53 protein-coding genes (2 of these 53 only partly in view) are annotated in these 57,671 nt (G+C 62.0%); 26 read left to right on the plus strand and 27 right to left on the minus strand.

Features of this window, described 5'->3' with window-relative positions; all coding sequences use genetic code 11:
* The 12 genes from GN300_RS05165 to GN300_RS05220 all read left to right on the plus strand — a co-directional run.
* Positions 1-603, plus strand: partial view of an SDR family NAD(P)-dependent oxidoreductase gene (locus GN300_RS05165; RefSeq protein ID WP_007731375.1) — the 3' portion only. 312 nt of this gene lie to the left of the window's left edge; 603 of the gene's 915 nt are visible here — the last part of the coding sequence; the start codon falls outside the window, past its left edge; the stop codon is at positions 601-603.
* Positions 604-653: 50 nt separating this feature from the next.
* Positions 654-2,255 (plus strand): CdaR family transcriptional regulator, encoded by a 1,602-nt coding sequence (locus GN300_RS05170; protein ID WP_007731373.1) that lies wholly within the window; start codon positions 654-656, stop codon positions 2,253-2,255.
* A 144-nt stretch (positions 2,256-2,399) separates the two neighbouring features.
* A complete protein-coding gene (locus GN300_RS05175) occupies positions 2,400-3,998 on the plus strand; it encodes an ABC transporter substrate-binding protein (protein ID WP_063315804.1) in 1,599 nt (532 codons plus the stop codon).
* Positions 3,999-4,225: 227 nt separating this feature from the next.
* Positions 4,226-5,827 (plus strand): ABC transporter substrate-binding protein, encoded by a 1,602-nt coding sequence (locus GN300_RS05180; RefSeq protein ID WP_030535172.1) that lies wholly within the window; start codon positions 4,226-4,228, stop codon positions 5,825-5,827.
* A 62-nt stretch (positions 5,828-5,889) separates the two neighbouring features.
* Positions 5,890-6,903 (plus strand): ABC transporter permease, encoded by a 1,014-nt coding sequence (locus GN300_RS05185; RefSeq protein ID WP_003940249.1) that lies wholly within the window; start codon positions 5,890-5,892, stop codon positions 6,901-6,903.
* A 1-nt stretch (position 6,904) separates the two neighbouring features.
* Positions 6,905-8,785, plus strand: coding sequence for a dipeptide/oligopeptide/nickel ABC transporter permease/ATP-binding protein (locus GN300_RS05190; RefSeq protein WP_225320135.1), 1,881 nt, complete (start codon positions 6,905-6,907; stop codon positions 8,783-8,785).
* On the plus strand, positions 8,782-9,573 hold the full coding sequence (locus GN300_RS05195) for an ABC transporter ATP-binding protein (protein WP_003940215.1): 792 nt from the start codon (positions 8,782-8,784) through the stop codon (positions 9,571-9,573). Before GN300_RS05190 ends, GN300_RS05195 begins: the two co-directional genes overlap by 4 nt.
* Complete coding sequence (locus GN300_RS05200; protein WP_063315803.1) at positions 9,570-12,953, plus strand: serine hydrolase; 3,384 nt, start codon at positions 9,570-9,572, stop codon at positions 12,951-12,953. Before GN300_RS05195 ends, GN300_RS05200 begins: the two co-directional genes overlap by 4 nt.
* A complete protein-coding gene (locus tag GN300_RS05205) occupies positions 12,950-14,113 on the plus strand; it encodes a M20/M25/M40 family metallo-hydrolase (protein WP_003939777.1) in 1,164 nt (387 codons plus the stop codon). Before GN300_RS05200 ends, GN300_RS05205 begins: the two co-directional genes overlap by 4 nt.
* Positions 14,091-14,912, plus strand: a complete 822-nt coding sequence (locus tag GN300_RS05210; protein WP_030535170.1) for a GNAT family N-acetyltransferase — start codon at positions 14,091-14,093, stop codon at positions 14,910-14,912. Before GN300_RS05205 ends, GN300_RS05210 begins: the two co-directional genes overlap by 23 nt.
* Positions 14,902-16,035 carry an o-succinylbenzoate synthase gene (gene menC, locus GN300_RS05215; protein WP_030535169.1) on the plus strand — a complete coding sequence of 378 codons (1,134 nt, stop codon included), beginning with the start codon at positions 14,902-14,904 and terminating at the stop codon, positions 16,033-16,035. Before GN300_RS05210 ends, menC begins: the two co-directional genes overlap by 11 nt.
* Positions 16,036-16,158: 123 nt before the next feature.
* A complete protein-coding gene (locus GN300_RS05220) occupies positions 16,159-16,839 on the plus strand; it encodes a 3'-5' exonuclease (RefSeq protein WP_003940028.1) in 681 nt (226 codons plus the stop codon).
* Positions 16,840-16,867: 28 nt separating this feature from the next.
* Here the strand turns inward: GN300_RS05220 and GN300_RS05225 are convergent, their stop codons facing one another.
* Both GN300_RS05225 and GN300_RS05230 read right to left on the minus strand, forming a co-directional pair.
* Entirely contained in the window at positions 16,868-18,295 is a 1,428-nt protein-coding gene (locus tag GN300_RS05225; protein ID WP_003940167.1) for an amidase, read from the minus strand.
* A 115-nt stretch (positions 18,296-18,410) separates the two neighbouring features.
* Positions 18,411-19,277 carry a response regulator transcription factor gene (locus GN300_RS05230; protein WP_007731357.1) on the minus strand — a complete coding sequence of 289 codons (867 nt, stop codon included), beginning with the start codon at positions 19,275-19,277 and terminating at the stop codon, positions 18,411-18,413.
* A 131-nt stretch (positions 19,278-19,408) separates the two neighbouring features.
* Here GN300_RS05230 and GN300_RS05235 point away from each other — a divergent pair, with 131 nt between their 5' ends.
* The 6 genes from GN300_RS05235 (at position 19,409) to GN300_RS05260 (ending at position 25,462) form a co-directional block, all read left to right on the plus strand.
* A complete protein-coding gene (locus GN300_RS05235) occupies positions 19,409-21,013 on the plus strand; it encodes an acyl--CoA ligase family protein (protein ID WP_007731356.1) in 1,605 nt (534 codons plus the stop codon).
* A 28-nt stretch (positions 21,014-21,041) separates the two neighbouring features.
* Positions 21,042-21,734: a TetR family transcriptional regulator gene (locus GN300_RS05240; protein ID WP_003939674.1), complete on the plus strand. Its 693-nt coding sequence runs from the start codon at positions 21,042-21,044 to the stop codon at positions 21,732-21,734.
* Positions 21,735-21,893: 159 nt separating this feature from the next.
* Positions 21,894-23,051 carry an acyl-CoA dehydrogenase gene (locus GN300_RS05245; RefSeq protein ID WP_003939784.1) on the plus strand — a complete coding sequence of 386 codons (1,158 nt, stop codon included), beginning with the start codon at positions 21,894-21,896 and terminating at the stop codon, positions 23,049-23,051.
* An 87-nt stretch (positions 23,052-23,138) separates the two neighbouring features.
* Positions 23,139-23,987, plus strand: a complete 849-nt coding sequence (locus GN300_RS05250; RefSeq protein ID WP_020909078.1) for a 3-hydroxybutyryl-CoA dehydrogenase — start codon at positions 23,139-23,141, stop codon at positions 23,985-23,987.
* A 164-nt stretch (positions 23,988-24,151) separates the two neighbouring features.
* The gene (locus tag GN300_RS05255; protein ID WP_063315802.1) at positions 24,152-25,045 is read left to right on the plus strand and encodes an oxygenase MpaB family protein; all 894 of its coding nucleotides are present in this window, start codon (positions 24,152-24,154) and stop codon (positions 25,043-25,045) included.
* Positions 25,046-25,069: 24 nt separating this feature from the next.
* Positions 25,070-25,462: an RNA-binding S4 domain-containing protein gene (locus GN300_RS05260; protein WP_029256216.1), complete on the plus strand. Its 393-nt coding sequence runs from the start codon at positions 25,070-25,072 to the stop codon at positions 25,460-25,462.
* Positions 25,463-25,465: 3 nt separating this feature from the next.
* Here the strand turns inward: GN300_RS05260 and GN300_RS05265 are convergent, their stop codons facing one another.
* Positions 25,466-26,095 carry a GyrI-like domain-containing protein gene (locus GN300_RS05265; RefSeq protein WP_007731353.1) on the minus strand — a complete coding sequence of 210 codons (630 nt, stop codon included), beginning with the start codon at positions 26,093-26,095 and terminating at the stop codon, positions 25,466-25,468.
* A 123-nt stretch (positions 26,096-26,218) separates the two neighbouring features.
* On the opposite strand from GN300_RS05265, the gene GN300_RS05270 reads away from it, so the two are divergent.
* The gene (locus tag GN300_RS05270; protein WP_063315801.1) at positions 26,219-27,403 is read left to right on the plus strand and encodes a metallophosphoesterase; all 1,185 of its coding nucleotides are present in this window, start codon (positions 26,219-26,221) and stop codon (positions 27,401-27,403) included.
* A 6-nt stretch (positions 27,404-27,409) separates the two neighbouring features.
* Here the strand turns inward: GN300_RS05270 and GN300_RS05275 are convergent, their stop codons facing one another.
* The 9 genes from GN300_RS05275 to GN300_RS05315 form a co-directional block, all read right to left on the minus strand.
* The gene (locus tag GN300_RS05275; RefSeq protein ID WP_007731351.1) at positions 27,410-28,096 is read right to left on the minus strand and encodes a TetR/AcrR family transcriptional regulator; all 687 of its coding nucleotides are present in this window, start codon (positions 28,094-28,096) and stop codon (positions 27,410-27,412) included.
* A 47-nt stretch (positions 28,097-28,143) separates the two neighbouring features.
* On the minus strand, positions 28,144-28,971 hold the full coding sequence (locus GN300_RS05280) for a potassium channel family protein (RefSeq protein WP_047271164.1): 828 nt from the start codon (positions 28,969-28,971) through the stop codon (positions 28,144-28,146).
* A 46-nt stretch (positions 28,972-29,017) separates the two neighbouring features.
* Positions 29,018-29,935, minus strand: coding sequence for a diacylglycerol kinase (locus GN300_RS05285; protein WP_007731349.1), 918 nt, complete (start codon positions 29,933-29,935; stop codon positions 29,018-29,020).
* The gene (locus tag GN300_RS05290) at positions 29,932-31,512 is read right to left on the minus strand and encodes an FAD-binding oxidoreductase (protein ID WP_063315800.1); all 1,581 of its coding nucleotides are present in this window, start codon (positions 31,510-31,512) and stop codon (positions 29,932-29,934) included. Before GN300_RS05290 ends, GN300_RS05285 begins: the two co-directional genes overlap by 4 nt.
* A gap of 92 nt (positions 31,513-31,604) precedes the next feature.
* Positions 31,605-32,144 carry a DinB family protein gene (locus GN300_RS05295; RefSeq protein WP_063315799.1) on the minus strand — a complete coding sequence of 180 codons (540 nt, stop codon included), beginning with the start codon at positions 32,142-32,144 and terminating at the stop codon, positions 31,605-31,607.
* 154 nt (positions 32,145-32,298) lie between these two features.
* Positions 32,299-34,227 carry a molecular chaperone HtpG gene (gene htpG / locus GN300_RS05300; RefSeq protein ID WP_063315798.1) on the minus strand — a complete coding sequence of 643 codons (1,929 nt, stop codon included), beginning with the start codon at positions 34,225-34,227 and terminating at the stop codon, positions 32,299-32,301.
* Between the two features lie 130 nt (positions 34,228-34,357).
* Positions 34,358-35,491 carry an acyl-CoA dehydrogenase family protein gene (locus GN300_RS05305; RefSeq protein ID WP_063315797.1) on the minus strand — a complete coding sequence of 378 codons (1,134 nt, stop codon included), beginning with the start codon at positions 35,489-35,491 and terminating at the stop codon, positions 34,358-34,360.
* Positions 35,492-35,500: 9 nt separating this feature from the next.
* A complete protein-coding gene (locus tag GN300_RS05310) occupies positions 35,501-36,673 on the minus strand; it encodes an acyl-CoA dehydrogenase family protein (RefSeq protein WP_050656415.1) in 1,173 nt (390 codons plus the stop codon).
* A gap of 28 nt (positions 36,674-36,701) precedes the next feature.
* Complete coding sequence (locus GN300_RS05315) at positions 36,702-37,163, minus strand: MaoC family dehydratase (protein ID WP_007731344.1); 462 nt, start codon at positions 37,161-37,163, stop codon at positions 36,702-36,704.
* 96 nt (positions 37,164-37,259) lie between these two features.
* Between GN300_RS05315 and GN300_RS05320 the strand changes: the two genes are divergently transcribed.
* Entirely contained in the window at positions 37,260-37,913 is a 654-nt protein-coding gene (locus GN300_RS05320) for a TetR/AcrR family transcriptional regulator (RefSeq protein WP_007731342.1), read from the plus strand.
* A 6-nt stretch (positions 37,914-37,919) separates the two neighbouring features.
* Here the strand turns inward: GN300_RS05320 and GN300_RS05325 are convergent, their stop codons facing one another.
* Together GN300_RS05325 and GN300_RS05330 are read right to left on the minus strand one after the other, a co-directional pair.
* On the minus strand, positions 37,920-38,366 hold the full coding sequence (locus tag GN300_RS05325; RefSeq protein ID WP_003940281.1) for a MarR family winged helix-turn-helix transcriptional regulator: 447 nt from the start codon (positions 38,364-38,366) through the stop codon (positions 37,920-37,922).
* A gap of 12 nt (positions 38,367-38,378) precedes the next feature.
* Positions 38,379-38,783, minus strand: coding sequence for an EVE domain-containing protein (locus tag GN300_RS05330; RefSeq protein ID WP_063315796.1), 405 nt, complete (start codon positions 38,781-38,783; stop codon positions 38,379-38,381).
* Between the two features lie 144 nt (positions 38,784-38,927).
* Between GN300_RS05330 and GN300_RS05335 the strand changes: the two genes are divergently transcribed.
* Together GN300_RS05335 and GN300_RS05340 are read left to right on the plus strand one after the other, a co-directional pair.
* On the plus strand, positions 38,928-39,605 hold the full coding sequence (locus GN300_RS05335) for a TetR family transcriptional regulator (RefSeq protein WP_063316041.1): 678 nt from the start codon (positions 38,928-38,930) through the stop codon (positions 39,603-39,605).
* Positions 39,602-40,522 carry a TIGR01777 family oxidoreductase gene (locus tag GN300_RS05340; RefSeq protein ID WP_063315795.1) on the plus strand — a complete coding sequence of 307 codons (921 nt, stop codon included), beginning with the start codon at positions 39,602-39,604 and terminating at the stop codon, positions 40,520-40,522. The genes GN300_RS05335 and GN300_RS05340 overlap by 4 nt, the downstream gene beginning before the upstream one ends.
* Here the strand turns inward: GN300_RS05340 and GN300_RS05345 are convergent.
* Entirely contained in the window at positions 40,480-41,448 is a 969-nt protein-coding gene (locus GN300_RS05345) for an NAD(P)/FAD-dependent oxidoreductase (RefSeq protein ID WP_037125744.1), read from the minus strand. The genes GN300_RS05340 and GN300_RS05345 overlap by 43 nt on opposite strands.
* Positions 41,449-41,542: 94 nt before the next feature.
* On the opposite strand from GN300_RS05345, the gene GN300_RS05350 reads away from it, so the two are divergent.
* Entirely contained in the window at positions 41,543-42,052 is a 510-nt protein-coding gene (locus GN300_RS05350; RefSeq protein WP_058037691.1) for a MarR family winged helix-turn-helix transcriptional regulator, read from the plus strand.
* A 6-nt stretch (positions 42,053-42,058) separates the two neighbouring features.
* On the opposite strand, the gene GN300_RS05355 is transcribed toward GN300_RS05350, so the two are convergent.
* The 6 genes from GN300_RS05355 to prpD all read right to left on the minus strand — a co-directional run bounded on the left by GN300_RS05355 (position 42,059) and on the right by prpD (position 47,973).
* Positions 42,059-42,532 carry a MerR family transcriptional regulator gene (locus tag GN300_RS05355; protein WP_054781518.1) on the minus strand — a complete coding sequence of 158 codons (474 nt, stop codon included), beginning with the start codon at positions 42,530-42,532 and terminating at the stop codon, positions 42,059-42,061.
* A 10-nt stretch (positions 42,533-42,542) separates the two neighbouring features.
* The gene (locus tag GN300_RS05360; protein WP_042925046.1) at positions 42,543-43,403 is read right to left on the minus strand and encodes an SDR family NAD(P)-dependent oxidoreductase; all 861 of its coding nucleotides are present in this window, start codon (positions 43,401-43,403) and stop codon (positions 42,543-42,545) included.
* A 60-nt stretch (positions 43,404-43,463) separates the two neighbouring features.
* A complete protein-coding gene (locus tag GN300_RS05365; protein ID WP_054781517.1) occupies positions 43,464-44,246 on the minus strand; it encodes an enoyl-CoA hydratase in 783 nt (260 codons plus the stop codon).
* 189 nt (positions 44,247-44,435) lie between these two features.
* On the minus strand, positions 44,436-45,557 hold the full coding sequence (locus GN300_RS05370) for a bifunctional 2-methylcitrate synthase/citrate synthase (RefSeq protein WP_063315794.1): 1,122 nt from the start codon (positions 45,555-45,557) through the stop codon (positions 44,436-44,438).
* Complete coding sequence (gene prpB / locus GN300_RS05375) at positions 45,554-46,471, minus strand: methylisocitrate lyase (protein ID WP_042448311.1); 918 nt, start codon at positions 46,469-46,471, stop codon at positions 45,554-45,556. Before prpB ends, GN300_RS05370 begins: the two co-directional genes overlap by 4 nt.
* The gene (gene prpD / locus GN300_RS05380; protein ID WP_063315793.1) at positions 46,471-47,973 is read right to left on the minus strand and encodes a 2-methylcitrate dehydratase PrpD; all 1,503 of its coding nucleotides are present in this window, start codon (positions 47,971-47,973) and stop codon (positions 46,471-46,473) included. The genes prpB and prpD overlap by 1 nt, the downstream gene beginning before the upstream one ends.
* 167 nt (positions 47,974-48,140) lie before the next feature.
* Between prpD and GN300_RS05385 the strand changes: the two genes are divergently transcribed.
* Positions 48,141-49,562, plus strand: a complete 1,422-nt coding sequence (locus GN300_RS05385) for a short-chain fatty acyl-CoA regulator family protein (protein ID WP_003939891.1) — start codon at positions 48,141-48,143, stop codon at positions 49,560-49,562.
* A 67-nt stretch (positions 49,563-49,629) separates the two neighbouring features.
* The gene (locus tag GN300_RS05390) at positions 49,630-50,625 is read left to right on the plus strand and encodes an endonuclease/exonuclease/phosphatase family protein (protein ID WP_063315792.1); all 996 of its coding nucleotides are present in this window, start codon (positions 49,630-49,632) and stop codon (positions 50,623-50,625) included.
* Between the two features lie 70 nt (positions 50,626-50,695).
* Here GN300_RS05390 and GN300_RS05395 read toward each other — a convergent pair whose 3' ends face one another.
* The 6 genes from GN300_RS05395 to GN300_RS05420 form a co-directional block, all read right to left on the minus strand.
* The gene (locus tag GN300_RS05395) at positions 50,696-51,934 is read right to left on the minus strand and encodes an HNH endonuclease signature motif containing protein (protein ID WP_063315791.1); all 1,239 of its coding nucleotides are present in this window, start codon (positions 51,932-51,934) and stop codon (positions 50,696-50,698) included.
* 114 nt (positions 51,935-52,048) lie between these two features.
* On the minus strand, positions 52,049-53,956 hold the full coding sequence (locus tag GN300_RS05400; protein WP_063315790.1) for an alkyl/aryl-sulfatase: 1,908 nt from the start codon (positions 53,954-53,956) through the stop codon (positions 52,049-52,051).
* A 63-nt stretch (positions 53,957-54,019) separates the two neighbouring features.
* A complete protein-coding gene (locus tag GN300_RS05405; protein WP_003939954.1) occupies positions 54,020-54,346 on the minus strand; it encodes an SHOCT domain-containing protein in 327 nt (108 codons plus the stop codon).
* A 24-nt stretch (positions 54,347-54,370) separates the two neighbouring features.
* Complete coding sequence (locus GN300_RS05410; RefSeq protein ID WP_007732604.1) at positions 54,371-54,799, minus strand: DUF6325 family protein; 429 nt, start codon at positions 54,797-54,799, stop codon at positions 54,371-54,373.
* 70 nt (positions 54,800-54,869) lie between these two features.
* Complete coding sequence (locus GN300_RS05415) at positions 54,870-56,141, minus strand: nitrate/nitrite transporter (protein ID WP_063315789.1); 1,272 nt, start codon at positions 56,139-56,141, stop codon at positions 54,870-54,872.
* 45 nt (positions 56,142-56,186) lie between these two features.
* The gene (locus GN300_RS05420; protein ID WP_037128852.1) at positions 56,187-57,182 is read right to left on the minus strand and encodes an aldo/keto reductase; all 996 of its coding nucleotides are present in this window, start codon (positions 57,180-57,182) and stop codon (positions 56,187-56,189) included.
* Positions 57,183-57,283: 101 nt separating this feature from the next.
* On the opposite strand from GN300_RS05420, the gene GN300_RS05425 reads away from it, so the two are divergent.
* Positions 57,284-57,671: the 5' portion of a TIGR03086 family metal-binding protein gene (locus GN300_RS05425; RefSeq protein WP_063315788.1), read on the plus strand. 170 nt of this gene lie beyond the right edge of the window; only the first 388 of its 558 coding nucleotides appear in the window; its start codon is at positions 57,284-57,286; its stop codon lies off the right edge, out of view.

The following is a 57,671-nucleotide window of genomic DNA, read 5'->3' on the forward strand; positions in this document are numbered from 1 at the left end:
CGCGACAAGTCGTTCATCAAGGCCGAGCTCGACGACTTCCGCAAAGTCATCGACGTGCATCTGATGGGTTCCGTCATCTGTTCCAAGGCAGTCTGGCCGCACATGGTCGAACAGAACTACGGACGCATCCTCATGACTACGTCAGCATCGGGAATTTACGGCAACTTCGGCCAGGCGAACTACGGCGCCGCGAAGTCCGGCGTCGTCGGCCTGATGAACGTTCTCGCCATCGAGGGCGAACGCAAGGGCATCCGCGTCAACTCGCTGGCCCCGACCGCCGCGACCCGCATGACCGAAGACCTCCTCGACGAGAAGACTCTCGCTCTGCTTGCACCCGAATCGATTTCACCCGGCGCACTGTTCATGGTCTCCGATGACGCACCGACGAAGACCATCCTCAGCGCCGGCGCCGGCGTCTTCGCGATCGCTCGCATGGAAGAGTCGCAGGGCGTCTACATCCCCGAAGGCGCACTCTCGCCCGAGGTCGTCGCCGAACGGTGGTCCGAGATCAGTGACATGACCGATTCCGTCCAGGTGCCCGCGGCGTTCGATCAGACCCGCCGGTTCGTCGAGAAGGCCGTGGCGGAGCAGCCCAGCAACTGAGCCGGGCAACCCAGACAACTGATCGACCCCGCTCCCCCTAAGGTGTGGTGGTGACCACACCTACGGGAGTATCGATCGTCGACATCGTCGACAGACTGGGAATGACGTTCCTCAGCGGTGGCGACACCGTCGACGGCGCCCGCACTGTCAGCCGCGTGACCCTGCACGAAGGGTCCGAAGCTACCCAGGACAGTGCGGGCGCCGTCGTACTCGGCGCAGGTCTCGCAGGTTCGGCCGATATCGCAACGGCGGTAAGAGAATACGGCTCGGCAGGTGCGGTAGCGCTGATCGTCAAAGAGCCCCTGGACTTCGACGGCCTCGTCGAGAAAGCGGTGGCCGACACCGACGTCGCACTCCTCGGAATGGTCAAGGATGCAAGCTGGCTGCAAAGCGCGTCGTTGATCAACGAGATCCTCGAATCCGGCAACAACGGGGACCGCACGTCGGCCGCCGACGCCGACCTGTTCGATCTTGCCAACTCGATCGCTCAGGTATTGAACGGCCCGGTCACCATCGAGAATCAGTCGAGCCGGATCCTCGCGTTCTCGGCGGATCAAGCCTTCGGCGACGAGGCACGTAAGCAGAGTGTCCTCGGACATCAAGTGCCGCAGCACTATTCCGATCGGCTCAGGTCAATGGGGTATTTCAACAAGATCTACGGCTCTACCCTGCCGGTATTTCTACCGGGTATCGGGCCGGGCATCAGGCCCCGCGTCGGCATGCGAATACATGCGGCATCGCAGATCCTCGGTTCGATCTGGGTGATCTTGGACGAGGAGCCGAACGAATTGCAGGTCAAAACGCTCGTCGAGGCTGCGGGCGTGGCCGCCATGAGTTTGCTTCGCGCCAAACTGGCCGCGGATTCGGCACGACGACTGAGGTTGGGCGAGGTGATCACGTTACTGAGTGGCGGCACTTCAGCGAAGGAAGCGGCCGAGCGACTGGGCTACGGCCGTTCGAAAGCAAACGTGCTTGCGGCCGGCTTCCGTAGCGGCGCCGGTGCATCGTTGGAGGCCGAAGCCGACGTCGATCAACTGGCCCTGACACTCAATACCTATCTCGACCAAGTATTTCCGCTGTCGGTGGCGGCAGCGATCGGCGGCACCGTCTACGCCGTAATCCCACACACCCGGCACCAGACCGACGACGACTACGTGCGTCGGATCGCGTCGGAGTTTGCAGACCGTTCCCGTTCGGAAAAGTCGGTGGTCATCGGAATCGGTGCGACAGTGGCCGACGTGATGACGCTGGAGAAGTCACGCGACGAAGCCGACCGAGCACTTCGCGTTCTGAGGTCGACGTGGAATTCTTCGGGCCGGACCGTCGCGCGCGCCGACGACGTGCAGATCAATTCCCTACTTCTGCGCCTCTCCGACGCCCTGGCGGACGAGAACGAGACCGCATCGGGTCCGCTCGCGGTACTGCGTGAGTACGACCGCAGTCACGACATCAACCTTGTCGACACTCTCCGCGCCTGGCTCGACACGTTCGGCGACATTCCGGCTGCTGCGTCCTTGGTTCACATCCACGTCAACACGTTCCGGTACCGCCTCAAGAAGCTTGCCGGGATTGCCGGCATCGATCTCGATGATCCGGAAACTCGATTCAGCCTGATGCTCCAGCTTCGTCTCTTCCATCCGACAATGTTGTAGCGATCTACCAAGTCTCACGAAACATTCGTAAATCCGGACGATGTTCTCGTTCTTTTGTTGGGTGAAGATTCAAGCAATCGTCTTTTGCTCCTGACCCGACAGACCTCGCGTCACTCGGGCGGGACCACACCTTCCGGAGGCACCATGAAACAACGGTCCTACGCACTACTGGCCGCGGCAACCGGCACTGTCCTTGCCCTGACCGCATGCTCGTCGGGTGGAACATCAGGTTCGGGTGGGGGTGAGCCGCTCACCGACGGCACCTTCAAGTTTGCACTCGTGGCCGACCCCGGCGCTCTGAATCCGCTGATGACTGCCGCTTCACCGGCACACGCACTGGCACGTCTGAGCTACGACTATCTGCTCAACCCAGATCCCGATACCGGCGTCACCAAGCCGTGGCTCGCCGAAAAATGGGAAGAGACAACTACTTCCGCGTCGTTCACCATTCGCGACGGCGTCACCTGTACCGACGGATCCGCCCTGACTGCTCAGACTGTCGCAGACACCGTCAACTTCATCACGAACGCCGCAAACAAATCCGCTCTCCGCGGGGTGTACGCACCGGCAACTGCAACTGCCAACGCCGACCTGGCAACACGGACAGTGACTGTTACGACTCCGGAGCCCTCGCCCTTCCTGCTCCTCAATCTGGCGCGGATTCCGATCATGTGCGAGGCAGGGTTGAAGGATCCGACGGCGGCAAACAAGACGACCTTCGGATCGGGCATGTTCCAGATGACCGAGGCAGTCGCCAACGATCATTACTCCTACGTTCGGCGCGACGGATACAACTGGGGACCTGACGACACCACCTCCGACACTGCCGGAGTGCCCAAGAATGTCGTCGCGTCCATCGTGACCAATACGAGTACGTCTGCGAATCAGCTGTTGTCCGGTGATCTGAATGCCGCCGCCGTCTCCGGCGCCGATCAGGACCGATTGAATGCCGCGAACCTGAACACGGTCAAGCAGCCGGCTCCGGCAGGCGAGATGTTCTTCAATCACAGCCCGGGTAATCCGACCAGCGATCCGGCCGTGCGCAAAGCCCTTGTCCAGGCGCTCAATCTCGACGACCTCGCCGAGATCTTCACCGCCGGCCGCGGAACCCGGTCTACCACGATGGTGTCCATCGAACCGAGGGCCTGCATCTACGACTCTGTCGCCGGAAACCTGCCGGCCTTCGATCCCAGCGCAGCCGCAGAAACTCTCGAATCAGCGGGCTGGAAAATCGGTGCCGACGGTAAGCGCAGCAAGGACGGCACACCGCTCCGACTTCGGATGGTCTACGAAACGTTCGGTGACTCGACCGATGCTGCCGCCGACGTCGCACTCAACGCTTGGAACAATCTGGGCGCAACTGTCGAACTCACCAGCGGAGACTCGAACAAGATCCTCGATGTAGCACTCAGCGGCAAGGACAACACCGCGTGGGATGTTGCGTGGGAGCCGATCAACGTCGCGCTGCCCAGCATGCTCGTACCCTTCCTCTCCGGTCCGGTGCCAGCTGCGGGACTCAATTTCTCGTCGATCTCCAACCCGGCCTACGACGCAGCCGTCGCCAAGGCTTCGGGACTGACCGGCGAGGATGCTTGTGCCGCTTGGGCAGACGCCGAATCAGAGATCATCAAAGCAAACTCCGCGGTACCTTTTGCCGACAAGATCACGACTCTCTACTTCAACAATGCGGGTCTCGCATTCGGCCGTAATTTCACCGGTTCGGCCCTGCGCCTGTACCAGTAGACCGCCGGTAGCGACCGGGGAAATCGTCGTGTTTCGCCGGTCGCTGTCGGTATACGGACAGGTATTCACTGATCCTGACGGTTTTCGTGGGAGCGGACGAAAATCGACCCGATTTTCGTGAGGATCGACAGAGATGCGCGTCACGTCATGCGCCAAGATTTAGCAGTCAACACTCAACCGCGCCCTCACGTTTTTCGCTCGGGCCCCTGCTCCATCACGGAGGCACCATGAAACACCGCTTCTATCCAACACTTGCGGCAGCCGCAGGGCTCACGCTTGTGTTGTCTGCTTGTGGCTCGGGAGGCACGTCCTCGGGCGCCAGTGGCGGTGAACCGGCCACCGACGGGACCTTCCGTTTCGCCCTGCAGGCCGATCCGGGTGCACTCAACCCGATCATGTCGGCCGCCTCGGCGACCGCCGAGTTGTCGCGTTTGGCGTACGACTACCTGATCTACCAGGATCCCGATACCAGTGAAGTCGGACCGTGGTTGGCGGAGAAGTGGGAGGAGACCCCGACCTCGGCGTCCTTCACCATCCGTGACGGGGTGACCTGTACCGACGGATCGACGCTGACACCGCAGACCGTCGCGGACAACATCAACTTCGTGGCCAACCCGGACAACGGTTCACAGTTGCGCGGGTCCTCCGTACCGACCGGCGCCACTGCGACTGCCGATCCGGCAACGCGCACTGTCACGGTGACCACTCCGGCGCCGAGCCCGTTCCTTCTTCTCAACGTCGGTCGCCTGCCGATCCTGTGCGAGGCCGGATTGAAAGATCCGACAGCGTCGAACAAGAAGTCGCTCGGCACCGGCATGTTCGAAGTCACCGAAGTTGCCGCCAACGACCACTACACGTTCCAGCGTCGCGAGGGCTACAACTGGGGCCCCGACGGCACGACCTCCGACACCCCGGGCGTCCCCAAGACGGTCGTCGCCGCCATGTCGCCGAACGTGAGCACCGCCGCAAATCAGCTGCTCTCGGGTGAACTCAACGCAGCTCCGATCGCCGGTCCGGACAAGGACCGCGTCGCGGCAGCCAATCTGGACTCCGTCGGTCGGCCTCTGCCGGCAGGCCAGATGTACTTCAACCAGATCGCGAGTAATCCCACCAGCGATCCCGCAGTGCGCAAGGCCCTGATCCAAGCGGTCGATCTCGACGACCTCACTCAGGTCATCACCGCCGGACACGGGGTCCGGGCAACCAGCCTCGTCGCCGTCGAACCGCGCGCCTGCGTTTACGACTCTGTCGCAGGCAACATTCCGGACTTCGACCTCACTGCCGCCAAGGCAACACTGGACGGCGCTGGTTGGACCGCCGGCGCTGACGGCAAGCGAAGCAAGGATGGCAAGCCGCTCAACCTCCGCCTCGTGTACGACGGCACCGACGATCCGCGCAACGCGGCGGCCGAACTTGCTCAGTCGGCGTGGTCCGAACTCGGCGCAAACGTCGAGGTGACCGGGGGCGACTCGAACAAGATCATCGACGTCATTCTGAGCGGCAAGGACAACTCTGCCTGGGACATCGCCTGGGTCCAGGTCAACTCCTCGCTGCCCAGCACCTTCACTGCGTACTTTGCCGGGCCGGTTCCCGCAGCAGGCAAGAACTTCGGATCGGTCAGCAACCCCGCCTACGAAGCAGCAGCCACCAAGGCTTCCGGTCTGACCGGTAGCGACGCTTGTGACGCCTGGGCCGACGCCGAGTCGGAGCTCACCAAGACGATCGCGGCCGTGCCCTTCGCCGACTCCGTCATGAACGTGTACTTCAACAAGGCCGGACTCTCATTCGGCAAGTCGCTCAACGGTTCTGCGCTGCGTCTCTACCAGTAGGCCGTCCGCCCACTCTGAAATATCTTCCCGCCCCAGCATCCCGCCCTCCGGAAAGACAGCCCATGAGTCAAACTATTGAAGCCGCGAAACCAGAAGCGGCGCCTCAGGCTCGAGCAAAGTGGCTCGAGTCCGACAGCTGGCCCGCATATCTTCTGCGTCGTTTCGGCACCTTCGTGATTTCACTCTGGGCGCTGGTGACTGCGGCGTTCCTGATGCTCCAACTGATTCCGGGAGACCCGGTTCGGTTGGCACTGGGAATGAACGCACCGGTCGAACTGGTCGAGACAACGAGGTCTCAGCTCGGTTACGACCTTCCCTTGTGGCAGCAGTACTTCCGATTCGTCGGCGGGTTGCTGAGCGGGAATCCCGGTGACTCGATCACCTTGAGGACTCCGGTCTTCGAGGTGATCGCGTCCCGCCTACCGGCAACACTCGAACTGGCTGTACTCACAGTCGTCACGGTGCTGCTAGTGGGCATTCCGATCGGCCTCATCTTCGCTGCACTGACCCGCAACGGTCGACGACGCGGAGTCGAGATCGGTTACACCGCAACGTCGGGCACCATCGCCGTGATCCCCGAGTTCATGTTCGGTACGGCGCTGGTCTACCTCTTTGCCGTCACGTTCCCTGTTCTGCCCGTCGCCGGCCGAGGTGGACCGGAAAGCTACATCCTCCCGGTCGCGGCCATGTCGATCGGTGCCATCGCCTCGATGTCGCGCATCGTCCGTGCAGAGGCGCTCGGCGTGTTGGACATGGACTACATCCGTACGGCGCGCGCCAAGCGAATGCCCGTGGCACGAATCTACTTCCGTCATGCAATGCCCAACCTCATGACGTCGACGCTGACGCTCGCCGGACTCCTCCTGGGTGGTCTGATTGCCGGCACCGTGCTCATCGAGAGCATCTTCGCCTGGCCCGGCATGGGCATGGCGCTGGTCAAGTCTATCACCGAGAAGGACTACCCGCTCGCCCAGACACTGGTCGTGATCTACGGCGCCATCGTCCTTCTCATCAATTTCATCGTCGACGTGGTGCTCGCTCTCATCGACCCACGATCCACAATTCGGGAGAACTGAGTTGAGCACCTCACCTACGGCCCCCACTGCGGCCCCCAAGACGCCCCCGCGACGACACTGGATCGTCGGAACGTTCCGCACCCCATTGGGAATCCTGGCCCTCACCTTCCTGACCGCTCTGATCGCCCTCGTCATCTTCGGACCGATGATCTGGGGTGACGCCGCTGTCGCAGCCAACCCGAAGGCACTCTCTCAGGGACCGAGTTCCGAGCACATCTTCGGCACCGACGCCGGCGGGCGTGACGTCTTCGCCCGCACGATGACCGCCGCGAGACTGTCGGTGCTCATGGCTCTCGGAGCCGTCGCACTCGGTGTCACAATTGGCCTGATACTCGGTACGCTCCCGACGCTCGCTCCCCGCTGGGTCGGACGAATGGTCGTGGCATTCCTCAACTTCGCCATCGCATTCCCCGGACTGCTCCTCGCGATCTTCCTGTTGGTCGTTCTCGGCCAGGGTGCTGGCAGCGCGGTGATCGCCATCGGCCTCGCCCTGGCCTCGCCGTTCGCGAGGTTGACGTACGCACTGGCTTCGTCGGTCAACGGACGCGACTTCATCGACGCAGCACGCATCCTCGGGGTTACCAAGCCCGGGCTGCTGTTCCGTCACATTCTCCCCAATATCCGTGAACCACTCATCGTCAATGCCAGCATCGCTGTCGGCAGCGGCCTGGTGGTCTTCGCCGGACTCTCGTTCCTCGGCTTGGGCATTCAGCCGCCTGCATTCGACTGGGGCCGGATGCTCAACGAAGGTCTGTCGAAGATCTTCGTCAACCCGGCCACCGCACTCGCCCCCGGCATCGCCGTAGTGCTCGCCGGCTTGACCTTCACGCTGCTCGGCGAGGCCATTGCTCGCGGCGCGGGAGTTCGCAGTCCGATCAGCAGTCGCCTGCCGAAGTGGAAGCCGATCAACCGGAAAACTGCCCAGGCCGATTCGGCGCCCACCGACGAAGACGCGGTACTGACCGTCCGCAACATGTCCGTCGCAGTCCCCGCGGGTGACGACTGGCGTCGCCCCGTCGACAACATCAGTTTTACAGTTCACCGCGGCGAAACCGTGGGCATCGTCGGTGAATCCGGGTCCGGAAAGTCACTGAGTTGCATGGCAATTGCGCAGCTGACCGACCACCCCACCGTGGTCGACGCCGGGCTCATCGAGTTCGACGGCACCGTGCTGATGAAGGACGGCAAGCGGCCGGACGACGCGGCTTCGCGCAAGGTTGCCCGCCAACTCGGCACACGTATGGCGATGGTGTTCCAGGATCCGATGTCGTCCATGAATCCGTCTCTCAAGGTCGGATACCAGGTCGCCGAGATCGGTTGGCTCCACGAAGGTATGAGCAAGGCCGACGCGAAGAAGGCGGCAGTCGAGCGACTGAACGCCGTCAAGATCCCCGACGCGCCCAGGCGTGCGAAGCAGTACCCCCACGAGTTCTCCGGCGGTATGCGTCAGCGCGCGATGATCGCCATGGGTCTGATGGGTAAGCCCGCTCTGATCATCGCGGACGAACCCACCACTGCGCTCGACGTGACCGTTCAGCGTGAGGTCCTCGGGCTGCTCCACGAGGTTCGCGAAGAAACCGGCGCCGCAATCCTTCTCATCTCGCACGACATGGCCGTCATCACCGGCATGTGCACCCGTGTCCTCGTCATGTTTGCCGGCGAAATCGTCGAAGACATCGCAGTCGACGATCTGATTGCCGGCCGTGCAAAGCATCCGTACACCCGCGCGCTGATCGCCGCGGTCCCCACCATGAGCACCGATCGCGACAAGCCGCTTGCCACCGTCGACGAAGCCTGGCAGGTGGAGAGCCTCGACGCCGAGGAGAGCACCGCCGACATCGAGTTGGAAGAACTGTTGGCTGTTGCAGAGGAGATCCGATGAGCAGACTCGAATTCCGTGACGTCAACGTCCACCTCGGTAGCGGTTCGAAAAAATTCCACGCCGTCAAGAACATCAATCTCGACATCCCCTCCGGATCGGTGGTCGGTCTCGTCGGTGAATCGGGTTCCGGAAAGTCGACACTGGCGCGAGCAACTGTCGGCCTGGCCGAGCCCAGTTCCGGCCAGATCCTTCTCGACGGTGTGGACGTCGCTCACGCCCGCGGCGCGACGGCTCGTCTGCGCCACCGGATCCAGATGGTCTTCCAAGATCCGTACTCGTGCCTCGACCCGCGAATGACCATCGGCCAGTCACTCGCCGAGGCGCTGCGGTCCACCGAGCGTCGTGACAAAGCTCGGCGCAGCCGCGGCGACCGCGCCGCCGAGGTCGCTCGACTCCTCACCACCGTCCAACTGCCGGTGGAGAAGGCGCACGAATACCCGTCGTCGTTGTCGGGTGGTCAGCGCCAACGCGTTGCCCTCGCGCGGGCTTTGGCAGCCGCACCGGCAGTTCTGCTTGCCGACGAAATCACCTCCGCTCTGGACGTGTCCGTGCAGGGCGCGGTTCTGAATCTGTTGGTGGATCTGCAGAAGCAGCTTGGTCTGACGGTTCTGTTCGTCAGTCACAACCTGGCGGTGATCCGCTACGTCTGTGACCACGTCGCAGTCATGCTCGGCGGCGAGATCGTCGAGCACGGGCCGGTTCTCGACGTGATCGATTCGCCGAAGGAGCCGTACACGGCAAAGCTGTTGTCCGCGATCCCGACATTCGGGGAGCCGATGTTCCAATGACAACGCCGACCACACTCGACTCCCCCGCTGCCGTAGCCCGTGCCGAAGAACGTCGTTCGGCGAGAATCCAGGATTACGCGTCCGTGGTTACACCGACCAGCATCGCCGTATCGGCGTCGGGACGCATTGCATACGTACGTACCGAAGCGAATCCGGCTGCGGATACCAACGAGCACTCGATCTGGTTGGCTTCCCCGCAACTACAGCTCACCGCGGGGCCTGCCGACACCTCGCCGGCTTGGCATCCCGTTTCGACGCTGTTGGTCTTCGTTCGGCCGGATTCCTCGGGCACATCACAACTGTGGAAGGTCGACGCCACCGGGGGCCCGGCAACACAGCTGACCACCACGGCGCAGCTCCCGCTCGGCGCGGGGGCACCGGTGTTCTCTCCTGACGGCGCTCGGATCGCCTTCAGCGCCCCCGTCGACCGCACTGCCGCCGGATCGTCATGCCTCTTGGTGGCGAAGCGCCTCAACTACAAGGTCGACGGATCCGGTGTCCGGGGCAGCGTTCGGGCGCACTTGTTCGAGTTCGATCTGGCCGCCGGCTCGCTTCGGCAGCTGACGGACGGCGATTGGGACGCTTCGCATCCCGCGTACAGTCCCGACGGCACCGAACTGGCTTTCACCGCGGCGATGGACGGCGACGCCGATCTGACGCGGGCGAGTTCCGCCTGGACCGTATCGCTGACTGATCTCGCCTCCGCTCCGCGGATGTTGGGGCACGCACGCGGCATCGCAGGACCACTTGCATGGACACCTGCCGGCGACGCGGTCGTAGCCGTCGGTTGGCACACACCGATCATTCACAACAACGAACTTCTTGTCCTGCACCGCGACCAGCGAGTGGAAGACCGCAGCCTGACGTCCGGACTCGACCGAAACGTCATGCCGGGCGGGACCGGTTATCCCGGTGGCGCACCGAGTTTCACCGCCGACGGCGACATCGTCTTCTGCATCCGCAACCACGGCTCCACCGAACTGCACAAGGTCGATTTCGGATCAGGCTCCGTCTCACCACTTCTCACCGACGAGCAGACAGTGGTCTCAGGCCTTGCCCTGACGTCCGGGCGAGCCGTCGTCGCGCTGGCAACGGCGACATCCTTCGGCGAGGTCGCCGTCATCGACCTCGAGACTCGTGCAGTCGAAACCGTCACCGAATTGAACACGGAACTGACAACTTCCGTCGCGTTTCCAGTCGCCTCCGAGCGTTGGTTCGACATCAGCGACGGCACCCGTGTTCAGGGTTGGATCCTGCGCGACCCGAACGTCACGGGCGCCGGCCCGCTGGTTCTGGACGTCCACGGCGGACCACACAATGCCTGGACCGGAACGCCCACCGTGATGCACGCATACCACGCGGAACTGGTCGCGCTGGGATTCACGGTCTTGATGATCAATCCGCGCGGAAGTGACGGCTACGGAAACGACTTCTTCGACGGTGTGCGGGACGGCTGGGGTGAGGCGGATCGTGCCGACCTGCTCGAACCGGTCGAAACCCTTGTCACCGAGGGGATGGCCGATCCGGAGCAACTGGTGCTCACGGGCTACAGCTACGGCGGATTCATGACGTGCGCCCTGACGTCCGTCACCGATCGGTTTGCCGTCGCAGTCGCCGGTGGTCTCGTTTGCGACATCGCGAACACGGCCGGCCCCTCGGACGAGGGCATCTTGCTGCAGACGGTCGAATTCGACCCGCAGTCATCTCGGGTACAGGAACTTTCGCCGCTGGGGCGAGTCTCCCAGGTGACGACACCGACGCTGATCCTTCACGGCGGCAGCGACGTCCGTTGCCCGGTCAATCAGGCCGAACAGTGGTTCGGTGGACTGCGTTTGGCCGGCACCCCGACCGAGTTGGTGGTTTTCCCGGACGCGTCACATGCCTTCGTGTTGACGGGTCGGCCGTCCCACCGACTGGAGTACAGCACTCGTCTCGTCGACTGGATCGAACGGCACCTCTCCCCCAAGCCCGCACTGACCACGGTCGATCCCGACTACTGGCAGTACCGACTCGACACCCTGAGTGCGAAGTACGGGGTGCCCGGCGCCTCACTGGGAATTCTGACCACAACCCGCAGCGGATTCTCCCGCACCGTGGTCACGTCCGGTGTCGTCAGTACCCGCACCGGCGTCGCGGCTACGCCCGACACGCTGTTCCAGATGGGTTCGATCAGCAAGGTCTGGACGGCCACCCTGATCATGCAGCTCGTCGAAGAAGGATTGCTGGATCTCGACTCACCTGTCCGGAACATCCTGCCGGACTTCGCAGTTGCCGACGCGGTAGCCACCGAAACGGTCACGACTCGCCACCTGTTGACTCACACCAGTGGCATCGACGGTGACGTTTTCATCGACGGCGGGCGCGGCGACGACTGCGTCGAGCGATACGTCGCATCACTGAAATCAACGGTGCAGCTCTTCGCCCCCGGCACCGATTGGTCGTACTGCAACACCGGCTTCGTGATCGCCGGACGAATCATCGAGGTTCTCCGAGGTAAGAGTTGGGACGCGGTTCTGCGCGAGCGGATCATCGAACCGCTCGGCCTGACCAAAACCACGACCCTGCCTGAGGAGACGGCACTGCACCGCGCTGCAGTCGGACACGTCGGCGCTGCCGCAGTCGGGCACGTCGGCGGCGCCGACAATCTCGAGCAGACACCACAGTTCCTCATCCCCCGCTCGATGGGCCCCGCCGGCCTCATCAACAGCACGGCCGAAGATCTACTCCTGTTCGCTCAGGACTCGATGCGCGAGGACCCGGTTCTCCTTCGGCGTTCCACTCATCTGGCGATGCTCGAGGAGCGCCGCCAGATCGGTGACGTGTCGTCAGCGGACATCATGGGAACCACGTGGCTGCTGCACAATTGGGGCGGGGTACTGGCTCATGGCCACAATGGCGGAACTCTCGGCCAGCAGTCGTTCTTGCGAGTGGTGCCGTCGTGCGGTCTAGCCGTGGTCCTGATGGCCAACGGTGGAGCAATGGACGCTCTCTCCGGCGATCTTCTGGCTGAAGTAATCGGTTCCATAGGCGGCGTCAGTGTGACACCGGCATTCTCGCCTGGTGACCCCCACACCCGCGTCACGTCCTCACCTGAAGAACTCGATGCGCTGTGCGGCCTGTACCGCGATGCCGCAGCCGATTTCGTCTTGGAAAGGACCGGCGGTTCCCTGACCGCCCGCCGCACCGATCACATCGACCCTTCGGTCACCGCCGAAAGCGCAGAGTCCGTCTCTCTCAGCCTGATCGAAGTTCACCCTGGAGTATTCGCGACCCAACTACCTCAATCAGCGGGTTGGATCCGGATCACTTTCTCCGACAACGGGAGTACACAATTGCTACACGTCGGAAGCCGCGCGTATCCGCGAGTGAACAACCGATGACCATTCTCCGCGATCTGGCCGAGCGCCAACTTCCTCAGATCCTCGAGGACGCCATCGCGCTCATCGAAGTCGAGTCGCCGTCACACGATCTCGAAGCTGTTGCCCGCAGCGCGAAGTGGACGTCAGACCTTGTCCACGAACGACTCGGCGTGACACCGGAGTCGATAGTGACGGAAGGCCGTACCCATCTGGTGACCCGTTTCGGCAGCTCACCGACGCGGCTGATGCTGCTCGGTCATCATGACACCGTGTGGCCGATCGGCACCCTGACACGCCTGCCCGCAGCCGTCACCGACGGAGCGCTCCGAGGTCCGGGCGGACTCGACATGAAACTTGGTGTCGTTCAGGCAATCCACGCCCTCGCTATCGTCCGGGAGCTGCACGGCGACGACGCACTCGACGGAATCACACTCCTCGTGACCGGTGACGAAGAAATCGGTTCACCCACGTCGCGGTCCCTCATCGAGGAACTTGCGGCAGGCGCGGTACTGGTTCTCGAGGCCGGCGGTGACGGTGGCGAACTGAAGACTGTCCGCAAGGGAGTGTCGCTGTATCGGATCCATGTTGCCGGTCGCGCCGCCCACGCCGGGCTGGAGCCGGAAAAAGGCATCAACGCTGCAGTAGAACTGGCTCGTCTCGTGATCGCGATCAACGACTTGTCCTCGCCGGCACAGGCAACCACCGTCACCCCGACTGTCATTTCAGCCGGAACCACAACCAACACCGTTCCGGCAGAAGCCTTCGTCGACGTGGACGTGCGCGCAACCAGCGCCGCCGAGCAGGAGCGCGTCGATGCGAATATCCGAGCCCTGCAGGCAATCCACCCCGAAGCCGTAGTCACGGTCTCGGGTGGTGTCAACCGTCCACCTCTCGAAGGGACGATGTCCGCACCGTTGCTGGCGTTGGCGGAACGCGTTGCGCTCGAGCATGATCTGACTCCGCCCGTCGGCCTCGCCGTAGGCGGAGCCTCGGACGGAAACTTCACTGCCGGTATCGGTATCCCCACCCTCGACGGCCTCGGTGGCGTCGGCGGCGGTGCACACGCCGAGACCGAGCATGCGCTCGTGTCCGCAATCGCTCCGAGGACGGCGTTGGTTGCGGGCCTTATTCGTTCGATCACGTCTGAAGGGGGCCCTCGTGTCGAAAAGCAAAGCGGTTGAGTTTCGAGAACTGGTCGATACCCGCGAAATAGCCGATCTATCCGCCGTTTTCGACGAGATCTGGGCTACCAGTCCCGGACCGGCTCATTTCGGCACTGCGATGTTGGTTGCGCTTCACCACGGTGGTCACTACGTGGTGGGAGCCTTTTCCGAAGGCGAAATGATCGGTGGTTGCGTCGGATTCTTCGTCGAGCCTCTCGGCGAGGTTCTGCACTCACACATCGCCGGAGTACTACCGGGACACGCAGGCAAGGGAATCGGCCGCGCCCTCAAGCATCATCAGCGAGACTGGTGCATCGAGCGCGGCGTCAAGACGATCCGGTGGACCTTCGATCCACTGGTCGCACGAAATGCCTATTTCAACATTCAGCGTCTCGGAGCCGAACCGGCCGAATACAACCCGGATTTCTACGGGTCGATGGCAGACGGAATCAATGCAGGCGACGCCAGCGATCGTATGCTCGTCAGTTGGGACCTCGACGTCGGTGGATCTCCGAGTTCTACTGTGGCCGTGAATGATACATTCAAGGTGCTTCAACCCACCGAAGACGGTACGCCTCGAATGCTCCCGATCCCACCCGACTGCGTCGATATCGCAGTCGGAATACCCAGAGACATCGAGCATCTGAGAACAGTCGACCGCGCCTCTGCCTTTGCCTGGCGACACGCGCTTCGCGAGTACCTCGAACCACTGATCGCCTCGAAGGAATGGCAATCGACCGGCTTCGACCCCAGCGGCTATTACATGTTCACGAAAATCTGCGAGACAACCGGAGAAGAGCAAGTCCATGCACATTGAGTCCGTCGAATTGCGCGAACTGCGCATCCCTCTCGTCTCCCCCTTCACCACGTCATTCAGCACCCAGCTCGAGCGCAACACCCTCGTCCTGAAAGTGAGCGGCACCACCGACGGCCCCAACGGTCCGGTGGAGACCGTCGGCTGGGGCGAGTGCGGCTCGCTCAGCGATCCGTACTACAACTCCGAATACACCGCTGGTGCGCGGGCGATGCTTCGCGAGTATCTTGTTCCGACGCTACGTAAGTCGCAGTCGGATCAGCCGCTCTCGGCCGAGACGGTCGGCAGCGTACTTCACCACGTCGTGGGTCACCAGATGTCGAAGTCGGCTATCGAAATGGCAATTCTCGATGCTGAATTGCGCGCTCGCGGACAGTCTTTCGCTCGGTACCTCGGTGCCACTCGCACGCGAGTTCCCTCGGGAGTGTCCGTCGGCATCCAGGACAGCATCCCTCAACTGCTCGAGACCGTCGGCAACTATCTGTCGCAGGGTTACGTGCGAATCAAGCTGAAGATCAAGCCGGGCTGGGACATCGCTCCCGTGGCTGCGGTGCGCAAGGAGTTCGGCTACGACGTTCCTCTGCAGGTCGACGCGAACGCCGCGTACACCCTCGTCGACGCGCAGTTGCTCCGTCGCCTGGACGAATTCGCACTGCTCCTCATCGAACAGCCGCTGGCCGAGGACGATTTGGTGCAGCACGCCAAGCTCGCCCAGTCCCTTTCGACTCCGATCTGCCTCGACGAGTCGGTCGAGTCGGCCAAGGATGCGGCGGATGCCATCACGCTCGGTGCCGCTTCGGTCATCAACATCAAGCCGAGCCGTGTCGGTGGATATCTGGAAGCCAAGCGCATCCACGATCTCGCCTCGGCACACGGTATTGCGGTGTGGTGCGGCGGGATGCTCGAGACCGGAATCGGCCGCGCCGCCAACGCAGCCCTCGCGGCGCTGGACGGATTCACGCTGCCCGGCGACATCTCGGCGTCCGATCGCTTCTACAAGGAAGACATCACCGAACCTTTTGTCATCGAGGACGGCCACATCGCCGTGCCGCAGGGACCGGGCTTCGGTGTGACTCCGCGCGAAGACGTCATGGATCGCTTCACGGTCGGAACCGAGATTCTGTAGGTCCGTCACACAGTTACGCAGCAGCCACCTCCACCTTCACCCCGGAGGTGGCTGTTCGTCGTTTGTGTCGGTAGGGGGGTGCATAGTGATTCGGACATGACGTTCTGCACCGAAAGGCCCCCGATGAGTAGCTGGTCCGATCGCCCGATCTGCGCGTTCGACCTCGAGACCACGGGGCGGGATCCGTCGACCGCTCGTATCGTCAGTGCCTGCGTCGCGGTGATCGACGGTTCGAGTGTCGAAACACGCACGTGGCTACTCGATCCCGGCGTCGACATCCCCGCCGGCGCCTCGGCTGTTCACGGCATCAGCACCGAGTTCGCGGCGCAACACGGCCAGGATTATTCCGAGGGCTACGAAGAGATTCGCGAGGCTCTGCACAATTCCTGGGCGCGCGATCACGCCGTCGTGGCGTTCAATGCCTCCTATGATCTGACGGTCATGCATGCCGAGGGTCTGCGCATCGGCAAGCCTGCATTCGTTCCGGGGTTGGTGATCGATCCGTACGTGATCGATCGGGCGATGGATACGTTCCGCAAGGGCAAGCGAACGCTTGCGGCCGTGTGCGAGCACTACGGAATTTCATTGGAGTCGGCGCACGAAGCCGAGGCCGATGCCAAAGCTGCGGCAGCGTTGGCCCGCGAGTTGGCCGTGCGGTTCCCCGACATCCTGGGGCTCGATCTCATGGTCGATCAAGCCGATTGGCACGCCGAGCGGCAACGCGATTTCGCCGAGTACCTTCTCAGCCAAGGGAGGGACGTGGCAGATGTGAACGGCCAGTGGCCGATTCGCATCATCGCCTGACGTCCTCCCCGGCTCGGACGACCGCGCGCTACGCCGGGACCGGCGGCCACACCGGCGCAATGGACCACGGACGGGCTGTTTCGAGCTGCGACGCAACCTGAATCAGCAGATCTTCACGGCCGAACGCGCCGACCAACTGCACGCCGATCGGAACGCCGGCCGAGTCATGACCCATCGGCAAGGAAATCGCCGGCTGACCTGAACTGTTGAACGGACTGGTCAAGCCGCTGTACCCGGCCGAATGCTCCCAGATCGACATAGGATTCGCCGTATCGAGCAGACCGAGCGGAGCTGCCGGCCGAGCCATCGTCGGAGTCAGCAACAGGTCGTGATCGACAAAGAACGCACCGATCACCTGGGCGGCCCGCTCGAGTTCCTGCAGCGCCTTGACGACGTTCGTCGCACTTTCGGACTTCGCGCGGTCGTAGATCATCCGCGCCATCGGCTCGAGGTCGTCGTCGCGGATCGCGCGGTTCAGGGCGTCGAGTCGTTCGTCGACCTCGATCGTCATCGGAATGCCCATCAACACCGAAAGCCCGGCAGTGAGCGCATCGAGCGGAAAGTTCGGGGCACTCTCGGTGACATCGTGACCGAGTTCTTCGAGCAGGCCGGCAACACCGGTCGCGACGGCCGAGCACTCCGGGTCCACCGGTGTGCCGTCAGGAAGAGCGTTACTCAGACCGATCCGCAACCGTCCGGGATCGGCACCCACTTCCTCGATGTACGGCCGCTTCGGCGCCAGGATCACGTAAGGATCGCCCACTGTCGGCCCGGCGGACAGATCGAGAAGCAACGCAGTGTCGCGGACACTTCGGGTGAGCGCGTGATGAACACTCATCGGCGACGAGAAGAGCGTGCGCGCCGGTGCCGTCGGAGTACGTCCTCGGCTCGGCTTGAGGCCTACCAGGCCGCAGGCCGATGCGGGAATACGGATCGATCCACCACCGTCGCTGGCATGCCCGCCTGGCACGATCCCGACGGCAACAGCTACAGCCGTGCCACCCGAAGATCCGCCGGGCGAACGATCAAGGGCGTAAGGGTTACGGGTGGGTCCGAACAGCGCAGGTTCGGTACTCGCGTTCTTGCCGAACTCCGGGGTGTTCGTCTTGCCGATGACAACCAGACCAGCCTGGCGGTAGCGCTCGACGAGCGTCGAATCTTTTTCTGCCACAGCGTCGGCGAACAATCGAGATCCATTGGTGCTCGGCAATCCTGCGACGTCCATGCCGAGGTCTTTGATCACGAACGGGACGCCCTGCAGTGGACCATCCGGCAGGCCGCCTGATACCTCGTTGCGCGCTTCCTCTCGGCGCTCACTGATCACCGCGTTGACTGCCGGGTTGCGCTCGTCGAGCCTGTCCAGACTGAACTCGAGGACTTCCTTGGCGGAGACGTCGCCGCTCTTGATCGCTTCGGCCAGGCCGGTCATGTCGTTGTTGTCGAACAAATCCTGCATCGATGCCCTCATCACTCGTGTCGAACTCTGCCGATAGTGAGGTCCGTCATATCAACCGGAGTGGCGACGCAGTTCCGAAATTCCGCTTGGCGGGACCGATCAGAGAATCAAGCCCTCACAGAATCAAACCTTGCCGCCGCGCTTCCACGACCGCTTCGTGACGACTGCGGACGTCGAGTTTTCCCATCAGATTCCTCATGTACGTCTTGATCGTTTCGACGCTCAGGGACAACCTCTCGGCGATCTCGGCATTGCGCAGTCCGAGAGCGACGTACCCCATCACCTCCCGCTCGCGTGGCGACAGGACAACGGTGTTCGCGACTGGAGTGTTCGCGGAAGGTTTCGGCGACGCCAACGCCCGCAACTTTGCCTCGACCGCGAGGACCTGCGCGCTGAGAGCCATGTCCTCGAGGTTCGCCGCGATCTCGCCGAGCGCCAGGACGCTCTCGGTCAACCCTTCGGATATCTGGGCATCGCGGTTCGAACCATGTTCCACCGCAGCGGTATCGAGCATCGCCACCCGACGATCCACTTCGTCGCGAATCTCGAATTCTCGGGCCAACGCGTACGACGATCGCATCATCGTCTCTGCGATCACGTCGCCGATCGGCAGGTTGGCACGCAGTCCTCCGTAGATCGCTCCGCGAGTAACCCCGCGTACGACGATGGGGACTGCCATCAAGGATTCGATCGCTTCGGTGCCCACTTCGTAGTCGTAGTCGTGAGTGATGTGCGACGAGTTCGCGTAGTCCTGGACCGCGCCCGGTCGTTGTTCTGCGATCGCCCGACCGCCGAGTCCGCATTCGGCGTCGATCCGCAGGTTTCGCAGGATGTTGCTGCGCGTGCCGACGTGACCGGTGATGGTCAGCGACCGGTCGCTGACGCAGCCGCCGAACAGAACCGGCAACTCGGTTTTGGGGTGCAGCCGACGCAGTTCGGCGCGCAACGCGTCGTCGTCGCTCGGTCTCAGTACCCTGTTCACTCTCACCTCCACGTACCCAATTCAGAGGGTAGCGGCACCTTTGGCTGGGCAATAGCGTGCATCCAGGCCATTTGTAGTGCCGATCACACTTATCGTGACACCAACCGTGCCACGTCGCCTTCGGAGGAACCGTGTCTGTCCCGACAGCTGTTGCAGCCAACAACACCCCGCTCAGTCCGCTGCGTTTTCTCGAGCGCAGCGCCGCGGTGTTCCCCGAGCGCACCGCCGTCGTTCACGGCGACCGGACCTACTCGTACCGAGAGTTCGGTGACGAGGTCGCGGCTCTGGCCCGCGTCCTGCGTGAACGCATTCAGCCCGGTGACCGCGTTGCATACCTGGCGCCGAACGTACCCGAGATGCTGTTCGCGCATTTTGCCGTTCCCCTCGCCGGCGGGGTCCTGATCGCCCTGAACTCACGCCTCGCCGGTCCCGAACTCGAATACATTCTCGATCACTCGGGAACCACGATCCTGTTCGTGGACTCCGAATTCGTCGGTTCGGTCACCTCGTCCAAGGCAAACGTGGGGAGCCTGCGTGAGATCGTCGAGATCCCGGACTCCACCGTCCCCTATCCGGACGTTCCCACCGGAATCGTCACCGGGCAGTACGCCGATCTGATTGCCGAAGGCGAAGCTCTCTCCGATCAGCCACTGCACTGGGGCGTCGACGACGAGCAGCAGTGTATCGCCATCAACTACACCTCGGGTACCACCGGAAAACCCAAGGGCGTCATGTACTCCCACCGCGGGGCGTACCTGAACTCGCTCGGCGAGACATTCCACAACGGCTTCGACGGAGCGACGAAGTATCTGTGGACACTGCCGATGTTCCACTGCAACGGGTGGTGCACGCCGTGGGCCGTCACTCAGGCCGCGGGCACACATATCTGCCTGCGCGCGGTCCGCGCCGATGCGATCTGGGACGCCATCGACAATCTGGGCGTGACACATCTGTGCGGCGCTCCTACCGTCTGCTCCACCATCGCCGACGCAGACCAGGCCCACAAGGTCGACGCCTTGCGCATCACCACCGCCGGCGCTCCCCCGTCACCGACGATCATCGGAAAACTCGAAGACATCGGTGTCACCGTGGTTCACGTCTACGGCCTCACCGAGGTATACGGCCCCTACACGATCTGCGAATACCAGGAAGCCTGGGACGACAAGCCGCAGTCCGAGCGCGCCGCACTTCTCTCGCGTCAGGGAGTCGGCATGGTGCAGGCCGAAAATGCTCGCGTTGTCGATGCCGAGATGAACGACATCCCCGCCGACGGCCAGACCATGGGTGAGATCGTGCTCCGCGGCAACAACGTGATGCTCGGGTACTACCGCGACGAGGCCGCGACAGCCGAAGCATTTGCCGGTGGTTGGTTCCATTCCGGCGACCTCGGCGTCATGCATCCCGACGGATACATCCAGCTCAAGGACCGCGCGAAGGACATCATCATCTCAGGCGGCGAGAACATCTCCACCGTCGAGGTCGAGCAGGCGATCATGAGTCACCCCGCGGTGATCGACGTGGCAGTCGTCGGCGTTCCGGACGAGAAGTGGGGCGAGCGCCCGAAGGCATTCGTGGTGCTGGGCAAGGGATTACAGGCATCCGCCGAAGACATCGTCGAGCACACCCGCACTTTGCTGGCCGGGTACAAGGTTCCCCGCGACATCGTCTTCCCGCTCGACCTTCCTCGCACCCCCACCGGCAAGGTTCTCAAGTTCCAGCTACGCGCCGACAACTGACGCCGACGAAACCTGGATACTTGCATCCATGACCGAGCGCTCCGATGTACCCGGAACTGACCCCGCACAGTTTCGGGTACACGTCGCGTCTCAAGCGATCCGGTTGTTCTCGGAGAACGGGTACGAAGCCACCACCGTCGAGCAGATCGCCGCTGCCGCCGGTGTGTCGCGTCGGACGTTCTTCCGGCAGTTCCGCTCCAAGGAAGACGTGATCTTCGCCGATCACGAGTCCCTCCTCGAACACGTCGCAGAGTTCCTCGCGTCCGATTCCGCCGACCCCTGGGCGTCCGTGTGCGAGGCCGCGGGACTGGTGTTCGATTTCTTCCGCAGGAACCGAGACCTGTCGATGCGGCGATACCGCGTCGTACAGCATGTTCCGGCTCTTCGCGACCGCGAACTCGTCACCGGATTCCGCTACGAGCGCCTCTTCGTCGACTACCTGCGCAGCGCTGTGCCCCGCGAACCTGTCCTCGAGGTTGTCGGTTTTGCCGCAGCTGTCACCGCGTGCCACAACTACCTCTTGCGAAGCATGATCAAAGGCGACGAGGACGCCACAGCTGATGCACTAAGTCAGGCATTGCTCGACGTTCGGCGGACGTACGGCGTGGCACCCGGGTCCAAGACCAGCACGCCAGAATCGAAGTCCGTGCTGGTAGTAGCCTTTCCCCCGGGCACGTCCGCTGATGAGATCAGCAGAAAAATCCACGAACAACTCGGCTGACACTGCTCGTGCACCGAAACTTCACACACCCATCCCTTGACCTGGCACTCAGTGCCGTGTTTGACTGGGGTCATGGGCACCGGTCTGTCCGCGAATCTCGCTGGTAACGCCGGAGCCGCACCGACCGCCTTCAAGCCACCTTCACCAAGGAGCGTTCCCATGGCAGGAAACCCGGATTTCAATCTCTTCGCACTGAACGAAGAGCACGACGAACTGCGGGCTGCTATCCGCGGACTCTCCGAGAAGGAAATCGCGCCGTACGCCAAGGACGTCGACGAGAACGCACGTTTCCCCGAGGAAGCGCTCACTGCTCTCAACGCGTCGGGCTTCAACGCCATCCACGTTCCCGAGGCTTACGACGGCCAGGGCGCCGATTCCGTCGCCACCTGCATCGTCATCGAGGAAGTCGCCCGCGTCTGTGGCTCCTCCTCGCTGATCCCCGCTGTGAACAAGCTCGGCACCATGGGCCTGATCCTCAAGGGTTCCGAAGAGCTCAAGTCCAAGGTGCTCCCGGACCTCGTCAACGGCGGAATGGCGTCGTACGCACTGTCCGAGCGTGAAGCCGGATCCGACGCCGCTTCGATGCGTACCCGCGCAAAGGCTGACGGCGACGACTGGATCCTCAACGGCTCCAAGTGCTGGATCACCAACGGCGGCAAGTCCACCTGGTACACCGTCATGGCTGTCACCGATCCCGACAAGGGCGCAAACGGCATCTCCTCCTTCATGGTCCACAAGGACGACGAGGGCTTTGTCGTCGGACCGAAGGAAAAGAAGCTCGGCATCAAGGGCTCCCCCACCGCTGAGCTGTACTTCGAGAACTGCCGCATCCCCGGCGACCGCATCATCGGCGAACCGGGCACCGGCTTCAAGACGGCACTCGAGACCCTCGACCACACGCGTCCCACCATCGGTGCTCAGGCTGTCGGCCTGGCCCAGGGCGCACTCGACGCGGCTCTGGCATACACCAAGGATCGCAAGCAGTTCGGCAAGTCCATCAGCGACTTCCAGGCTGTTCAGTTCATGCTCGCGGACATGGCGATGAAGGTCGAAGCCGCACGTCTGATGGTTTACACCTCCGCAGCACGCGCCGAGCGCGGCGAGAAGAACCTCGGCTTCATCTCCGCTGCGGCGAAGTGCTTCGCTTCGGACGTTGCCATGGAGGTCACCACCGACGCCGTGCAGCTGTTCGGTGGCGCCGGCTACACCACCGACTTCCCGGTCGAGCGCATGATGCGCGACGCCAAGATCACGCAGATCTACGAAGGCACCAACCAGATTCAGCGCGTCGTGATGTCGCGTGCGCTGTTGAAGTAAGGCACTTCGCGCCCCTGTGCGCCTTTCTGGTAGTTCTGACTACCGGAACGGCGCACAGGGGCTTGCCCCTAATTTTTGAGGAGAATTGTGGAACTCGTAGGCGTAATCGGCGGCGGCACCATGGGTGCCGGCATTGCCGAAGTTTGTGCAAAAGCCGGTAGCTCGGTACTGGTGCTCGAAACCAAAGAAGAATTTGCCGCCGCTGCTCGCGAACGGATCGCCAAGTCGATCAACCGCGGCGTCGCCAAGGGCAAGATCACCCAGGAAGACGCCGACGCCGCGATCGCACGCGTCCGCGTCACCTTGGACATGGAAGAGTTCGCCGATCGCGATCTGGTGATCGAAGCTGCTCCCGAGATCGAAGCTCTCAAGTACGAGATCTTCGGCAAGCTCGACAAGATCGTCAAGCCTGCAGGCATTCTGGCGACCAACACGTCGTCGATCCCCGTCATCAAGATCGCCAAGGCCACCTCGCGCCCCGGCCAGGTTGTCGGCGTTCACTTCTTCAACCCCGTGCCGGTCATGCCGCTCGTGGAGATCGTGGTCAGCCTGACGACGTCCGAAGAGACCGTTCTCGCCGTCACCGACTACGCCAAGAACACCTTGCGCAAGAAGACGGTTCGCGCGGGCGACCGTTCGGGCTTCATCGTCAACGCTCTGCTCATCCCGTACCTGTGCCAGGCTGTCCGGATGCTCGAATCCGGCTACGCCACAGCAGAAGACATCGACGAGGCCATGAAGGGCGGCTGCGGCTACCCGATGGGCCCGCTGACGCTGCTCGACACCGTCGGTCTCGACATCGCTCTCGCAGCAGCGGAGTCGCTGTACGCGGAATTCGCAGAACCGCACTACGCTCCGCCGGCGCTGCTTCGCCGCATGGTCGACGCCGGTCGCCTCGGCAAGAAGACCGGTCGCGGCTTCTACGAATACGCCTGAGTCCGACCGCTTCACTCTTCCGGCCCCTCACCTGTTGCAGGTGAGGGGCCGGAGTTGTTTTCGGGCAGATCTAGCCGAATCCATTGACAAATTCGCGCGGCGCAGCAAAAGTCATCATGTGACAACAACCGTTGTCACATGAGCGCAGGCGGAGGGTCAACCAGATGAGCAGCGATCCGGACACCGATACTCGTCGACCTAAGCCCCAGGCGCGACCAGAGCCCCGGGAACTACGAGCCGATCCGATCGGCCCCGGTTCCCTGACGTGGACACACTTCGGCGACGTTCGCGGTCTGCTGTATCTCGGACGCGCAGGCACGCTGCAGAACATGCACCCCGCGGTAAGTGGAGCGCTGCAAGATCATTCGAACTTCTTCGACAATCCGCTCGACCGCCTGTTCCGCTCACTTCCTCCCATCTACGGGGTCGTGTACGACCGGACCGAAGAGGGCACAGGCACGCTCGTTCGCAACTTCCACACCGATCTCAAAGGAACAGACGAAACCGGCGGGCGCTACCACGCCCTCGCTCCTGACACTTTCTGGTGGACTCACGTCACGTTCTTCGAGGTGATACTCGATTTCAACGAACGATTTGCATACAAGAAGTTCACACCGGAGCAGAAGGACCAGCTTGTCCGTGAGGCCGTAACCTGGTGGCGCTGTTACGGACTCACCGACCGACCGGCTTTCGACGACTACGCCAGCTTCCGCACGTATTGGGAAGACATGCTCGACAACCACCTGATCAACACCCACACCACAAAATGGTCGACGCGCATCGCCGAGCACGACATCGCACCGGCTCCGAAGGTTCCGACGTGGCTGTGGCGTCTTAGCTCTCGCCCCACGATGGCCGTGGCGAACTGGATCGGCAAGGCACTGATGCCGGAGAAGGCGCGCAAGACCCTTGAATGGGAATGGACGCCGCGCGACGAACGGATGTACTTCTGGTTCGCCCGCTTCCTGACATTGACAGATCGGTTCTGGCATCTGCTGCCGTTACGACTGCGGTATGCACCGCGCGCCTACTCGGGCATCCGCGCGCAGGGTCTGTGAGCACTCGTCGGTAGGCTGGAGTGCGTGCCAGCCCAACTCCCCTCCGACGCGATCAGTGTCCGCGTGGACAGCTGGACGTGGGCGGTTCGGCTGTTCAAAACACGCTCGCAGGCGGCGACCGCCTGCCGATCGGGACACGTTCGGGTCAACGGAACGTCGGCAAAGGCGGCTCAGCAGGTGAAAGCCGGCGACGAGGTGCGGGTGCGTGTATCCGGCATCGAGCGCATCGTCGTCGTGGTCAAGCCGATCACGAAGCGAGTCAGCGCCGTGCTGGCCGCCGATTGCCTGCAGGACAATTCGCCGCCCCCACCACCGCCCGAACTGATCGCGTCCATTCCGCGACGTGATCGTGGCGCCGGCAGACCGACCAAACGCGAGCGACGCGACCTCGAGAAGTTGCGCGGCCTCGAGCCCTGATTGCTACCTCGAAACAGGCTGACGCAGAACCGTCTTCAGTTTCTCGGGCGGTGTACGGCGAGCGTCGCTGAGATAGATCTCGTGATGATCGCCGTTGAAGCTCAGGCCGTTCGACGGGATGAACGTGTTGTGCAGCCGGTCCAGGGTAGGAGCTTCGTCGTCGTACGAGCCGACGTGAAGAATCTGGACGGACAGACCTTCCTCCAACTCGAGAAACCTGACCTTGTCGAGAGCGGCAATCTCCTTCTTGGCCCGCACTGCCTTGGCCCGGACTGCGTCAATCGACGCAGACAGTTCGGTCTCCGTGATCCACTCCGGTTGCGAGATCATCATCGTCCAATCCCACGACGACTTGTCCCGCGTCACGAACACCTCGGGGTCATCTGCCCGCCACAACCCTTCCAGCGGGCCCACGACGAAGTCGCGATCCAGTTCCTTCTTGCTCGCGAATTTGGTCGCGTAGGACACCGAATACAGCGCTTCGAGCGCCTCGGAGTACTCGGTGGCAGTGTTGGGATCACCGTGACCGTCGACGGCGAAGTAGCCGAAGCGCGGGACGGTCACGAGGGCAAAATCGCGGCGCCCGGGGGAATAGAGATCCTTGTATGCCTTCTTGACGTCGTACTTCTCCATACGCCACCCACCTGATCACTGGCCGAGTTTCAACGTTCGGAAACCTATCCGAGAACACCGACATTCCGATAGCGGACCACCGTCCCCTTGTTAATAGACCAGTGGACCTTTACTCTGGACGGGGTGACTACACCCCAGGCGACCGACGTCGCTCGAGTTCCGCGCCGCAGACCGTTGCGGATCGTTGCCATATCCGCGATTGTCGCGTCGATCTTGGCTCTGTTGTTCGTGTACCCGTGGTGGAGCTTGTTCGTCCGGCCGGACTGGCCGACAGCGGTGGCAGTTTTCGGCACCGTTCTATTTGCCGCCCTCCTGATCACCCTGCCTGCCACCATGATGCTCAGCCACGGACACACTGACCGCGATCCAGTTCGCCTGGTCGGCGACGCCCTCCTCGGAATCATCTGGGTCGTGTTCGTGTGGACCCTGCTCGGTGAAGTCCTGAGGCTCGGATTGCTCGTCGGCGGCGTGGATGACCCGCTTCGATCGAGAATCGTCGCCGTTGCGGCACTGATCACCTCGGCCGTTCTGCTGATCTGGGGCTATCGGGAAGCCATGAGACTGCCACGGATCAAGCACGTCGACGTCACCATCCCCCGCCTTGGTGCGGGGATGGACAAACTTCGGGTAGTCGCGATCACCGACACTCACTTCGGGCCGATCAATCGCGAGAAGTGGTCCGAGCGCGTGATCGCGGCAGTCAACGATCTCGACGCCGACATCGTGGCCCACGTCGGTGACATTGCCGACGGAACAGTGGAGCAGCGCCTCCGCCAAGCCACCCCACTCGCGTCGGTGGAAGCCAGACTCGCTCGTGTCTACGTCACCGGGAATCACGAGTACTTCCACGAGGCTCAGGAGTGGCTCGACTACATGACCTCGATCGGCTGGGATGCCCTGCACAACCGGCACCTCGTCGTCACCAAGGGCGGCGACAACCTGGTCATCGCCGGAGTCGACGACGCCACCGCTCTGGGATCGAAGCTCGACGGTCACGGCGCGAACTTCGATATGGCCCTTGCCCGCACCGACCCCGATTTGCCGATCCTGATGCTCGCCCATCAACCGAAGCAGGTAACTCAGTCCGCTTCCGCGGGAGTGGATCTGCAGCTCGCCGGTCATACCCACGGCGGACAGATCTGGCCGTTCAACCTTCTGGTCAAACTCGATCAACCGTCGGTGCGCGGGCTCACCCGTCACGGCGACCGCACGCAGTTGTACACAAGCCGCGGAACCGGGTTCTGGGGTCCACCATTCCGCGTGTTCGCACCGAGCGAGATCACCGTCCTGACGCTGCACAGCGCCTGAACGGGCTCAGCTCGTTCGGGTTGCCGCTCGCGCCGACAGCCCGACGAGCTGATTGATCAGACCTTCACGTAGGCCGGTTGCGAACATGTCGGCAGCAGGGGGCGCCTGCATCTCGTTCAGTACGACGACCATGGATTCGGCAGGCTCGGCAGTCGGCCACAAGCCTGCAACAATCACCAGGGTTACCTTGGCGAATTGAGCCGCGTCGCCCTCCGAGAGGTGAGGCAATTGCGAATGAATCAGCGACGCAAACCTTCCCGAGTTGACCGTTGCCCGCTTCTTGAAGTCACGGGCGAAGTCGACGGAGATGTTTCTTTCGAGGACACCTGCCATGACGCTCATCAACTCACACAGTAAACGCTGTGCGACAAGCGATTCCGCAACCGTCGATGCCACATGGATTTCAGTGGCAAACGGCGAGTCGTCACCGGTCGGGGTCAACGACTCGGACAACCCGTCCAACCACGCAACCCAGTTCTCGTCGAGCACTTCGAGAAAGATGGCTTCGCGACTGTCGAAGTAGCGAAGCACGTTCGACTTCGCCAGTCCGACGCTCTCACTGAGCTCACGCAGGCTGATGTCGGCGACGGGCCTGGACCCGAGCATCGCGCGGGCCGCATCGAGAATCGCGCACCGACGCGCTTCGATCTGCTCAGGCCTGCGCGCGCGCTGAAATCCGTGGGTCGCCACCATCACGCAAGATTATCAGACCATCGTTCTATTGTTTGCTGTACTGCGGGTCAATTGTCCGAAGGTGCATGCTGCGCCACGACTCCCCTCGACGCCAGTTCGCGACGCAGCGAATCGGTATCGACGGACGCGAGATCGACTCGGTGCGTGCGGGTGGCCAAGGCTCGGACTTCCTCGGACAGGTCCGCCACCTGCTTACGCGTCGCGGCCTGGGATGCCTCGTCCTGTTCCGCCACGCGCTCGACCAACCAGGAAGCGAGTGTGGCAGTCACGATGCCCAGCAACGCAATTCCGCCGATCATCAATGCTCCGGCGATCATGCGCCCGGTCGTGGTAACGGGCGCCATGTCTCCGTAACCGACGGTCGTGACCGTCTCCATCGCCCACCACAATGCCGTTCCGTACGACGTGATGGCAGCGCCCTGCGCGTGACGCTCGGCATCGAGCATGGCCAGCGCCGCGACACCGATCAGCAAGGCCGTGGCACCAGTGGCGTAAATAACCACCCGTCCACGCAAGCTTTGCCCGCTCGAGCGGTGAACTATCGCAAGCAGTGTGACCAACCGAAGTAGGCGCAGCGGACGCAGCATGGGCAACACCACCATCGCCAAGTCCAAGAGATGCCTGACGAACCAGCGACCGCGGGCAGGTGCCAACCACAGGCGAACTGCGTAGTCGACGGCAAAAACGACCCACGCAGCCCACATCGTCCATTCGGTCAGACGATGTGGAAGGCCCGTCGGTTGCGCCAGCACTTGGTACGCGTACGCCACCAAGAACAGGCAGGCCGCAGCGGTCAACGGGATGTCGATGGCTAGCTGCCATTTCTCCAACGTCCACGCAGCGCGGCGGTGCGCCGACTTCGTCGATTCGTTCATCCGAGAAGTCTGACACCACCGCTACCTAGTGCCCGGCAGAACCGACTCAGATCCGAGTGTGCGTCAAGATGTTGAGCGCCGTGGGAACTGCCTCGATCGTGATGGGCAACGGCCCCACCCGATCGCCGTCCGCGTAGGCGATGATGCCCTCGGAGACCAACCGCACCTTCTTCGACCGATACGTCTGCACCGCATCCAAGGAGACGTGAGTTCCCTTGTACACCCGCGGAAACAGGCGCACCAGACGCAACCTCGAACCGTGCCCGACGACGGTCAGATCCAGCAACCCGTCAGACTTCGACGCGCCCGGAGTGATGAGCATGCCGCCACCGTACGAGCGGCCGTTGCCGACAGCCACGAGCGTCGCGTCCACCGTGATGACCTCGTCGTCGAGTTCGATCCGGTACGGCAGCGGCTTCATCTTCGCCAACTCGGCGAGCATCGCCAAGTTGTAGCGCATCGGTCCCTTGGGCCACGACATCCGATTGGCCCGTTCACTGACCAGCGAATCGAATCCGCTCGCGATGATCGTTCCCGACCAGACGACGGAACCGTCGGCCAGCGTGATCTTCGCCAGGTCGGACTGCTGCACGACGCCGTCGGCGATCACATCGGCGGCTGCCTCGGGATCGCCTGTGGGAATGCCGAACTCACGGGCGTGATCGTTACCGGTGCCCGCCGGGATGAGCCCGATAGGAGTATCGGTCAACGCGGCAGCCTGCAATCCGATGCTGATGGCACCGTCACCGCCGACCACCACCAGCGCGTCGGTACCCTCCTCGATCGCACGACGGGCCAATTTCTTGGCGTCGTCGGCGTCGGTTCCGATGATCTCGGTGACGGCAACTCCCCGAGCGCGCAGTCGCGCAACACCTTTGCGTCCTGCCGCAGGCGCGTGACCATGTCCCGCCATCGGATTGATCAGGACGGTAACCTTCTCGATCTGACTGCGGGTTTCGGTCACGGAATCAGCTTTCCAGGATTGAGGATGCCGGCAGGGTCCACTGCATTCTTCACTGCGCGAAGGATGTTCGCGCCCAGTTCACCGATCTCGTCCTTCATCCATGGGCGGTGATCGGCGCCGACAGCGTGGTGATGGGTGATCGTGCCACCGGCGGCGATGATCGCATCGCCAGCGGCAGTTTTCGCCTTGTGCCACTGAGCGATCGGATCCTCGGTCTGCGCGCTGACCACGGTGAAGTACAGCGAAGCACCGGTCTTGTAGGTGTGCGAAATGTGGCACATCACGAGCGGCTGAGTCCCCTGCTCGACGAGAGCCTTGGTCAGCGCCTCGGTGACCGAGGAGCGCAGGTTCGCGAGGTTACCCCAGGTGGTTGCCGTCTCGAGGGTTTCACACAGCGCACCGACATCGAGGAGAGCGTCACGCAGATACGGTGCATCGAATCGCCCGTGTTCCCAGCTGTTTCCGGGCTCCTCGCCGAGCGATGTGCCGCCGTGAGCGGTGAGAATTGCTCGGGCCTCCGCCATCCGTTCAGCGGTGTGCGAAGCGGTGCCCTCGTAGGTAGTGATGCCGAGGCAACCACCGGTGAAGGCGTTCTCGCCGATCTTGTCGGTGGTCGCCAAATTCACGCCACTCTCGGCCTCGTCGGACAACCGCAGCACGGTCGGAGCCGATCCTTCCTGGACAAGCTCACGCAATGCAGCTGCGCCGGTGGCGAAGTCGGGGAAGCTCCACCCTTCGCGCACGGTGGTCTCGGGCAGACGGTGAACCCGCACACGCACGTGCGTGATGACGCCGAAGGTGCCCTCGGAGCCGACAAAAAGCTCACCCAGATCGGGGCCTGCAGCGGATGCCGGCGCACGCCCGGTCTCGATCACTCCACTCGGGGTGACAACGGTGAGGCCCTGAACCATGTCCTCGAAGCGCCCGTATCCAGCCGACGCCTGCCCCGAAGACCGGGTGGCGGCAAACCCGCCCAGAGTGGCGAACAGGAAGCTCTGCGGGAAGTGCCCGACCGAGAAACCGTGCTCACGCAGAAGCTCCTCGGCCCGTGGGCCGGTAGTTCCGCCGCCGAACGTCGCAATGCCCGATTCCTCGTCCAACCCGACAAGCTGATCGAACCTGCGCAGATCGAGAGAAAGAACTGCTTCGAACCCGTCACGAATGGGATCGAGCCCGCCGACGACGCTGGTGCCACCACCGAACGGGACCACTGCGATCCGGTTGGCAGAGCAGTATCGGAGAACCTGCTCGACCTCTGCGTCTGTCCCTGGAGTGACGACTGCGTCCGGTGCGTCCTGCGGCTCGACGCTACGACGGCGAAGCAGATCCGGGGTGCTCTTGCCACCGGCCCGAAGGATTCGATCGGAATCCTTGGTACTGACGTACTCGGCCCCGACCAGCCCGGACAGCGCTTCGACATGCGACTGGGCCATAGCGGACGGAGCCACCTGGACGTCTTCGATGGCGAGACGCGATCGAGTCGGTGCGGAGACACCGAGAAATCCGGTCAACAATGATGTGACTGCGTCCGACAGTTCACGCTTCTTGGCCGGATCGCCCCAGGCGTCCCACTGCATCGGCGGTTGCAAGGCAGACTTTTCGGTGCTCATAGACACTAGTGTTACATATTTGTGTGATGTGTAAACATCCCGGTGGATCAATCCATCCATCAACCCATCGTCTTGGAACCGTCGATGGCTTCGCGAAGCATGTCCGCGTGGCCCGCATGCTGGGCCGTCTCGGCGATGATGTGCAGCAATGCGCGCCGCGCTGACCAGCGAGCTCCCGCTTCGAACCACGGCGCCGACGGCAGTGGATGCGAGATGTCGAGGCTGTCCAGCGAGGCCACCAACTCGTCGGTCCTGGCCGCGATCCCCTCGTACTCGGAAACGATGCCTGCCAAGTTTTCACCCTCGACCATGGCGAATTCGTTCGCCCGTTCCTGTTGCATCTCTTCCGACCACTGGGTCGGGTCGAAGTCCCCACCAAGTCCGGCCGGCCCTTCCAGAATGAAGTCGACCCATCCCTTTTCCGCCTGACCCACATGCTTGATCAATCCGCCGAGGCACAGTTCACTCACGGTCGGCCTCGAAGCGGCCTGCTCGTCGGTGAGGTCCTTGACGGTGAAGAGAAGGAATTCACGATGCCGACGCAGGCTCTGGAGGAGATCCGCGCGCTCGCCGGTGACGGTGGTGATCGGTGCGTTCATGATGTTTTCCTTCGCTCGTGGGTTCGTGCCCTGTGAGAACTACGTTAGAAGTTATTGCGGACAGAAACGGTCCTCATTAGAAAACGATCAAGAAAAAACTCCCGGCACCCACCGATGAAGGTGAGTGCCGGGAGTTCGAGCGAGCTAGACGAGATCAGACTGTGCGGGCCAAACGATCGGCCAGCAGGCGCGTGAAGTGCGCCGGATCGCTCAGCTCGCCGCCCTCGGCAAGCAACGCCATGCCGTAGAGCAACTGAGCCGTCTCCGTCAGGTTCTCTGCATTGTCATTGGCGGCCTGCGCCTCCCGCAGACCCGAGACAAGCGGATGCTCCGGGTTGAGCTCGAGAATGCGCTTGCTGTGTGGAACAGGCTGACCCGAAGCCTTGTACATCTTCTCGAGCGTCGGAGACATGCTGAACGCGTCGCCGACGATGCAGGCAGCCGACGTGGTCAGGCGCGTCGAGAGACGCGTTTCCTTGATGTCTTCGGACAGGGTTTCGGTCAGCCACGTCAGTAGCGCGCCGAATTCCTTTTCCTTCTCTTCGCGCTCGGCCTCGGCCGCCTTCTTCTCGTCCTCGGTGTCGAGGTCGACCTCGCCCTTGGCGATCGACTGGAAGGTCTTGCCGTCGAAGTCCGAGACTGCGTCGACCCACATCTCGTCCACGGGATCGGTAAGTACCAGAACCTCGAGGCCCTTGGCCTTGAAAGCCTCCATGTGCGGCGAGCTTTCGATGAGGTGACGAGATTCGCCGGTCATGAAGTAGATCTGTTCCTGACCGTCCTTCATGCGCTCCACGTACTCGGCGAGAGTGGTCACGCCCTCTTCACTGTTGGTCGAGGCGAAGGACGAGATGTCGAGCAGCGTCTTGCGGTTGTCGGCATCGGCCATCAGGCCTTCCTTGAGCGCGCGTCCGAACTCGGTCCAGAAAGTCGAGTACTTCTCCGGCTCGTTCGCCTTCATGTCCTTGATGGTCGAGAGGACCTTCTTGGTCAGACGACGACGGATGGCAGCGATCTGCCGGTCCTGCTGCAGAATTTCACGAGAGACGTTGAGCGAGAGGTCTTGTGCGTCGACCACGCCCTTGACGAAGCGCAGGTAATCGGGCACCAACTCTTCGCAGTCGTCCATGATGAAGACGCGCTTGACGTAGAGGTGGATCCCGGCCTTGCGCTCACGCATGAACAGATCGAACGGCGCCGTCGACGGAATGAACAGCAGCGCTTGGTATTCGAAAGTACCTTCGGCCTTCATCGGGATGACCTCGAGAGGCTCGTCCCAGGCGTGGCTGACGTGCTTGTAGAACTCCTTGTACTCGTCCTCGGACACCTCGTCCTTGGCGCGAGTCCACAGCGCCTTCATCGAGTTGATCGTCTCGGTCTCGATGGTGACCTCGGGCTCCTCGCCCTCGGCCGGCGTCGACGTACGAGCGACATCCATGCGGATCGGCCACGCGATGAAGTCGGAGTACTTCTTGACCAGTTCCTTGATCTTCCATTCCGACGTGTAGTCGTGCAGGCCGTTCTCGGAATCCTCGGGCATCAGGTGCAGGGTCACGGAGCTACCCTGCGGTGCCTCGTTCACATGCTCGAGCGTGTACGTGCCTTCGCCGGTCGATTCCCAGCGCGTCGCGTGATCTTCACCGGCACGGCGGGTCAGCAGCGTGACCTTGTCCGCGACCATGAACGTGGAGTAGAAACCGATGCCGAACTGACCGATCAGTTCTTCCGATGCCGCTGCATCCTTGGCTTCCTTGAGCTTACGACGTACCTCGGCGGTGCCGGACTTGGCGAGCGTGCCGATCAGGTCGACGACCTCGTCACGCGACATGCCGATGCCGTTGTCGCGGATCGTGAGGGTGCGCGCCGCTTTGTCGATGTCGATCTCGATGTGCAGATCGGAGACGTCGACGTTGAGGTCTTTGTCCTGGTACGACTCGAGGCGGAGCTTGTCCAGCGCGTCCGAAGCGTTGGAGATCAACTCACGAAGGAAGCTGTCCTTGTTCGTATAGATTGAATGAACCATCAGATCCAGCAGCTGACGTGTTTCTGCTTGGAACTCGAGCTGCTCGGTATGCGCGGTCACTTCGATCCCTTTCTCTTCTCGGACTGATCACAGGAATTTTACTTGACCGCGAATACCGCGGGTCGGCCCCCGCACAGACAAGGGAGGCCACGCGACCTGCGCGTGACCTCCCGTTATCTTCACCACCGATCTACTCGGTGACGTTCACCATCGAATAGTTCGAGACGCCGGCGGCCAGCACCCTGAGGTGATCGTCAGATGCGCCCAAAGTGTGTTCGATGGCCACCAGCCGCGAGACGTAGTGCCCGACCGGATACTCGGCTGTCATACCGATACCACCGTGCATCTGAATTGCTTCCTGACCGATCTGATGCGCGGCGCGACCGACAGACAGCTTCGCTCGCGACGCGATGGTCGGATCGATCACTCCGTCGGCGATGGCCATGGTGGCGTACAGACTCATGCTGCTCGCCAGTTCGAGCGCCACGTACATGTCGGCCGCACGATGAGTCAGCGTCTGGAACTTCGCGAGCGGAACACCGAACTGCTTGCGCTGCTTCAGGTATTCCGTCGTCAGTCGCAGAGCTTCGGTCATGATCCCGATCGCCTCGGCGCACAGAGCTGCCTGCGCCCGAACCTCTGCTTCGACGATCGCCTCCGTGACATCGCCGCCCTCACCAAGCTGTTCGGCCGCGGCATCGGTGAACGTGAACTGCGCACCGCGACGGCCGTCGTGAGTTGCGTATTTGCTCCATGAGACACCCGCGCTTTCCGCATCTACCAGAAAGAGCCCGGTGCCCCCGTCTGGAAGTGCGGCGCTGACGATCACGACGTGCGCGCTGTCGCCCTGCAGGACCGGGTTCTTGACGCCGGTGATAGTCCACCCCGATCCCGACTGCGACGCCGTGGTCGTGACGGTGGCGACCGGCCAGCGCGTGCCGGGTTCCGTATGCGCGAAGGCCGACAGAGTGGTCCCGTCGCTGAGCGCCGGCAGGAGCCGCGCCCGCTGATCTGCCGAACCGACAGCCGCGATCAAACCGCCGGGGATCAGAACACCACCCAGATACGGCTCGGGTGCAAGCGCGCGGCCCAGTTCGGTCATCACGACCATGGTCTCGACCGGCCCAGCGCCCATCCCGCCGTCGGCCTCCGCGAATGGCAGGCCGAGCAGCCCGAGCTCGGCGAACTGCTTCCACACCGAGGCATTCCATCCCTCGTCAGTGGCCGAGGTGGCGTTACGCTTCTCCGCGTCGTAGCTGCGGTTGAGCAATTCGCGCGTCGTGTCGCGAAGCATCGTCTGCTCGTCATCGAGTTCGAAATTCATGTCAGATGCTCACAATCCGAGAATCGAGGAGGCAATGATGGAGCGCTGCACCTCACTTGATCCGCTGTAGATGGAAACCTTCCGGTAGTTCAGGTAGCGCGGCGCCGCTTGCTGCGCCCACTCCGGCGAGTCGATCTCGACCGTATTCACCGGCAACGAGTCCGGACCCGCAACATCCATCAGCAATTCCGTTGCTGCCTGCTGCAATTCGGAGCCGCGGAGCTTGAGCAGCGAGGACGCCGGGTTCGGCTTGCCGTCTGCCGAACTCGCCACAACTCGCAGTTGAGTCAGATCCAGCGCAAGCAAATCGTTTTCCAGCTCAGCCAACCGAGCCGCGAACAACGGATCATCGAGGAGGGTGCCGGTTCCAACGCGAACTTCCCGCGCCTTCTCTTTTGCCGTGGCGACAAGAGTTTTGGAGAACCCGACCCGCGTGACGCCCGTGCGTTCGTTGCCGAGCAGGAACTTGGCGTAGTCCCAGCCTTTGTTCTCTTCGCCGACAAGATTCTCCGCAGGGACGCGGACGTTGTCGAAGAACACCTCGTTAACCTCGACGCTGCCGTCGATCAGTTTGATGGGGCGAACCGTGATGCCGGGAGTTGCCAGATCGATGAGCAAGAACGAAATTCCGGCCTGCCGCTTCTGAGCACTGGCATCTGTACGAACCAGACAGAAGATCCACTCGGCGTGCTGCGCGAGAGTAGTCCACGTCTTCTGACCATTGACGATGTAGTCTGCGCCGTCACGAACAGCGGCCGTCTTGAGTGAAGCGAGATCCGAACCGGCTTCGGGTTCCGAAAAACCCTGGCACCACCAGATATCGGCGTTGGCCGTAGCGGGGAGAAATTTCTCCTTCTGCTCCTGCGAACCGAAGGCAGCGATAACGGGCCCAACCATGCTCACGTTGAACGGCAACGGGTTGGGTACCGACGCCAACTGCATTTCCTCGGAATAGATGTGGCGCTGAACCGGAGTCCAGTCCTTGCCACCCCATTCGACCGGCCAGTGTGGAACCGCCAACCCGTGTGCGTTCAGAATCTGTTGACCCGCAACGATGTCCTCACGAGTCAGCTTTCCGAATCCGGCTGCACGTGCTCGAAGTTCGGGCGAGAATTCGGTGGTGAAGAACTTTCGCATCTCCTCGCGGAACGCAACTTCCTCAGTGGTCAGTTCGAGATTCATGTGGAGTCTGCTTTCTTCTTGCAGGATTTCAGAACAAGATTCGCGCGACGGTCTGCGCAACGACGGCAGGTTTGCCCACGCCTTCGATCTCGACGGTGTTGGTGATCTGACTCTGTAGTGAACCGTTCGGCAATTCTTCGATTGCGGAGAGCACTGCGGTATTTCGAACCTTGGCCCCGACTGGCACCGGACTCGGGAATCGAACCTTGTCGGACCCGTAGTTGACGACCATTTTCGCGCCGTCGATGCGATACACGGACTTCGACAGAAGCGGCAGGAGCGAGAGAGTCAGATACCCGTGGGCAATCGGACCACCGAAAGGTGATTCACGCTTTGCCCTTTCGTCGTCGACGTGAATCCACTGATGGTCACCGGTCGCGTCGGCAAATTGATGGACCATCTCGCGGGTGACCTCGACCCACTCGCTCGAGCCCAGCGTTTCACCGACCGCCCCCAGGAGATCGGACTTGTTCTCGAACACCCGTGTCATCTGATCCTCCACGTTCCCGAACACTGTTAGGTTAATTGGATAATAAACTCACAGTGTAAGGTTGTCCAGTACTTTCAGACGAAAGGGTTCTGGGCGATGGCGCGACCGCGGGTTCCACTACTGAGTAAGCCGATCATCAGGGACACCGCCCTGAAACTGGTGGACGAGCACGGTTTGACCGACTTCTCGATGCGCAAACTCGCCACTGTTCTCGGCGTACAGGCACCGTCGCTGTACAGCCATTACGCCAACAAGGACGAGTTACTCGACGACGTCGCGAACGTCATCATGGAGTCCGTCGACGTGAGCGGCTTCGACTCCGACGATTGGCGCGGCGCGCTACGCACGTGGGCGCGGTCCTACCACGCCGCCCTGGGCAAGCATCCCAATATCGTTCCCTACTTGGCCTACGGTCCGAGCGTCAGGCCCATCGCCCTCGATCGCGCGAACGCCATCCATGGCGGACTGGTGCGCGCCGGATGGCCACAGCGCACGGCAACACTGATCGGCGCTTCCGTCAAGTACGTGGTCATGGGTGCTGCGACGGCGACGTTCTCCGGCGGATTCGTGGACGATCCTGCGATCTACGCCGAGCGTTACCCGCACCTCACGCGAGCACATCTGTTGCGTGAGCGTGCTGCGGAAATCGACGGTGCCAGTTTCGAACTCGCGCTGGAATCCCTACTGGACGGACTGGAAGCCAAATACGCACTGCTGCAGAGAACTACAGAGCAACCTCCTCGAAACTGAGGGTTGTTACCGTCGATCAAGCGCGCCGAGCATCGCGACGAAGGCCGCCTGACGATCCCCCAGAGCGGCGAAGAATTCCCGGTCCGAAGATTCCACCGCGCGGTTCGCCCTGCCGGCCAAGGCCGCACCCACCGGCGTGACGGCAAGCGAGCGAGCACGAGCATCGGTCGGATGTGGACGTCGTTCGACAAACCCCTTGGATTCGAGGGTCCGAATCACCTGTGACGTCATCATCGCGTCGGTGCGCGCGTACTCGGCAAGACCGCGTTGAGTTATCGGCGTCTCTGCATCCAGCCAGGTCAGTGCTGCGAGCAGAACGAACTGCACGTGGGTCAGGTCGAAAGGTCGCAGCGCCGCGCGAATCGAGGCTTGCCAAGCATTGGTGACACGCCACAACATCAGACCGGGACTCTCGTCCGCGTCCTCGAAGTCGGTTTCCAGTTTCTTCGCCACAGCGCCAGTGTGTCAGCTCGTCGTCGAACGCAGAACCTCGACGTCGTTGTCATCCAACGGAATCAAGCCACGCCGGAGTTGATACCCCCAATTCGGTGCCGAGGTCAGCGCCAATCGACTCCGCACATCGCCGAGTGGAACGGGCGTGAACTGCTCGTATCGCAGTCGACGCCGAAACGGCTTGAAGCACCCCTCGTCCGCCTGCCAGATCTCACCCTCTTCGATCACACCGAGAGCTGTGAACTCGCGCAACGGATCTCGATCACCAATGGACTCGACCGGCGAATAGTAGACCAGCACGTCACCTGCTTTCATCCGTGCCAATCCGGCTCTCTTTCCGTGCCCGATCTGTGCGATACCGAGAACCACTGCGCGACGCACATGTTCGGCAGAGACAACCCCTAACCAGGCATTCATCGCCGGCCCCCTGGCGAACCGAAAGCACATTCATTCATACATTTAGTATGCGCGCTTATTATCTTTCACGCAAAAATCCACTCTTGAACGTGTTCAACTCCAGGGCGTACGCTGCACTTGAACATGTTCAAAGAAGGAGTGTCGATGAGTAGTCGCGGGATCGAGACCAGGGAAAAGCTGGTGGAAACAGCATTGCGGCTCTTCCGCAACGAAGGCTTCGCAGCGACGACCATGCGCAAGATCGCAAATGAGGCAGAGGTCTCGCTCGGGAACGCCTACTACTACTTCGCCAGTAAAGACGAACTGGTTCACGAGCTGTATCTCGTCATCCAACGCGATCACCGCGCGCGGGCGCTTCCACTCCTTCGCGAAGGTGGGTCACTGACAGAAAATCTCAGGATTGTTCTGCACACCGGACTCGATGTCATGGGGCCCTATCACGGCTTCGGCAGCACGTTTCTGCACGTTGCCCTGCCCACCACATCACAGTCCAGCCCGTTCTCGGCCGAGTCGACCGATGCGAGATCGATGGCCGTCGATCTGATGCGCGAAGCACTGGCGGCGTCGAAGCAGAAGACGCCGGCGTCATTGGAGACCCAGCTCCCAACACTCTTGTGGCTTAGCTATCTGGGCGTGACGCTGCACTGGGTCACCGACTCGTCTCCGGGGCAAACTCGTACCCGATCCCTGGTCGACGGCCTGGTCCCGATCATCGCGAAAGCGCTCACCCTCGCCCGGCTGCCAGTGGCACGAGGTCTGGTCGGCGATGTCGCCGCCCTGATGACAAAAGTCGTTTCTGCAGAGGGGAACACAAAACCATGAAGACCGTTGTTGTCTGTGGTGCGTCGGGTTACGTAGGCCAACACCTTCTTCGAACGCTCGAATCCAACGGGGTCGACGTTCGGACGATCGGCCGGGGACGAACGAGCGATGCCACGTGGTCCGACGAGCACGGCGTCGCCGATGTACTCAGCGGCACGGATCTGCTCGTCAACCTCGCCGGCCGCTCCGTGAGCTGCCGCTACAACAAGCGCAATGCCGACGACATCTTCTCCTCCCGAGTGGAAACGACTGCACTGTTGGGTCGTGCGCTGACCCGCACGCCGCAGCCACCCTCACTCTGGGCGAATGCCAGTACCGGCACGATCTACCGAGACGCACGAGATCGACCGATGGACGAGAAGAACGGAGAGCTGGGTAAGGGATTCTCCGTAGCGGTCGCGCGAGCGTGGGAACACGAATTGTTCTCAGCCCCAACGCCTGTTCGCAAAGTGGCACTTCGGATGTCGATCGTCCTCGGAGCCGGCGGTGGGGCGATCAATCCGTTCGTCAACCTCGCCCGAATGGGCTTCGGCGGACGAATGGGCGACGGCCGACAGATGTTCAGCTGGATTCACATCGCCGACGTCATTCGCGCGATCATCCACGTCTACGAGAATCCGGAGATCTCAGGCCCGGTCAATATCGCATCCCCGTATCCGGTAACCAACACCGACATGATGCGGATGGTACGAGCGAAACTTGGCCGACAATACGGGTTTCCGACGCCGGGCTGGATGCTCGAGTTCGGCGCACGAATCATCCGCACCGAGGCTGAACTGGTAACGAAGAGTCGCTGGGTTTCACCAGGGGTGCTCGCGGACAGCGGCTTCCAGTATCAATTTCCGACGTTGGAGTCTGCGCTGAACCAGATCGCTCAAGAGACCCCGCGAGGGTTGCTTCCGGTTTCACTCGGCTGAAGTTCGGCTGCGATCGCAACCGCTCGCACGATATCCTGCTCGAGCAGATAGTGATTCAGTGCAATCGCAGCCTTTGATCCGGCAGCGGCGGCGGTGATCAACTGCGCCGGAGAATCCGACACATTCCCCGCGGCCCAGGCTCCAGGCACACTTGTGCTGCCTGCAGGATCAGTTACCACCCAACCATTTTCGTCGGCTTCACACCCCAGGTCAGTCAACAGATCGCCTCGCGGAACAAACCGTGGGCCGACAAACACTACGCTTCGCGGAATTACCTGACCGGAGGCCAGTTCGACGCCGTCCAATCTACCATCGCCAACCGACACGCCAGCCACATCGCCTTCGACAATGCGAATCCCCCTGGCAATCAGCCGCTCCCGTTCGGCTCCCGTCAGCTCGATACGGTTGGGAAAGAAGACGACATCCTCCGACCATTGACGCACCAACGACGCCTGATGAATGGTGAACGGCCTATTGCCACCACCGAGCACACCGATCGGGGAATCTCGAACCTCGTACCCGTGACAGTAGGGACAATGCAGAACGTCGACGCCCCAGCGATCTTGCAGCCCAGCGATGTTCGGCAGCTCGTCACGTAACCCAGTAGCAACCAGAACAGTCCGTGCCTCCAGCGACGCAGTCGCGTCGGTTTGCACAAGAAACCCACCGTCGTCCGTGCGCTCGATTCGGATTGCGGTGCCAGTCGTCATTTCGCTGCCGTACTCGAGAACCTCCTTGCGGCCGGCCGCAAGTAATTGCGTAGGACTCTCACCATCCCGCGTCAGGTACCCGTGCAGGTGCTCGGAGACACCATTGCGCGGGTTACCTGCATCGACGATCATCACTCGCCGCCGAGCACGAGCCAGAACAAGCGCGGCACTCAACCCCGCCGCACCGCCACCGACAATCACCACGTCGAACCTCATGTGCTCCCCCAGTCCGCAGATCGTCCCACCCGAGACGGTGGGCTATTCTGGCAATCTAGCAAATTTGTTTACCGGTTAACAAAGTTGAGGAATCGTGAACGAACCAACACTCCGCTCCCGTACCTGCAACCTCTGGGCCGAAAACAATCCCGACCTCGACACCTCGCCCATGGAAGTAGTCGCGCAACTCAAACGGATTACGGCGCTTCTCGAACTAGCAGTCGAACCGGTATACCAAACCGCGGATCTCACCGTGTCGGAAGTGGAACTGCTTGTGCCACTTCGATACGCCGAGGAACCGGTCACCGCGATTCGTCTCGCCGAACGCCTCGGTATGTCTCGGGCCGGGGTCAGCAAGGCACTCGCGCGACTCGAGAAGCGAGGATTCGTCTCCCGCACAAGCAATCCCGAAGACAGGCGATCTGCACTGATCACGATGACGGTCCAGGGAAACGCTGTCGTCGACGACGTCTTTCCTCGCGAACTCGCCGCTCACGGTGAATTGTTCACCCAACTCGGCCGGGACCGGGGGAAGGTCCTTGCCGCACTCGAGCGACTGGCAGTATCCATGGAAAGTGGGCTGAATCGAATGCCGGGCAAGTAATCGGGGTTACTCCTGCTCTCCGGTCCGCCCGCCGTACGTCGCAATCTTGTACTCCGTCGCAGCCAAAGACAACGTGAGCTCCTTGATCTGCCGACGAACGGTGTCTCGGTGCTCGAGCAGCATGTCGAGCCTCTCCGGAATTGTCCCTTCACCGGCGTCGACCAGTTCGACGTAGTGCTGCAGGTCGCGAATCGCCATACCCGAGATGCGCATGCGGGTCAGAAACACCAGCCTGCGAACAGATTCCGGACCGTACACACGATGTCCGCTCGAGTCACGATCGACCTCGACCAGACCGATCTTCTCGTAGTAGCGCAGCGTATGTGCCGAGACATCCAGCAGGTCCGAGACTTCGGCGATCGACATCGGCTCCTGAACGTCCCCTGCATCGACGAGTCGGTGAATCACCTCGATCGACATGGGCCCGTCCACTTCCCCAAGTGCCTCGAGTGCCTTACGCATCAAGTCTTCCGTAGCCATGACTCTCAGCCTAGAACGGGCGGACAGGGCCGGCAGCATCCGCGAAGTCTGCACTGCGAGCCAGGTCGGCCCAGACGCATACCTCGGCGAGATTCTTCCGATACGACGCGGAGACACGCTCCACGGCTTCCTTTCCGAGTGGCAGACGAAGTGGCACATTCTCGCTGTGCACAAGCGAGGTGATGATCTCTGCTGCTTTCTCCGGATCACCCTCCTGAACACCGTCTGCGGCCGCCATGTCCCGCAGAACGGGATCCAGCAAATCACGGTATTCCGATGATGATTCGGCGAAGCTCAGAACGCCAGGCGTGTTGAATGCTGTACGGAATCGGCTGGGCTCGACGATCATCACCCGAACGCCGAACTGCGCGACCTCACCGGCGAGAGCCTCCGACCAACCCTCGAGAGCGAACTTCGACGCCGAGTACGCCCCGACACCGGGAAACGACATACGGCCGCCTTGACTGCTCATCTGCACGATCGTCCCGCTGCCCTGCACTCGCATCGACGGGAGGACGGCGCGCACCAACGCGGCGGGTCCGATCAGGTGCAGTTCCATCAGATCCCGCAAGGTCGAATCGTCCACCATCTCCGCCGCGCCGACCATCCCACGACCGGCATTGTTGACCAGCACGTCGATGCGACCGAAGCGCTCGAGCGCATATTCGACGACGCCCGGAGCCGCTGCGGTGTCTCTGACGTCGAACGTCACCGCCGAGAACCGATCCGGATTCGCCGACGCAATATCTGCAACGGACTCGGGACGACGAACTGCAGCGACTACCGCGTCGCCCGATCGAAGTGCAGACAGTGCGAGTTCACGGCCGAAACCCTGAGAAACTCCGGTGATGATCCAGGTCTTTGTTGTCATGGTCGGCAACGCTAGGGGTTAGAGCGCGCTCCAACGCAAGCCTGTGGTTCTACCGCCGAACTACACGCCGGCCCAGAGCGGTCGTTCCCCGCGAAGGAAACCGTCGACGCCGGCTTTGAAGTCGTCACTGCTGTAGATCATGCTCATCAGATCATCGTTGTCGGCAATCACTCGGGTTCTGATGCGTCGCAGGGACTCCCGAATAGTCCAGACGGTCATCGGGGCGGCGGCAAGTAGATCGCGAGATACCTGGGCCGTCAGGGTCGCGAACTCGGACTCTGTTGCACAGTCGCTGAGGAAGCCGCTCCGCAGAGCCTCGCCACTCGACATCACCCCAGCCCGAGCGATCAACGACATCAGACGCGAACTGCCGATCCTGTCCGCCAGCAACGCCACGGAATGGATCGACAACGAGTTTCCGAGTGTGCGCGCGATCGGTAGGCAGAAGCGTGACCCCTGCGTCGCGATCCGCACATCGCACGCTGCCGACAGCAACAGCCCTGCTCCCGCGCACACACCGTCGATGACCGCGAGGGTGGGAACCCTCACTTTCTCGAGTTCGGTCAGTACGCCGACGAACCGGCTTTCGTAGTCGAGCCCGTCCTGAAAGCTCGAGAAGGTTTGAAGGTGGCCAATGTCGGAGCCCGCCGAGAACGCCTCTCCCCCAGCACCTCGGAGAGTGAGTAACCGAATCTCGCGGTCGGAGTCGGCGCGCCGGCAGGCTCCGGCAATGGCGTCGTACATCTGCGGGGTCAATGCGTTGCGCTTTTCCGGCCGGTTGAACACGACGTCGAGGGTCTCGCCACGACGGATGATCAAGATTTCTTCGTGCGTTTCAGTCATGACACTCACGTTATTTCCGGTAGAGAAAAGTCGAAACACATTGCACTTGAATATCTTTGCGAATTCTCGATGCAAAGTTGCAGATAGTGCGAACGGAGAAGCGTCGACGAGGCCAGGAGACGGTGATGCCAGAACCGAACCTCGCCGACGCAGTATCAAAGGGGCGTCATGCCACGACAGCAAAAAGTGTCATGCCACGACTGTGCGCTGTGGCACGCCCGAATACTGGCTCAGCGGCCTGATCAGTGCATTCGACTGCCCCTGCTCGATGATGTGCGCCGTCCATCCGGTGATGCGGCTCATCACGAAGATCGGCGTGAACATCTCGACGTCGAAGCCCATGAGGAAATATGCAGGGCCCGTAGGGAAATCGAGATTCGGCTTGATTCCGGTGGCACTGACCATGGTCTTCTCGAGGATCTCGTACATCTGCACCCACTTCTCGCCGTCGGTCGCTGCCGCGACGTCGAGGAGGGCCTGCTTCATGGTCGGAACACGCGAATCACCGTTCTTGTAGACGCGGTGCCCGAAGCCCATGACCTTCTCCTTGGCAGCCAACTTCTCCGACATCCAGGCTTCGGCGCGGTCGGGGTCGTCGATCTCGAGCATGTCGTGCATGACAGCTTCGTTTGCACCGCCGTGCAACGGGCCCTTGAGCGTGCCGATAGCAGCGGTCACTGCGCTGTAGATGTCCGAAAGTGTGGACGTCACAACACGAGCGGCGAACGTCGAGGCGTTGAAGGAGTGCTCCGCGTACAGGATCAGCGAGACCTCGAAGGCCTTCACGATCGCCGGCTCCGGAACAGCACCGAAGCACATGTTCAAGAAGTTTTCGGCGAAACCCAGGTCCGACTGCGGCGCGATGGGATCCTGACCGCGCCGGCGGCGGAAATCGGCTGCGACGATGGTCGGCAGCACAGCCGTCATCCGCAGCGCCTTGGCCAGATTGGCCTTCTCCGAGTTGTCGTCCTCCGCCGGATCCTCGGCGCCGAGGTAGCTGATCGCCGTGCGGACAACATCCATGGGGTGGCAGTTGTCCGGCATCTTGGTCAGGAGTGAGAGCAGTGAGCGGTCGGCACGACGGGCCGCACGCTCACGCAGGCAGAGTAATTCGAGCTGCTCGGGAGTCGGCAGTTCGCCGTACCAGAGCAGGTGCGCAACTTCTTCGAAGCTGCAGTTCGCGGCAAGGTCCTGCACTGCGTAACCGCGATACGTCAACGAATTCGTCTCGGGCATTACCTTGGAGATAGCCGTCGTATCGACGACAACTCCGGCCAAGCCCTTGTAGATCGTCGGAATCTGTTCGGTCATGTCCTACTCCCCTCCAAGCTGAAATTGAAAATGCCACTGTCGAATTCGTTGTAGCGCTCGTACTCGAGAATCTCGTACAACCTGCTGCGATGCTGCATTTCGCCGAGCAGTCCTTCTTGCGTGCCCTCCGCAAAAATCTCGCGCAGACCCTTTTCGATAGCGAACATCGCCAGCCGAAGGGTGGTCACGGGGTAGATGACGGCGTTGAAACCGATCTCTTCCAACGTCTTCGCCGAAATGAGATTCGACTTCCCGAACTCGGTCATGTTGGCGAGGAGCGGAGTGTCGACCGCTGCGCGGAACTTCTCGAAGTCGGCCTCGGTGGCAAGAGCTTCGGTGAAGATCAGATCGGCACCGGCATCCACATAGGCCTTTGCTCGCTCGATCGCCGCGTCGATACCGTCGATTCCGGCAGCATCGGTGCGCGCGCAGATGACGAAGTTCGGGTCACGACGCGCCGACACTGCAGCACGAACACGGCGAACCATGTCTTCGGTGGGCACAATTGCTTTGCCGTCGAGGTGCCCGCAGCGTTTGGGGTTGATCTGATCCTCGAGGTGCAGACCGGCTATTCCGTCGTCCTCGAAGATCGTGACCGTGCGGGCCGCGCTCATAGGTTCACCGAAACCGGTGTCGGCGTCGACGAGCGTCGGGAGGTCCGTGACGCGCGCGATCTGCTTGCTGTGGCCGGCGACCTCGGTCAAGGTGGTCAGTCCGATGTCGGGAAGCGCCAATCCGGCGGAGTACGCACCACCTGAAACGTAGACACCCTCGAACCCGATTTCCTGAATCAGTCTGGCTGTCAGCGGATTGATCGCACCCGGGAGTCGTTGAATCTTTCCGGACGTCAGCCCCGCCCGGAAGGCAATCCGCTTGTCGGCTGCAGACGTCGCTGCTGCGATGAGGCCCGACATCAGAAAAGTCCCTTGGCGACCTTGGGAGCCCGAGCGAGAACGTCTTCGGAAACGGTGAAGGTCAGCTGATCGAGTTCGCCTGCCTTCAATTCGGCGGTGCGCTGAGCCGCGTCGAGGAAGCGGTCCTGTTCGCTCGGCTCGATGACGCCCTCGGCGAGGGTGCGGAACTTCGCGACGTACTGATCGCGAGCGAACGGACGTGCGCCGAGCGGGTGCGCATCGGCCACCGCAAGCTCGTCGACGATGACTTCGCCGCTCTTCAAGGTGATCTCGGCGCGAGCACCGAAAGCCTTCTCGTCCGGATCCGTCGAGTGGTAACGGCGTGTCCATTCGGGATCTTCGCGCGTGGAGATCTTGTTCCACAGCTCGATCGTGTCCGCGCGCTGTGCACGCTCGGACGCGTAGGAATGTTCGTGGTGCCACGTACCGTCCTGTAGCGCAACGGCAAAGATGTACATCACCGAGTGGTCGAGGGTTTCACGCGAGGCGGTCGGGTCGAACTTCTGCGGATCGCCGGAACCGGTGCCGATGACGACGTGGGTGTGGTGACTGGTATGCAGGACGATCGACGCGATCTGGTCGAGATCACCGACGCGAGAACGCATCCGGCGAGCGAGGTCGATCGGCGCCTGGCTCTGGTACTCCGCGGAGTGTTCCTTCGTGTACGAGTCGAGGATGGCGCGCTTCGCCTCACCCGAACCGGGCAGCGGAACGTGGTACTCCTTGTCCGGGCCACCGAGTAACCAGGCGATGACGCCGTCTTCGCCTTCCCAGATCGGTGACGGTGCGCCCTCACCGCGCATCGCGCGGTCGACCGCCTCTACGGCAACCTTGCCTGCCAGCGCAGGCGCGTACGCCTTCCAACTGGAGATCTCGCCCTTGCGGGACTGACGTGTCGCCGTCGTGAGGTGCAGCGCCTGGCCGATTGCCTGGTAGACCGTCTCGGTGCCCAGGCCCAGCAAAGTTCCGATACCTGCCGCAGCCGAGGGGCCGAGGTGTGCGACGTGGTCGATCTTGTGCTCGTGCAGGCAGATAGCCCGAACCAGGTCGATCTGGATCTCGTAGCCGGTCGCCAGACCACGAATCAGGTCTCGACCGTCACGGCTGGTGTGCTGAGCGACGGCGAGGATCGGCGGGATGTTGTCTCCGGGGTGCGAGTACTCGGCGGCGAGGAACGTGTCGTGGAAATCGAGTTCACGAACCGCGACACCGTTGGCCCAGGCGGCCCATTCAGGCGAGAACGTACCGGGGATACCGAACACGGTGGAGCCCGGCGTATACGGATGCGAGTGTGCTTGCGCCCGCGCATTCACCACGGGACGGCGTACCAGGGAAGCTGCGGCAACTGCCGCGTTGTCGATGATCCGGTTGACGATCATGTCGGATGTGGCGTCGGTGACGTCGACGGAATCCGTCGCAACTTCCGCGATCTTCCACGCGAGGTGGTCTTCCTTGGGGAACTCTTCGGCAGAGCGGTGAGTGCGTACGAGATGCGTCTTCATCGGTCCTCTTCTCACGTTCTTCGGTATCTATTTGCACGCTACGCAGCTCATTCACCTCGGGATAGGCCCTCGCAATTGCCTATTTGTGCAATGACAATGCTGCAATGTTGCGAATGTTGCGAATAGCTTCTCGGTAGGGTGAACGCGATCGGCACCGAGGAGATTCGATGAAGAAGATGTACGCGGGAGCGCGGCTGCGACGGCTGCGGGAGGAACGAAACCTGTCACAGTCCGCACTGGCGAAGGCACTCGAACTCTCCCCCAGCTATGTCAATCAACTGGAGAACGATCAACGACCGCTGACGGTGCCCGTCCTTCTCAAGCTCAACGCCGAGTTCGATCTCGACGTGCAATTCTTCGCCTCCGATTCCGACGCACGCCTGGTTGCGGACGTTCATCACGCCTTGGCCGAAACTTCGGAATCTGGAGACGTATCTCTGGCCGAGGTGGACGAATTGGTGGCCCGCATGCCGGCGGTCGGACGCACCCTCGTGATGTTGCACCGCCGCCTTCACGCCGCGACAGAGCAGTTGGACCAGTTCTCGACGCAGTTGTCCGGCGAACCAGCATCCGATGTGTCACTCGTACCGATGCCCTACGAGGAAGTTCGGGACTTCTTCTACGACCGAAAGAATCACATCGCCGTTCTGGACGACGCTGCCGAACAGATGTTCCTGGACAACGGATTGTCCGTGGGCGCAGTGGATTTGCAACTGGCACGACTACTTCGCGATCAGCACGGCGTCACCGTGACGATCCGTACCGACGAACCCGACAAGCTCGGCCCCAAGCGTTACTACGATCCGAACAAGTCGGTCCTCACACTCGCCCGTCGTCTGTCGGCAGGACAACGCGCGTTCCAGATCGCAATGCAGTTGGCCTTCTTCACGCAGGCCGACGTGATCGATTCCCTTGTCGCCGAGGATGAATCATTGAGCGCCGAGTCCGCAGCGCTGGCTCGCGTCGGACTCGCACACTACTTTGCCGGCGCACTGCTACTCCCGTACACCCAATTCCTGCAATCCGCTGAGGCCTTGCGGTACGACATCGACCTGCTCAGCCTCAAGTTCGAGGTCGGCTTCGAGACCGTCTGCCACCGGTTGTCCACTCTCCAGCGTCATGGCCAACGCGGCATCCCCTTCTTCTTCGTCCGAACCGATCGCGCCGGAAACATCTCGAAGCGTCAGTCTGCTACCGCCTTTCACTTCTCCAGAGTCGGAGGCAGCTGCCCGCTGTGGGTCATCCACGAGGCATTCGCGAGCCCAGGTCGCATCCTCACTCAGGTCGCGAAGATGCCCGACGGCCGGACATACCTCTGGGTGGCGCGCACTACCCACAGCGGCGGACTCGGGTACCTCGCACCCGAGCGCAACTTCGCCGTCGGACTCGGTTGCGACATCGGCTACGCCGATCGCATGGTCTACTCACACGGAATTCAGACGGACGACCCCGCGACCATCGTGCCGATCGGCGCGGGGTGCAAAGTCTGTGACAGGCCAGCGTGCTCTCAACGCGCCTTCCCCCAACTCGGCCGCTCGATCTCCGTCAGTGAGAACAGCAGCAGCCACCTTCCGTATCCGCAACAATAGGGCGCAAACAGTAGGGCACACCGACTCCACCTGCAGTTTCCCGGAGCTACGACGCTCTTCTGCTTCCATGGACGTCATGCAACCCGATGCCGTGACCCCTCGTCGACTGGTTCTTCGCCGCCTTTCGGCCGTGGCCGGTGTGGCCGGCATCGTGACTGGTTTGGTTGCCTTGATCGCAACTCAGTTGGACGTCGATCACAACATCGTGATCGTTCTCGCGTCAGTGGCGCCCTTGTTGATGATTGCTCCGCTGATCGGTGCCGTCGTCTCGGGTATCGGGCGTCAGTGGATCGTGTGCGCCGCCTCGATCCTCGTCCTTGGGTTGTTCGGATGGTCTGTGAGCCCGCTGTACATCGGCGGAACTGGGGAGTCGACGTCTGCGAACGGTCCATCGATTCGAATCATGCAGGCCAACTTGATGGTCGGTGCAGCGGATCCGGAGTCGCTTGTGGCGATGGTCCGCGAACGCGAGGTCGACGTGGTGACGGTCCAGGAGTTGACGTACCAGGAAGCCGACGCGCTCAAAGCCGCCGGGCTTGACGAGGTTCTGAGCCACCAATTCCTCGTCCCGTACACCGACGGTGGTGGCGGGGCAGGAATCTACAGTCGCTTTCCACTCTCCAATCCGCGTAGCCTCGACGGATTCTCACCCGAAACGCTGTCCGCAGAACTGAATGTCGGCTTGGCGCAGCCAGTCACATTGTTCGCCGTGCATCCGGCACCGGCGTACATCTCACCGCCTTCGGTGTGGGCGGACGAGCAGCGAAGGCTTGGGTCTTACATGGACAAAGTCGCCGGACGGGACAACGTGATAGTGAGCGGCGACTTCAACGCGTCGTACTCGAACAAACAGTTCCGGAATCTTCTCACGAACGGATACACCAGCGCCGCCGACCAATTGGGTTCCGGCCTGATCGCGACCTATCCGACCGACAAGCGGTATCCGGCGGTGGTCGGTATCGACCACATCATCACGAAAGGCGCCGTGGCGACATCCTTGGAACGGATCGAGATCGAGGGATCCGATCACCACGGCCTGATTGCCGACATCACGTTGTCTTGAGTAAATACTGGATTGAGCAAGCACCGGGGCATGGTTGTGCCCCGGTGCTCACGTCTTCAGTTGTCGCGATTCACGCCGCGGTGGGCGGACTGTTCCCGCCGATCGGCCGCTGGAACGGATCAATCGACATCGGTGGATAGAACACCGTTTTCCGATCCGGGCCGATCTCCACCCGCCACTCCGTGTGATGCAGCGTCCGATGATGATGACCACACAACAAGACCAGATTATCGAGATCCGTTGGGCCACCATCACCCCAGTGAACAATATGATGGGCATCGCACCACCCCGACGGAGTCCCGCACCCCGGAAACGCACACCCACCATCCCGAACCGCAAGAGCCCGCCGCTGCGGAACCGTCGCCGTTCTCGCTTCCTTGCCGCAGTCGAGCGGAACACCATTCGCATCCAACAAAATCCGCGTCACGGTGCAGTCGCACGCCAACATCCGCGCGGTATCGATACTGATCGGGCCCACCCAATCCGTCCACGCGAAACCCAGTTCTTCGGTGGACGGCAGGAGGTCCTTCAACGCTTTGAGGTCGGTCATGTCTTTCGCCGACGCGGTCACCGTGATGTGCGGTTTCACTCCGCCCTCCATCGGACCCAACCCCGCCCGCTCGTACCGGCGCAACAACTCGCAAAACCCATCCGCACGCCGTAATGCCGGAGTACGCGTGTCCTTCACGCCGTCCTTCTCCGGCGTCGGCGCAGACAGACTCGACAACAACGTGATCAGACGCGCCCCGTTCACAGCATCCAGATCACCCTTCACAGTCACCCGCCCGTACAGGCCCTTCGACGCGTAGAACTCGTTACGCTCCGAATCCTCACCCACCGGAACCCCGTCCTCGCGCTTGCCGTACTGCTTCTCGATTCGACGGATCGCTGCTCGCACCGCATCACAATCGGCGATGTTCTGCGACGCCAGGCCAAGCAGGATCCCGCGAGCCTTGTCCACATCCGCCGGCGTCATGTTCTTCGGCGGATGCTGACAAAACGACGCAACCTGCCGCGCCTTCAACGCATCCACGTCACCACGGTGAAACGCATCGCCCACAACGGGTTCGAGCATCAACAACCGCGCCAACCCGACCAGCAGACTGCACTCACCGATCTCCAGATTCGTCGACCCGTGCAACCACTGCGCGATCGCCCGAAAACCCTTCCCACCGAGAACCTCACGGGAAAACATTTCCACGATCAGCAACACCATCCGCGATTGCAGCTCGTGCCGGACGCGCACCAGAGCCAGAACCTCACTCTTGAGGCCCTCACCGTCCAGCTGCCACGCTCCCCGACTGTCCACACTCAAAGCTTAATCGAACATACTTTCGATAGCCAGAGACAAACCGGACAACTTCAAACAGGTGGGTGGCTCGAGACCTATTGAAGTACAGGCTCGTTCACGACTGATACAGCGCTAGGTCGGAGTGACTATCGCAAAGTTCGGATCCGGCTCGTCGAGGTATCCGGCAAGTTCTGCGAGCTTCGCCGGGTCGCCGGAAACCGAGATGGTTCCATTCGCAATCTCGGCACCCAAGTCCACACCACCGAGCAGCACACCGAGTAAGTCGCGCCGACTCAAACTGAACACCGCATCCACAGACCCAGCATCTGCAGACCCACCTTCCACGTCGAAATGGATCAGAACTCCGTTGCTGAGTTCCGTTCGGTGAACGATGTTTTCGTCAGCGATGTTCCAATCGACGACGATGTGCGAGCCCGCTGCGCGCACTCCATCCACGCGCAGCGATACTGCATCGAAGACTTGACTTACCGACAGCGCTGCGGTGATGTCGGGCGCCGCGGCAACCGTGGGCGTCCCCACTGAGCCGTTGCGCAGTTCGTATGCACCGGTGAGGTAGAAGTTCCGCCAGGTGCCGTTCTCGGCGCCGTACCCGAGTTGCTCGAAGGTATCGGCCTGCAGATTCTTGGCCTCGACGTTGTCCGGTTCAGCGAAGACCACGTAGTTCACCACCTGCGCAACCCAGCGAAAGTCGCCGCGCTCGTACGATTCCCGAGCTTTCCGTAACACTTCTGCTGATCCGCCCATGAACTCCACGTGACGCTTGGCCGATTCGACGGGTGGATGCTCCCACAGATGCGCAGGGTTACCGTCGAACCAACCCATGTATCGCTGGTAGATGGCTTTGACGTTGTGACTGACGGAACCGTAGTACCCGTGCGTGTGCCACGCTTGCGCCAATGCAGTTGGCAGCTCGATCGATTCGGCGATCTCGAGACCGGTCCACCCCTGATTGATTCGACGAAGTGTCTGATCGTGAAGGTACCCGTAGAGGTCGCGCTGCAATGACAGGAACTCGGTGAGCCGTTCGGTCCCCCACGTCGGCCAGTGGTGGGACGCAAACAGAACGTCGGATCGTGAGGCGTAACGATTGATCGATTCCGTCAGGTACGCAGACCAGACGTGAGGATCTCGTACCAGGGCACCGCGAAGCGTGAGCAGGTTGTGGAGAGTATGAGTTGCGTTCTCCGCCATACACAGTGCGCGCAAATCCGGGAAGTAGAAGTTCATCTCGGACGGGGCCTCGGTTCCGGGCGTCATCTGGAATTCGATCCGAACGCCGTCGATCGTCTCCGTGTGACCTGTCTTCGAGATCGACACCGTCGGCGAAATGAGCGTCGGTGTGCCGGTTGAGGTGGTCTGCCCCAACCCGGCTCCGACGCTACCTCGGGGACCTCGGGGTAAGGCCGCTCCGTACATGTAGGCCGCACGTCGAGCCATTGCCGTTCCCGCATAGACGTTTTCCTCGACCGCGTGCTCCACGAGCCCGGTGGGTGCGACGATCACGCATCGCCCGGCGGCGACGTCGTCGTCGGTGGTCACACCTTTGACCCCGCCGAAGTGGTCGATGTGCGAATGCGTGTAGATCACCGCGACTACTGGTCGATCACCACGGTGTTCCCGGTACAGCGCGAGCCCGGCGGCAGCGGTTTCCCGGGAGATCAGTGGATCGATGACGATGATTCCGGTGTCTCCCTCGATCAACGTCATGTTCGACAGATCAAGTCCGCGAATCTGATAGATCGAATCCGTCACCGCAAAGAGTCCCTGCTTGGCGACCAACTTCGACTGACGCCACAAGCTCGGATTGACCGTTGGCGGGCAGTCCTCGTCAAGGAACGCGTAGGAATCGTTGTTCCACAGGACTTTCCCGTCCGAATCGGCAACCAGCCCCGGTTCGAGCGCGGCGACGAAACCCCGCTTCGCCTCGGTGAAGTCGGCGTCGTCGGAGAACGGTAGAGTCTCGGCGACTCGGGCGTTCGCGGCTTCGATTGCGGCCGATGCCGCACGTGGGTCGATCATAAGTCAGCCTTTCACGCCGAATTGCGGCAATGCGCATTGCCGCAATCGAGGAGAACAGCAGGGCTAGCTCAGCAACTGCGCCTTTGCCGCCGCGAACTCGGCATCGGTCAACACGCCGGACTGATGAAGCTGTCCCAACTCCTGCAGCTTGGAGACCAGATCGTCCGCGCCTGAAGGGGGAACGGACTGCACGGGGGCGACCTGCTGCTGCGGCGGCGGCTGTTGCTGCTGGTACTCCTGCTGATATTCCTGCTGCTGCTCGCTGGCCTTTCGTTGACTCCGTCGATCCATGGCGTTGGACGTCGCCTTTGCGGTTCCAGCCACTACCGCCGTGCGCGCCACCGTGCCGAGCAACCCCGGCCGCCCTCTGCGTCCACCTCGAAAAACCATGCCGAACTCCTTGGGTAATTGTCGCTACTGAAATGCTGCTTCGACCGCTGCGACGACTACCTCGCGCGGTATCTGAACGTGAAGGACTACGTCGCCGCCGCCACCGCGAACCGTCGACGCGAGCTCACGCGCCCACGTCTGCTCGTAGACGATGACTGCGGCGGACGTTCCTGGTTCGAGTGACTCACGGACCACGTCCAGGTCCTCGTCACTGATCAATGCCTTGGCTTCGATGGACAGAATCGCCAGTCCGATGTCGGTGAGATCTTCGTCGACATCGATCTGCGACACCTGTCCGTCCGCGTCCTTGGCGATGTACACGAGGTCGAGCAGAGTGACAAAACCTCGTTCCACCACGTTCTGCAGCGCGGCGACAGCTTCAGGATCCACAGTTGAACCTGGGAATGCCAGCACCACGAGCTCGACCGGTCCGATGTTCATTGCGTCGTTCATCCATCAAGCCTGGTGGCTCGGACGCTTGGGAACCTCACCCGCAGGGGATGAATTACCCGATGCGATCGAGTTATTTGTTGCGACGAATGACTTCGCGAATCGGCCGTACGTGTACGCCTTCTGCTGCGAGGGCTCGCCGGGCTTTGCCTCGGGTGACGAGCACACCGACGATACCGAGAATCCAAACCGGATATTGCACCATCCAGGCGACACGGAATCCGTCGAACGTGTACCCGCCCATGTGTCCGAGGATGACGCCCATCACTTGAATCACGATGAGGGAAGCGAGGAATCCCCCGATGTTGACCATGCCTTGCGCGGTGCCCATCGCCGAACTCGGGTTCGACGTACGCGCGTAGTCGAAGCCGATCACCGAACCCGGTCCACCCACCGAGATGACGACCACCAGGATCGTCAACAACCAGAGCGGAGACGGTTCACTACGCGAAAGCACGATCGTCCACATGAGCGCGCTGGCGACCATGATGGTGAGAACCAACCACGATCGACGCATGGGATAGCGGCCGGTGAGGATGCCGAGTATCGGACCGGCCACGATTGCCGAGATGACCGACAGCGTCAGCAGCGAGCCGACGGTGGCGGAGTCGAGGCCTTGAGCCGATTTCAGATACGGCACACCCCACAGCAGCGCGAACGTCGTTATCGAGAACTGCGTCCCCATGTGACTGAAGAACCCGAGGCGGGTGCCGGGTCTCATCCACACCGTCTTGATCTGTCGCCCGATCTCCTTGGCGCCGGCCGGCACGGCCACCACGTCGGCACCGGGAGGCGCGTCGCGGATGACACTCAACGCTAGTGCAAACGCCAACAGTCCGACAGCGGCAGCGCTGCCGTAGGCAAAAGTCCAGCCCGGTCCGGACAACAGCAACATGAACGGAAGCGCAGACATCACCTGGCCCAGCTGACCGAGGATGCCCGTGAACTGCGAGACCAACGGCACCTGCCGGGGCGGGAACCACTGCGGTACCAACCGCAACACCGAGATGAAGGTGAGTGCATCCCCGGCACCGACGGCAATACGTGCACCGATCGCGACGGGCAGCGATTCGGTGAAGGCGAGAGCCAACTGCGCGGACATCATGATGAACGCACCGACTGCGATCATGATCCGCGAACCGTAGCGGTCGAGGAGGACTCCCGCCGGAATCTGCATGCCGGAGTACACGACGATCTGCAGCACGACGAAGCTCGACAGAACGCTGGGCGAGATCGAGAACCGATCAGCAGCAGACAGACCCGAGACGCCGAACGAAGTGCGGTGAAGCACGGCGATCACGTAGGCAAAAACACCGACACCCCAGACCAACCACACTTTTTTCATCGGGTCTGTATGTTACTCCTGTCTTTCGCAAGGCTCAGGACATGATTATTCGCGGCCCTGAGACACCCAATTCAGATCGGCCGAACGGAAGCCTTCGGTGATCGCGGCGAGGGAGTCGAGGCGAGCGATCTGGTCTTCGCTCAGAACGATGTCCAACGCTCCGGCGTTTTCGGTGACTCGTGCAGCGAACCGAGTGCCGGGAATCGAAACGGAAGGCAACCCGTACTGGCGGCCCTTGGCATCGAGCCATGCCAGGGAAACCTGTGCAGGCGTCGCGCCGAGCTCCTCACCGACGGCGCGGACCACGTCGAGAACCTTCTGATTGGCGGGAAGTGCGGAGTCCGAGAAGCGGGGGAAGCGTCGGCGTAGGTCGTTGTCACCGAGCGTCGCCGCATCGAACGATCCCGCCAAGAAGCCTCGGCCCACAGGTGAAAAGGGCACGAACCCGACTCCGAGTTCCGCCGCGGTGGGTACTACCTTGTTCTCGACGTCACGGCTCCAGATGCTCCATTCCGACTGGATCGCCGCGATCGGATGTACCCCGTACGCACGACGCAGTTCGTCACCGGTCGCCTCGGACAGTCCGATGTTGCGGACCTTGCCCGCCTTCACCTGCTCCGCGATCGCGCCGACGGTGTCTTCGATCGGCACGTTCGGGTCGACCCGGTGCAAGTAGTAGAGGTCGACATGATCGACGCCGAGTCGTCCCAGAGACTCGTCGAGTGCCCGCGGCACGTAAGCCGGGTCTCCGTTGATCCCGCGCTGACCGTTGGCGATGTTGCCGACCAGACCGAACTTGGTCGCCAACTGCACTTCGTCCCGGCGGTCTTTGAGAAGCTCTCCCACCGCACGCTCACTCGAGCCCTCGCCGTACACGTTCGCGGTGTCGATGAATGTGATCCCGATGTCCACCGCATGGTGCAGCGTGGCGAGCGCCTCGGCCGGATCCACCGGGCCGTAGACCGGGGCGACGGACATCGCGCCGTATCCCTGGGCGCTGACAGTGAGACCTTCGGCCAGAGTGACGGTGGGGACGGTCATGAAAACTCCTCGATTCGACTGAGCGACAACCCCGACAGTCTTCACCGAATCGAAGCCTCACGCACCGATTAACGTCACGCTGATCGGGTTACCCTCGAGTGATGGCATTCGATTGGCTCGAACTCGTACTCACCGCCCACCGCGAATTCGGTTCACGACTCGCTGCGGTCGAGGACCGGAACGCACCCACGCCCGACTCCGACTGGCACGTCGAACACCTCGTCCGCCACGTCATCGAGGAGCAGCAGTGGGTACCGCCGCTCCTGGCCGGACTGACGGTCGGCGAGGCGACACCGGACATCGTTCCCGTCGGGGACGACCTGTGGACCGAATGGCAGAAGTACTCCGATGCCGCAATCAAAGCGTGGAAATCGACGGACCTCAGTGCCCACGTTCACCTCTCGTACGGCACGGTGAAGGTGGAACCCTATCTGCGCCAGCAGACCTCGGACGTCACGATCCACACCTGGGACCTTGCGCGAGCGGTCG

Source organism: Rhodococcus sp. Ni2, assembly GCF_021352185.1.
GTDB lineage: Bacteria > Actinomycetota > Actinomycetes > Mycobacteriales > Mycobacteriaceae > Rhodococcus_F > Rhodococcus_F qingshengii.

Coding starts and splice junctions, on each gene's coding strand:
- GN300_RS05415 (WP_063315789.1), bottom strand. CDS start 56,141: ATGAAAAAAGTGTGGTTGGTCTGGGGTGTCGGTGTTTTTGCCTACGTG.
- GN300_RS05220 (WP_003940028.1), top strand. CDS start 16,159: ATGAGTAGCTGGTCCGATCGCCCGATCTGCGCGTTCGACCTCGAGACC.
- GN300_RS05405 (WP_003939954.1), bottom strand. CDS start 54,346: ATGGTTTTTCGAGGTGGACGCAGAGGGCGGCCGGGGTTGCTCGGCACG.
- GN300_RS05385 (WP_003939891.1), top strand. CDS start 48,141: ATGAAGAAGATGTACGCGGGAGCGCGGCTGCGACGGCTGCGGGAGGAA.
- GN300_RS05390 (WP_063315792.1), top strand. CDS start 49,630: ATGGACGTCATGCAACCCGATGCCGTGACCCCTCGTCGACTGGTTCTT.
- menC (WP_030535169.1), top strand. CDS start 14,902: ATGCACATTGAGTCCGTCGAATTGCGCGAACTGCGCATCCCTCTCGTC.
- GN300_RS05195 (WP_003940215.1), top strand. CDS start 8,782: ATGAGCAGACTCGAATTCCGTGACGTCAACGTCCACCTCGGTAGCGGT.
- GN300_RS05185 (WP_003940249.1), top strand. CDS start 5,890: ATGAGTCAAACTATTGAAGCCGCGAAACCAGAAGCGGCGCCTCAGGCT.
- GN300_RS05360 (WP_042925046.1), bottom strand. CDS start 43,403: ATGACAACAAAGACCTGGATCATCACCGGAGTTTCTCAGGGTTTCGGC.
- GN300_RS05175 (WP_063315804.1), top strand. CDS start 2,400: ATGAAACAACGGTCCTACGCACTACTGGCCGCGGCAACCGGCACTGTC.
- GN300_RS05245 (WP_003939784.1), top strand. CDS start 21,894: ATGGCAGGAAACCCGGATTTCAATCTCTTCGCACTGAACGAAGAGCAC.
- GN300_RS05180 (WP_030535172.1), top strand. CDS start 4,226: ATGAAACACCGCTTCTATCCAACACTTGCGGCAGCCGCAGGGCTCACG.
- GN300_RS05205 (WP_003939777.1), top strand. CDS start 12,950: ATGACCATTCTCCGCGATCTGGCCGAGCGCCAACTTCCTCAGATCCTC.
- GN300_RS05305 (WP_063315797.1), bottom strand. CDS start 35,491: ATGAATTTCGAACTCGATGACGAGCAGACGATGCTTCGCGACACGACG.
- GN300_RS05335 (WP_063316041.1), top strand. CDS start 38,928: ATGAGTAGTCGCGGGATCGAGACCAGGGAAAAGCTGGTGGAAACAGCA.
- GN300_RS05255 (WP_063315802.1), top strand. CDS start 24,152: ATGAGCAGCGATCCGGACACCGATACTCGTCGACCTAAGCCCCAGGCG.
- GN300_RS05280 (WP_047271164.1), bottom strand. CDS start 28,971: ATGAACGAATCGACGAAGTCGGCGCACCGCCGCGCTGCGTGGACGTTG.
- GN300_RS05265 (WP_007731353.1), bottom strand. CDS start 26,095: ATGGAGAAGTACGACGTCAAGAAGGCATACAAGGATCTCTATTCCCCC.
- GN300_RS05295 (WP_063315799.1), bottom strand. CDS start 32,144: ATGAACGCACCGATCACCACCGTCACCGGCGAGCGCGCGGATCTCCTC.
- GN300_RS05225 (WP_003940167.1), bottom strand. CDS start 18,295: ATGCAGGATTTGTTCGACAACAACGACATGACCGGCCTGGCCGAAGCG.
- GN300_RS05240 (WP_003939674.1), top strand. CDS start 21,042: ATGACCGAGCGCTCCGATGTACCCGGAACTGACCCCGCACAGTTTCGG.
- GN300_RS05310 (WP_050656415.1), bottom strand. CDS start 36,673: ATGAATCTCGAACTGACCACTGAGGAAGTTGCGTTCCGCGAGGAGATG.
- prpD (WP_063315793.1), bottom strand. CDS start 47,973: ATGAAGACGCATCTCGTACGCACTCACCGCTCTGCCGAAGAGTTCCCC.
- GN300_RS05370 (WP_063315794.1), bottom strand. CDS start 45,557: ATGACCGAACAGATTCCGACGATCTACAAGGGCTTGGCCGGAGTTGTC.
- GN300_RS05315 (WP_007731344.1), bottom strand. CDS start 37,163: ATGACACGGGTGTTCGAGAACAAGTCCGATCTCCTGGGGGCGGTCGGT.
- GN300_RS05290 (WP_063315800.1), bottom strand. CDS start 31,512: ATGCAGTGGGACGCCTGGGGCGATCCGGCCAAGAAGCGTGAACTGTCG.
- GN300_RS05320 (WP_007731342.1), top strand. CDS start 37,260: ATGGCGCGACCGCGGGTTCCACTACTGAGTAAGCCGATCATCAGGGAC.
- GN300_RS05355 (WP_054781518.1), bottom strand. CDS start 42,532: ATGGCTACGGAAGACTTGATGCGTAAGGCACTCGAGGCACTTGGGGAA.
- prpB (WP_042448311.1), bottom strand. CDS start 46,471: ATGTCGGGCCTCATCGCAGCAGCGACGTCTGCAGCCGACAAGCGGATT.
- GN300_RS05340 (WP_063315795.1), top strand. CDS start 39,602: ATGAAGACCGTTGTTGTCTGTGGTGCGTCGGGTTACGTAGGCCAACAC.
- GN300_RS05330 (WP_063315796.1), bottom strand. CDS start 38,783: ATGAATGCCTGGTTAGGGGTTGTCTCTGCCGAACATGTGCGTCGCGCA.
- GN300_RS05420 (WP_037128852.1), bottom strand. CDS start 57,182: ATGACCGTCCCCACCGTCACTCTGGCCGAAGGTCTCACTGTCAGCGCC.
- GN300_RS05345 (WP_037125744.1), bottom strand. CDS start 41,448: ATGAGGTTCGACGTGGTGATTGTCGGTGGCGGTGCGGCGGGGTTGAGT.
- GN300_RS05410 (WP_007732604.1), bottom strand. CDS start 54,799: ATGAACGACGCAATGAACATCGGACCGGTCGAGCTCGTGGTGCTGGCA.
- GN300_RS05275 (WP_007731351.1), bottom strand. CDS start 28,096: ATGGTGGCGACCCACGGATTTCAGCGCGCGCGCAGGCCTGAGCAGATC.
- GN300_RS05200 (WP_063315803.1), top strand. CDS start 9,570: ATGACAACGCCGACCACACTCGACTCCCCCGCTGCCGTAGCCCGTGCC.
- GN300_RS05400 (WP_063315790.1), bottom strand. CDS start 53,956: ATGATCGACCCACGTGCGGCATCGGCCGCAATCGAAGCCGCGAACGCC.
- GN300_RS05365 (WP_054781517.1), bottom strand. CDS start 44,246: ATGACTGAAACGCACGAAGAAATCTTGATCATCCGTCGTGGCGAGACC.